The organism is Pseudomonas moraviensis, from assembly GCF_900105805.1.
Lineage (GTDB): Bacteria > Pseudomonadota > Gammaproteobacteria > Pseudomonadales > Pseudomonadaceae > Aquipseudomonas > Aquipseudomonas moraviensis_A.
This window is the reverse complement of the sequence record NZ_LT629788.1, coordinates 2,167,898-2,225,002: the sequence shown is the minus strand read 5'-3', so window position 1 is coordinate 2,225,002 and position 57,105 is coordinate 2,167,898. Positions and strand designations below refer to the sequence as shown.

The 57,105-nt window shown below is 61.4% G+C and carries 51 protein-coding genes and 2 pseudogenes (2 of these 53 only partly in view); 30 read left to right on the top strand and 23 right to left on the bottom strand.

Annotated features, from left to right (window positions below; genetic code table 11):
* Together BLU71_RS09980 and cydB are read left to right on the top strand one after the other, a co-directional pair.
* A protein-coding gene (locus tag BLU71_RS09980) for a cytochrome ubiquinol oxidase subunit I (RefSeq protein WP_083352959.1) crosses the window boundary here: on the top strand, positions 1-482 show its final stretch. It extends 892 nt beyond the left edge of the window; the window shows 482 of its 1,374 coding nt (coding positions 893-1,374); the start codon falls outside the window, past its left edge; it ends in the stop codon at positions 480-482.
* Positions 483-494: 12 nt separating this feature from the next.
* Complete coding sequence (cydB, locus tag BLU71_RS09975) at positions 495-1,496, top strand: cytochrome d ubiquinol oxidase subunit II (RefSeq protein WP_083352958.1); 1,002 nt, start codon at positions 495-497, stop codon at positions 1,494-1,496.
* 3 nt (positions 1,497-1,499) lie between these two features.
* On the opposite strand, the gene BLU71_RS09970 is transcribed toward cydB, so the two are convergent.
* Positions 1,500-4,109, bottom strand: coding sequence for an EAL domain-containing protein (locus BLU71_RS09970; protein WP_083352957.1), 2,610 nt, complete (start codon positions 4,107-4,109; stop codon positions 1,500-1,502).
* A 220-nt stretch (positions 4,110-4,329) separates the two neighbouring features.
* Here BLU71_RS09970 and BLU71_RS09965 point away from each other — a divergent pair, with 220 nt between their 5' ends.
* Positions 4,330-6,534 (top strand): OsmC domain/YcaO domain-containing protein, encoded by a 2,205-nt coding sequence (locus BLU71_RS09965; RefSeq protein ID WP_083352956.1) that lies wholly within the window; start codon positions 4,330-4,332, stop codon positions 6,532-6,534.
* A 217-nt stretch (positions 6,535-6,751) separates the two neighbouring features.
* Here BLU71_RS09965 and BLU71_RS09960 read toward each other — a convergent pair whose 3' ends face one another.
* The 3 genes from BLU71_RS09960 to BLU71_RS09950 all read right to left on the bottom strand — a co-directional run bounded on the left by BLU71_RS09960 (position 6,752) and on the right by BLU71_RS09950 (position 8,766).
* Positions 6,752-7,246, bottom strand: coding sequence for a PaaI family thioesterase (locus tag BLU71_RS09960; protein WP_042610288.1), 495 nt, complete (start codon positions 7,244-7,246; stop codon positions 6,752-6,754).
* Between the two features lie 8 nt (positions 7,247-7,254).
* On the bottom strand, positions 7,255-8,412 hold the full coding sequence (locus tag BLU71_RS09955) for a GGDEF domain-containing protein (RefSeq protein ID WP_042610289.1): 1,158 nt from the start codon (positions 8,410-8,412) through the stop codon (positions 7,255-7,257).
* A 105-nt stretch (positions 8,413-8,517) separates the two neighbouring features.
* A complete protein-coding gene (locus BLU71_RS09950; RefSeq protein WP_042610412.1) occupies positions 8,518-8,766 on the bottom strand; it encodes a hypothetical protein in 249 nt (82 codons plus the stop codon).
* Positions 8,767-8,932: 166 nt separating this feature from the next.
* On the opposite strand from BLU71_RS09950, the gene BLU71_RS09945 reads away from it, so the two are divergent.
* Positions 8,933-9,574 carry a class II glutamine amidotransferase gene (locus BLU71_RS09945; protein WP_083354321.1) on the top strand — a complete coding sequence of 214 codons (642 nt, stop codon included), beginning with the start codon at positions 8,933-8,935 and terminating at the stop codon, positions 9,572-9,574.
* 89 nt (positions 9,575-9,663) lie between these two features.
* Positions 9,664-10,005: a hypothetical protein gene (locus BLU71_RS09940; RefSeq protein WP_042610291.1), complete on the top strand. Its 342-nt coding sequence runs from the start codon at positions 9,664-9,666 to the stop codon at positions 10,003-10,005.
* 625 nt (positions 10,006-10,630) lie between these two features.
* On the opposite strand, the gene BLU71_RS09935 is transcribed toward BLU71_RS09940, so the two are convergent.
* The 4 genes from BLU71_RS09935 to BLU71_RS09920 form a co-directional block, all read right to left on the bottom strand.
* A complete protein-coding gene (locus tag BLU71_RS09935; RefSeq protein ID WP_083352955.1) occupies positions 10,631-11,587 on the bottom strand; it encodes a 2-hydroxyacid dehydrogenase in 957 nt (318 codons plus the stop codon).
* A 31-nt stretch (positions 11,588-11,618) separates the two neighbouring features.
* Positions 11,619-12,377 carry an SDR family oxidoreductase gene (locus BLU71_RS09930; protein ID WP_042610293.1) on the bottom strand — a complete coding sequence of 253 codons (759 nt, stop codon included), beginning with the start codon at positions 12,375-12,377 and terminating at the stop codon, positions 11,619-11,621.
* A 33-nt stretch (positions 12,378-12,410) separates the two neighbouring features.
* Complete coding sequence (locus BLU71_RS09925) at positions 12,411-13,103, bottom strand: fumarylacetoacetate hydrolase family protein (protein WP_042610294.1); 693 nt, start codon at positions 13,101-13,103, stop codon at positions 12,411-12,413.
* Between the two features lie 99 nt (positions 13,104-13,202).
* The gene (locus BLU71_RS09920) at positions 13,203-14,552 is read right to left on the bottom strand and encodes an MFS transporter (RefSeq protein WP_083352954.1); all 1,350 of its coding nucleotides are present in this window, start codon (positions 14,550-14,552) and stop codon (positions 13,203-13,205) included.
* Between the two features lie 540 nt (positions 14,553-15,092).
* Between BLU71_RS09920 and BLU71_RS09915 the strand changes: the two genes are divergently transcribed.
* Entirely contained in the window at positions 15,093-16,025 is a 933-nt protein-coding gene (locus BLU71_RS09915; RefSeq protein ID WP_039758730.1) for a helix-turn-helix transcriptional regulator, read from the top strand.
* Positions 16,026-16,033: 8 nt separating this feature from the next.
* Here the strand turns inward: BLU71_RS09915 and BLU71_RS09910 are convergent, their stop codons facing one another.
* The 4 genes from BLU71_RS09910 to BLU71_RS09895 form a co-directional block, all read right to left on the bottom strand.
* A complete protein-coding gene (locus tag BLU71_RS09910) occupies positions 16,034-17,227 on the bottom strand; it encodes a GAF domain-containing sensor histidine kinase (RefSeq protein ID WP_083352953.1) in 1,194 nt (397 codons plus the stop codon).
* Between the two features lie 125 nt (positions 17,228-17,352).
* Positions 17,353-19,521, bottom strand: coding sequence for a TonB-dependent siderophore receptor (locus BLU71_RS09905; RefSeq protein WP_083352952.1), 2,169 nt, complete (start codon positions 19,519-19,521; stop codon positions 17,353-17,355).
* Between the two features lie 269 nt (positions 19,522-19,790).
* Positions 19,791-20,630, bottom strand: a complete 840-nt coding sequence (yghU, locus tag BLU71_RS09900) for a glutathione-dependent disulfide-bond oxidoreductase (protein WP_065617170.1) — start codon at positions 20,628-20,630, stop codon at positions 19,791-19,793.
* 207 nt (positions 20,631-20,837) lie between these two features.
* Positions 20,838-21,338 carry a cupin gene (locus tag BLU71_RS09895; RefSeq protein ID WP_083352951.1) on the bottom strand — a complete coding sequence of 167 codons (501 nt, stop codon included), beginning with the start codon at positions 21,336-21,338 and terminating at the stop codon, positions 20,838-20,840.
* A gap of 180 nt (positions 21,339-21,518) precedes the next feature.
* Here BLU71_RS09895 and BLU71_RS09890 point away from each other — a divergent pair, with 180 nt between their 5' ends.
* The 21 genes from BLU71_RS09890 (at position 21,519) to BLU71_RS09790 (ending at position 46,600) form a co-directional block, all read left to right on the top strand.
* Positions 21,519-23,306 (top strand): thiamine pyrophosphate-requiring protein, encoded by a 1,788-nt coding sequence (locus BLU71_RS09890; protein ID WP_083354320.1) that lies wholly within the window; start codon positions 21,519-21,521, stop codon positions 23,304-23,306.
* 25 nt (positions 23,307-23,331) lie between these two features.
* Positions 23,332-24,054, top strand: coding sequence for a DUF72 domain-containing protein (locus tag BLU71_RS09885; protein WP_083352950.1), 723 nt, complete (start codon positions 23,332-23,334; stop codon positions 24,052-24,054).
* A 75-nt stretch (positions 24,055-24,129) separates the two neighbouring features.
* Positions 24,130-25,017, top strand: coding sequence for a Dyp-type peroxidase (locus BLU71_RS09880; RefSeq protein WP_083352949.1), 888 nt, complete (start codon positions 24,130-24,132; stop codon positions 25,015-25,017).
* 205 nt (positions 25,018-25,222) lie between these two features.
* Positions 25,223-25,975 (top strand): GntR family transcriptional regulator, encoded by a 753-nt coding sequence (locus tag BLU71_RS09875; RefSeq protein WP_064361813.1) that lies wholly within the window; start codon positions 25,223-25,225, stop codon positions 25,973-25,975.
* The gene (locus BLU71_RS09870; protein ID WP_083352948.1) at positions 25,972-27,702 is read left to right on the top strand and encodes a fumarate reductase/succinate dehydrogenase flavoprotein subunit; all 1,731 of its coding nucleotides are present in this window, start codon (positions 25,972-25,974) and stop codon (positions 27,700-27,702) included. Before BLU71_RS09875 ends, BLU71_RS09870 begins: the two co-directional genes overlap by 4 nt.
* A gap of 27 nt (positions 27,703-27,729) precedes the next feature.
* Complete coding sequence (locus BLU71_RS09865) at positions 27,730-27,975, top strand: 4Fe-4S dicluster domain-containing protein (RefSeq protein ID WP_007959413.1); 246 nt, start codon at positions 27,730-27,732, stop codon at positions 27,973-27,975.
* A gap of 211 nt (positions 27,976-28,186) precedes the next feature.
* Positions 28,187-29,611, top strand: a complete 1,425-nt coding sequence (locus BLU71_RS09860; RefSeq protein ID WP_173867334.1) for an ABC transporter substrate-binding protein — start codon at positions 28,187-28,189, stop codon at positions 29,609-29,611.
* A 230-nt stretch (positions 29,612-29,841) separates the two neighbouring features.
* Positions 29,842-30,618 (top strand): ABC transporter permease, encoded by a 777-nt coding sequence (locus BLU71_RS09855; RefSeq protein ID WP_083352946.1) that lies wholly within the window; start codon positions 29,842-29,844, stop codon positions 30,616-30,618.
* Positions 30,618-31,466 carry an ABC transporter ATP-binding protein gene (locus tag BLU71_RS09850; RefSeq protein ID WP_083352945.1) on the top strand — a complete coding sequence of 283 codons (849 nt, stop codon included), beginning with the start codon at positions 30,618-30,620 and terminating at the stop codon, positions 31,464-31,466. The genes BLU71_RS09855 and BLU71_RS09850 overlap by 1 nt, the downstream gene beginning before the upstream one ends.
* Positions 31,463-32,425 carry a HEAT repeat domain-containing protein gene (locus BLU71_RS09845; RefSeq protein ID WP_083352944.1) on the top strand — a complete coding sequence of 321 codons (963 nt, stop codon included), beginning with the start codon at positions 31,463-31,465 and terminating at the stop codon, positions 32,423-32,425. Before BLU71_RS09850 ends, BLU71_RS09845 begins: the two co-directional genes overlap by 4 nt.
* Positions 32,422-32,727 (top strand): DUF971 domain-containing protein, encoded by a 306-nt coding sequence (locus BLU71_RS09840; RefSeq protein WP_064361807.1) that lies wholly within the window; start codon positions 32,422-32,424, stop codon positions 32,725-32,727. The genes BLU71_RS09845 and BLU71_RS09840 overlap by 4 nt, the downstream gene beginning before the upstream one ends.
* A 147-nt stretch (positions 32,728-32,874) precedes the next feature.
* The gene (gene lexA, locus BLU71_RS09835) at positions 32,875-33,492 is read left to right on the top strand and encodes a transcriptional repressor LexA (protein ID WP_083352943.1); all 618 of its coding nucleotides are present in this window, start codon (positions 32,875-32,877) and stop codon (positions 33,490-33,492) included.
* Complete coding sequence (imuA, locus tag BLU71_RS09830) at positions 33,492-34,109, top strand: translesion DNA synthesis-associated protein ImuA (protein ID WP_042610311.1); 618 nt, start codon at positions 33,492-33,494, stop codon at positions 34,107-34,109. Before lexA ends, imuA begins: the two co-directional genes overlap by 1 nt.
* A gap of 5 nt (positions 34,110-34,114) precedes the next feature.
* A complete protein-coding gene (locus BLU71_RS09825; RefSeq protein ID WP_083352942.1) occupies positions 34,115-35,530 on the top strand; it encodes a Y-family DNA polymerase in 1,416 nt (471 codons plus the stop codon).
* Positions 35,506-38,604 carry an error-prone DNA polymerase gene (locus tag BLU71_RS09820; protein WP_197680938.1) on the top strand — a complete coding sequence of 1,033 codons (3,099 nt, stop codon included), beginning with the start codon at positions 35,506-35,508 and terminating at the stop codon, positions 38,602-38,604. Before BLU71_RS09825 ends, BLU71_RS09820 begins: the two co-directional genes overlap by 25 nt.
* Positions 38,605-38,890: 286 nt before the next feature.
* Entirely contained in the window at positions 38,891-39,565 is a 675-nt protein-coding gene (locus BLU71_RS09815) for a CsgG/HfaB family protein (RefSeq protein ID WP_161806066.1), read from the top strand.
* Between the two features lie 28 nt (positions 39,566-39,593).
* On the top strand, positions 39,594-39,962 hold the full coding sequence (locus BLU71_RS09810; RefSeq protein ID WP_083352940.1) for a DUF4810 domain-containing protein: 369 nt from the start codon (positions 39,594-39,596) through the stop codon (positions 39,960-39,962).
* Positions 39,959-40,618 carry a DUF799 domain-containing protein gene (locus BLU71_RS09805; protein WP_064361803.1) on the top strand — a complete coding sequence of 220 codons (660 nt, stop codon included), beginning with the start codon at positions 39,959-39,961 and terminating at the stop codon, positions 40,616-40,618. Before BLU71_RS09810 ends, BLU71_RS09805 begins: the two co-directional genes overlap by 4 nt.
* A gap of 372 nt (positions 40,619-40,990) precedes the next feature.
* Positions 40,991-41,680, top strand: coding sequence for a GntR family transcriptional regulator (locus BLU71_RS09800; RefSeq protein ID WP_042610317.1), 690 nt, complete (start codon positions 40,991-40,993; stop codon positions 41,678-41,680).
* Between the two features lie 135 nt (positions 41,681-41,815).
* Positions 41,816-43,927, top strand: coding sequence for a PAS domain-containing hybrid sensor histidine kinase/response regulator (locus tag BLU71_RS09795; protein WP_064361802.1), 2,112 nt, complete (start codon positions 41,816-41,818; stop codon positions 43,925-43,927).
* Between the two features lie 39 nt (positions 43,928-43,966).
* Positions 43,967-46,600, top strand: a complete 2,634-nt coding sequence (locus tag BLU71_RS09790; protein ID WP_083352939.1) for an excinuclease ABC subunit UvrA — start codon at positions 43,967-43,969, stop codon at positions 46,598-46,600.
* 331 nt (positions 46,601-46,931) lie between these two features.
* Here the strand turns inward: BLU71_RS09790 and BLU71_RS28135 are convergent.
* From BLU71_RS28135 to BLU71_RS09760, 7 genes and pseudogenes are all read right to left on the bottom strand, one after another.
* Positions 46,932-47,642, bottom strand: a pseudogene (locus BLU71_RS28135) (response regulator); the annotation flags it as partial.
* A gap of 201 nt (positions 47,643-47,843) precedes the next feature.
* Positions 47,844-48,875 (bottom strand): annotated as a pseudogene (locus BLU71_RS28130) (response regulator); the annotation flags it as partial.
* The gene (locus BLU71_RS09780; protein ID WP_042610321.1) at positions 48,865-49,740 is read right to left on the bottom strand and encodes a sensor histidine kinase; all 876 of its coding nucleotides are present in this window, start codon (positions 49,738-49,740) and stop codon (positions 48,865-48,867) included. The pseudogene BLU71_RS28130 and the gene BLU71_RS09780, both read right to left, overlap by 11 nt.
* A complete protein-coding gene (locus tag BLU71_RS09775; protein ID WP_042610414.1) occupies positions 49,733-50,746 on the bottom strand; it encodes an ATP-binding protein in 1,014 nt (337 codons plus the stop codon). Before BLU71_RS09775 ends, BLU71_RS09780 begins: the two co-directional genes overlap by 8 nt.
* A complete protein-coding gene (locus BLU71_RS09770) occupies positions 50,743-51,147 on the bottom strand; it encodes an anti-sigma regulatory factor (protein ID WP_042610322.1) in 405 nt (134 codons plus the stop codon). Before BLU71_RS09770 ends, BLU71_RS09775 begins: the two co-directional genes overlap by 4 nt.
* Positions 51,144-51,506 (bottom strand): STAS domain-containing protein, encoded by a 363-nt coding sequence (locus BLU71_RS09765; protein ID WP_042610323.1) that lies wholly within the window; start codon positions 51,504-51,506, stop codon positions 51,144-51,146. Before BLU71_RS09765 ends, BLU71_RS09770 begins: the two co-directional genes overlap by 4 nt.
* A gap of 2 nt (positions 51,507-51,508) precedes the next feature.
* A complete protein-coding gene (locus BLU71_RS09760; protein ID WP_042610324.1) occupies positions 51,509-52,360 on the bottom strand; it encodes an STAS domain-containing protein in 852 nt (283 codons plus the stop codon).
* A 261-nt stretch (positions 52,361-52,621) separates the two neighbouring features.
* Here BLU71_RS09760 and BLU71_RS09755 point away from each other — a divergent pair, with 261 nt between their 5' ends.
* Positions 52,622-52,885 carry a hypothetical protein gene (locus BLU71_RS09755; protein ID WP_042610415.1) on the top strand — a complete coding sequence of 88 codons (264 nt, stop codon included), beginning with the start codon at positions 52,622-52,624 and terminating at the stop codon, positions 52,883-52,885.
* Positions 52,886-52,943: 58 nt separating this feature from the next.
* Here BLU71_RS09755 and BLU71_RS09750 read toward each other — a convergent pair whose 3' ends face one another.
* Positions 52,944-53,465 (bottom strand): DUF4142 domain-containing protein, encoded by a 522-nt coding sequence (locus BLU71_RS09750; protein ID WP_016774469.1) that lies wholly within the window; start codon positions 53,463-53,465, stop codon positions 52,944-52,946.
* A gap of 204 nt (positions 53,466-53,669) precedes the next feature.
* On the opposite strand from BLU71_RS09750, the gene BLU71_RS09745 reads away from it, so the two are divergent.
* Entirely contained in the window at positions 53,670-53,924 is a 255-nt protein-coding gene (locus tag BLU71_RS09745; RefSeq protein WP_064361798.1) for a hypothetical protein, read from the top strand.
* 99 nt (positions 53,925-54,023) lie between these two features.
* Positions 54,024-54,188: a hypothetical protein gene (locus tag BLU71_RS27475; protein WP_165839222.1), complete on the top strand. Its 165-nt coding sequence runs from the start codon at positions 54,024-54,026 to the stop codon at positions 54,186-54,188.
* Between the two features lie 108 nt (positions 54,189-54,296).
* Here the strand turns inward: BLU71_RS27475 and BLU71_RS09740 are convergent, their stop codons facing one another.
* The 3 genes from BLU71_RS09740 to BLU71_RS09730 all read right to left on the bottom strand — a co-directional run.
* Positions 54,297-55,373 carry an SMP-30/gluconolactonase/LRE family protein gene (locus BLU71_RS09740; RefSeq protein WP_083352937.1) on the bottom strand — a complete coding sequence of 359 codons (1,077 nt, stop codon included), beginning with the start codon at positions 55,371-55,373 and terminating at the stop codon, positions 54,297-54,299.
* Positions 55,370-56,515 (bottom strand): sterol desaturase/SRPBCC family protein, encoded by a 1,146-nt coding sequence (locus BLU71_RS09735; protein WP_083352936.1) that lies wholly within the window; start codon positions 56,513-56,515, stop codon positions 55,370-55,372. Before BLU71_RS09735 ends, BLU71_RS09740 begins: the two co-directional genes overlap by 4 nt.
* Before the next feature lie 112 nt (positions 56,516-56,627).
* Positions 56,628-57,105 carry the 3' portion of a LysR family transcriptional regulator gene (locus BLU71_RS09730; protein WP_042610327.1) on the bottom strand. Its footprint extends 386 nt past the window's final position, so the window shows 478 of its 864 coding nt (coding positions 387-864); its start codon lies beyond the right edge, outside the window — the gene reads right to left on this strand; it ends in the stop codon at positions 56,628-56,630.

The window sequence follows — 57,105 nt, the reverse complement described above, 5'->3', positions numbered from 1 at the left end:
TGTATTTGCATCACGATTTGACTGGCACCATCGCCGCGCTTGATGAATTCCCGGCTGAGGACATCCCGCCCGTGGCGCCAGTATTTTTCGCGTTTCGGCTGATGGTCGGCCTGGGGCTGCTGATGCTCGGTCAGGGCGTGGTCAGCCTGATCCTTCGCCGGAGCAATCGCCTGTATACAGCGCGCGGATGGCTGGGTGCTTGCGTGCTATTGGCGCCAGCCGGGTTTCTGGCGATGCTCAGTGGCTGGGTGGTTACTGAAGTGGGGCGACAGCCGTTTACGGTCTATGGGCTGATGCGTACGGCTGACAGTCTGTCGTCAGTGTCCAGGGCGCAAGTCGTCGGCTCGACCTGGTTGATCCTGCTGTTTTATCTGTTGGTCTTCGGTATCGGCCTGTGGGTGTTGCTGCGCCTGTTGCGCGAGCCGCCGCAGCCCGATCAACCGGGGCCGCAGCCGACCCTTGCCGACGAAACCGGGCACTGAGGAGGCGCACACATGGACACGGACTGGCTGACGCTATTGTGCGCCGCCGCGCTGGCATTCTCGGTAATGAACTACGTATTGCTCGACGGCACCGATCTGGGCGTCGGCATGCTGATGGGGCTCACAAGTTGCAGCCAGCAACGGCGGGCCATGGCGGTGACGATTCTGCCGGTGTGGGACGCCAACGAGACCTGGCTGGTGCTCGGCGGTGGTGGGCTGCTGGCGTTGTTTCCGCTGGCGTACGCGATTCTGCTGCCGGCGCTGTATGTGCCTTTCATCGTGATGTTTCTCGCCTTGATCGCACGCGCCATGGCGTTGGAGTTCCGCGACTACGCAGCGAACGAACGGCGCAAAAGAATCGTCGACGGCGTACTGGCGCTGGCTTCGTTGCTGACCGGATTTGTTCAGGGCATGGTGCTTGGCACTCTCGTGCAGGGCGTTGCGCATCAGGACGGTCAGTACATTGGCGATGGCCGCGACTGGCTGAACCCGTTCCCGGTGTTTTGCGGTCTGGTGCTGGTGCTGGGTTATCTCTGCCTGGGGACGTGCTGGTTGTACTGGCGCACCGAGGATGAACTGCAACGACGCTCGGCGCGTCAGGCCCGCGTGCTGGCGCTGGTCGTCGTGGCGTTACTGATGGTGCTGATCGGTTGGACGGCAACGTTGCAGCCGCAATACGCCCGGCGGCTTGCCAGTATCTGGCTGTGGCTGCCAGCGGGGATGGTCATCAGCGCTTTAGCGATGGTGTTCATCAATGGTTTGCGCAGCCGCTTCGATTGCGTGCCGCTGTTCGCCGCACTGGGCGTCTTCATCCTGGCCTTCGCACTGATGCTGGTCGCTCTGTATCCCTTCATCGTTCCGCCGGATCTGACCTTGAGCGAAGCCGCTTCCGGCCCGACCAGCCAGATCTTCATGCTGGTCGGTTTCGCCGTGCTGATCCCGATCACTCTGGCCTACAACACCTTCGGCTTTCGCGTATTCAGCGGCAAGGTTCGAGTTGCCGAGCACAGTTGAGACTCAGGTCACCCGGCCTTTTTTGCTGACTGGCGACAATCTCGAAGCGCGTAACAGATCAGCAAACGCCGCTTTGTCGATCGGCCGACTCATGAAATAACCCTGCACCTCGTTGCATTGATCCTTGCCGAGAATCGCCAGTTGCTCCTCGGTCTCGACGCCTTCGGCAGTCACCGTCAAACCCATGGCCTTGCCCAGGCCAATGATCGCCTGCACCACGGCGCGATCATTGGTGCCGCTGCTGATCGAGGCGATGAAACGTTTGTCGATCTTGATCCCGTCGAATGGATAGGCGCGCAGGTAACCGAGGGATGAATAGCCAGTGCCGAAGTCGTCCATGTTCAGGCGTACCCCGAGTTCTTTGAGCTGGTTCATGGTGGTGAGCGCGCCATCGGTGTCGTTGAGCATCACGTTCTCGGTGATCTCCAGCTCCAGGCGAGTGGCGGGGAAGCGCGTGTCGACCAACACTTCGCGAACGTCCTCGACCACATCGCTAAGGGCAAATTGCGCAGGCGAAAGGTTGACCGAAAGGAGAATGTCATGGGGCCAGTCCAGCGCGGTTTCGCAGGCGTCGCGCAGGACCCAGCGCCCCAGCGGCACGATCAGGTCGGTCTGCTCGGCCAGCGGAATGAACACGTCCGGCCCGAGCAAACCTTGTGTCGGATGCTGCCAGCGCACCAGCGCTTCGACCGAAACAATCTGTTTGCCATCGACTTTGTAACGCGGCTGATAGTGCAGAACGAACTCGTTGTGCTTGAGCGCATGGCGCAGGTCATCTTCCATTTGCCGGCGCGTCTGGATCTGATCGCTCATGTGCGCTTCGAAATAGCACCAGGTGTTCTTGCCGTCGGACTTGGCCTGATACAGCGCGATGTCGGCATAGCGAATCAGGTCGCTGGCGACGAAGCCGTGACGACGGCTCAGAGCGATGCCGATACTGGCGCCGATATGCAGCGGATGCTGCTCGTAATTGATCGGCTGATGCAGGCTGCCGATCAGCCGTGTGCAGAACTTGTCGATCTCGTGATGGCTGTCCATGCCGTTGAGCACCACGACAAACTCGTCGCCGCCGAGGCGCGCGACGATGTCGTTTTCACGGGTGCATTCGCGCAGACGCGTGGCGACTTCCTGCAATACCGCATCACCGGCCGGATGGCCGAGGGAATCGTTGATCGGCTTGAAGTTGTCCAGATCGATCATCAGCAGCGACAGCGCCGGCGCGTGTTCTTTCAATATCAGCACTTCATCCAGATACCGCGCCAGTTTGTTGCGGTTGGGCAGACCGGTCAGGGCGTCGTGCATCGACAGGTGCTGGATCTGCGCGTGGGCGGCGACCTCGTCGGTGATGTCGCTGGCGGTACCGCGATAGCCGACGACGCTGTCCTTGTCGAAAATCGGCCGAGCGGAGAGCCGGCAGTGACGCGGTTGCCCGGAGTGGTCGCGGTAGGTGCAGCGCAAATCCCCCGCGCTGTTTTCTTCGCTGAGTTTGCGCAGCCACAGTTCCAGCGGCGTGGTATCGCACGTCAGCAACTCACCAATGTCTTGCCCCAGCCAGAAGGCCTGTGGGTAGCCGGTCACCTCGCTGAACCGCGCCGACAGGTACGTCAGCGCCAGTTGACCATCGACTTCCCAGATCCAGTCCGAGGCCGCTTCGGCAACCGCACGAAAGCGTTCCTCACTGGCTTCGAGCGCATGATTGGCCGTCTCCAGTGCCTGATTCGACGCCTGCATGGCATGAATGCTGTTGTCGACGTATTGCGATGAGCGCAAGGCATGGCGGAAGAAATAGGCGGTGAGCAGCATCAACACCAGAAACGTCGCGCCGAGCGGTGGCACCAGCGACCACAACAATTGCTGGCCGGGTCGTTGCAGGTCGGCGACCAGGCTGTAGCCGGTGCTGTCGAGTGGCACACGCGGCTGACCGGATTCAATCGTTTCGTCCGGGGCAAGGGTCAGATTGGTCAGGCCATAACCGCTGCCGATCTTGCGCAGTTTGGTTGGGGTCAGCTTGTCGACGAACACCAGTACCGAGGTATTTCTCAGTTCATCCAGCGGGCGTTCATCGTTGGGGATGATTGCGGCAGCGGTGATCAGCGCCGGCCAGCCTTCGAACAGCGAATAGCTGCTGACCGGTTTGGTCAGGTCGGGCTGCCCCAGCACTTGCTCGACCAGCGCCGGGGCGGAGGCTTGCAGCACCGTGGACACGTCGGTCTCGACCATCTGCCCTCGAATCACTGCGTACTTGGTGCGCTTGCGATCAAGGACGAACACGCCGTCATAGCCATCGGTGGTGAACAGGGTCTTGCCCATGTTCTGTTCGGTGTACGCCCATTCGGTGTCGACCGGCCCGCTCAACGCCTCAAAGGCGCGGGTCCAGTAGGCGTAGCTGGTGATGTAGTTTTTCGACGCGGTGATGCGGTTTTCCACCGCCCGCACGGAATAGAACTGATTCTGTTCCAGGTCCTTGCCATCGAGGGTTTTGGCGATGCCCAGCAAGGTGCTGATGGCGGCTATGACACCGGCAACGAACAGCGCGCCGACGGCGATGGCCAGGCGTCGGGTCACGGCGCGTTGCGGGGTGGGGATTGGCTGCGCAGCGAGAGTTACGGCCATGTGCTCGTCCTTGATCCGGTGTCTTGTGAATCTAGAACAATGGCGCGGGCACAATGTTCAGATTGTTGTTCTATGACGTCGCCTGATTTGTTCAAAGTGTAGCGAATCCCACGGGATTTCCAGCATCGCCGGCCAGCGGCGAATCCCGAAAGGGCGAGACTTCCCGCACAAAAACCGGATAATGGCCGCCATTCGTTTAGCCGTATTCTGGTAATCCCGCATGGAAATCAAGGTCAACTTTCTCGACAACCTTCGACTTGAAGCCAAGTTCGACGACTTCACGGTGATCGCCGATCAGCCCATCCGCTACAAGGGCGATGGCTCGGCACCGGGGCCGTTCGACTACTTCCTGGCGTCGTCGGCCTTGTGCGCGGCTTACTTCGTCAAGCTGTACTGCGACACGCGCAATATCCCGACAGAGAACATTCGCCTGTCGCAGAACAACATCGTCGACCCGGAAAACCGCTACAACCAGATCTTCAAGATTCAGGTGGAATTGCCCGCAGACATCTCCGACAAGGATCGCCAGGGCATCCTTCGTTCCATCGACCGCTGCACCGTTAAGAAAGTGGTGCAGACCGGCCCCGAGTTCATCATCGAAGAAGTCGACAACCTCGACGCCGATGCCCAGGCCTTGTTGATGCCGCAGTCCGATTCCCAAGCGGGCACCTACATTGCCGGCAAGGACCTGCCGCTGGAACAGACCATCGCCAACATGTCGAAGATCCTTGCCGACCTCGGCATGAAGATCGAAATTGCCTCTTGGCGCAACATCGTGCCGAACGTCTGGTCGCTGCATATTCGCGACGCACATTCGCCGATGTGCTTCACCAACGGCAAGGGCGCGACCAAGGAAGGCGCACTGGCTTCGGCGCTGGGCGAGTTCATCGAGCGCCTGAACTGCAACTTCTTCTACAACGACCAGTTCTGGGGCGAAGACATCGCCAATGCCGAGTTTGTGCACTATCCGGACGAGAAATGGTTCAAGCCCGGCCCGAAAGACGAGCTGCCCAGCGAGATTCTCGACGACTACACCCTCGGCATTTACAACCGCGACGGTGAGTTGCGTGGCTCGCACCTGTACGACACCAACTCCGGCAACACCCAGCGTGGCATCTGCTCGCTGCCGTTCGTGCGCCAGTCGGACGGCGAAGTGGTGTACTTCCCGTCCAACCTGATTGAAAACCTCTACCTGAGCAACGGCATGAGCGCCGGCAACACCTTGGCCGAAGCGCAGGTGCAATGCCTGTCGGAGATTTTCGAGCGTGCAGTCAAACGCGAAATCCTCGAAGGCGAAATGGCTCTGCCGGATGTGCCGCATGAGGTGCTGGAGAAATACCCGAGCATCCTCGCCGGCATCAAAGGCCTGGAAGAGCAGGGCTTCCCGGTGCTCGTCAAGGACGCCTCGCTGGGCGGTGAATTCCCGGTGATGTGCGTGACCCTGATGAACCCGCGCACCGGCGGTGTTTTCGCCTCATTCGGCGCGCACCCGAGCCTGGAAGTCGCGCTGGAACGCAGCCTGACCGAACTGTTGCAGGGCCGCAGTTTCGAAGGCCTCAACGACTTGCCGCAGCCGACATTCTCCGGGCAGGCGGTCACCGAGCCGAACAACTTCGTCGAGCACTTCATCGACTCCAGCGGTGTGGTGTCGTGGCGCTTCTTCAGTGCCAGGCCAGATTTCGAATTCGTCGAGTGGGACTTCTCCGGCCAAGGCGAAAACTCCAACGCCGAAGAAGCCGCGACCCTGTTCGGCATCCTCGAAGACATGGGCAAGGAAGTCTACATGGCGGTCTACGAGCACATCGGCGCCAAGGCCTGCCGCATCCTCGTGCCGGATTATTCGGAGATCTACCCGATCGAAGACCTGATCTGGGACAACACCAACAAAGCCCTGCAATTCCGCGCCGACATCCTCAATTTGCACAACCTCAGCAAGGTCGGCCTGCGTAATCTGGTCCAGGGCCTGGAACGCAGCGAGCAGGACGACTACACCGATATCACTACGCTGATCGGCATCGAGTTCGACGACAACACGCCGTGGGGCAAGCTGACGATCCTGGAACTGCGCTTGCTGATCTACCTCGCGTTGCAAAAGTTTGACGAGGCCAAGGATCTGGTGGAGGCGTTCCTGCAATACAACGACAACACCGTTGAACGCGGCTTGTTCTATCAGGCAGTTAACGTGGTGCTGGAGATGGAGCTGGATGAAGACCTTGAGCTGGAGGATTACGAGGCCAATTTCCGCCGGATGTTTGGTGACGAGCGCATGGATGCGGCAATTGGATCGGTGAATGGCAGCGTGCGGTTCTACGGTTTGACGCCGACGAGCATGAAGCTGGAAGGGCTGGATCGGCACTTGCGCTTGATCGAAAGCTATAAAAAGCTGCATGCGGCGCGGGCGGGTGTGGCGGCTTTGTCGCGTTGAAGAGCTGGCTCAGAACGTTTCGCTTTCGGCTTGAGTGTGGCTGCGTGGCTTGAACCGCAGCCCCTCACCCCAGCCCTCTCCCGAGGGAGAGGGAGCCGATTTTCAAGCTTTTCAGAATTTGAGTTCGACTCGGTTTCCCAGGTCGGCGTATTTCCACAAGACACCTCGGTCAGTTCCCTCTCCCTTTGGGAGAGGGCTAGGGTGAGGGGCTTTGGCTTTAGCGGCCATGCGCTGCATCTGCCAACTGCCCCGTATCCACCCGCACAAACACTGAATCGCCCACCGCCGTGAGCACTTCCCCGGCATACACCTCGCAAATCACCCGGGTTTTGCGCCCGACCTCACCTTCGACCCGCGCGCGCAAGAGCAGCGGTACGCCCATCGGTGTGGGCTTGATGAACTTGATCCCGAGGTTGCCCGTGACGCAGTCGATGCGCGGCAGGCTGCCGGCTTCGCGGTTTTCCGCGCGGTAGTGCCAGGCCATCGCAGTCCAGTTCGAGTGACAATCGACCAGCATGGCGATCAGTCCGCCGTAAACCAGATCTGGCCAGCCGCAGTATTGGGCTTCAGGCAGGTGTTCGGCGATCACATGGCGGCCGTCCTCGTCCCAGCGGCTTTTGACGTGCAGGCCCTGCGGGTTGCGGCCGCCGCAGCCGTAGCAAACGCCTTCGGGGGCGGCGAGGTCTTGCAGTGGGGTGTCGTGGCTGGACATGGCGGGGATCATCCTGGGGTGGCAAGGCCGGACAGGCGCAAGCGATTGCGGCCACCGCGTTTGGACTCGTAGAGCGCGGCATCGCCAAGTTCGATCAGCGCATCCAGACTGGCCGGTGGTCTGTCGAACAGGGTAGCGCCGATGCTCAGGGTCACCGCAGCAGACGTGGGATAGGTGTGCGACGCCAAGGCCAGAAACTGTTCGCGCAAGGCATTGCCCAGTTCAAGAATAGCTTCGGCTGAAGCGTTGTTGAGCAGCATCAGGAATTCATCGCCGCCCAGGCGCGCGGTCAGCGCATGGGCCGGCAGCCGGGCGCGGATCATTTCGCTCAAGGCGATCAGCAAGCGGTCGCCGGCGATGTGCCCGTACTGATCGTTGACCAGTTTGAAGTTGTCGATATCGATCAATAACAGCGCACCCGGGCGTTGCGCGCAAACTCCGGCCAGCAGGCGTGGCGTGCGTTTTTCCAGGGCGCGGCGGTTGTAGAGGGCGGTGAGCGGATCGCGCTCGGCGAGGCGGGCGATCTGCTTTTCCCGGCGATAACGTTCGGTGCCGGTCATCGACAGGGCGATCAGCATGATCGCCATGGCGCCTTCGACCAGCGAGATCTGAATGATCTCGCCGCGAAACGCCGCCAGATCGATCAGCGTGCCGGGGATCACTACGGTCAGGGCCTTGGCGACATAAAAGATGCCGTGGCCGAGCAGCACATAACGCAGTTGCACCGCGCCGACGCTCAATGATTTGCCGTGCGGACGCAGCAGCGAACTGGCCTTGAGTGTGGGAATCGCCACCAGCAGCGAGTTGGCCACCAGCATGGCTTTGGACCACAGCGGCCCGTCCGGCAATAACAGCATGATCAGCCACGTCGCGAAAATCAGGTACCACGCCGGCGACAGTCGGGCCTGGGTGAAGCGTGCCACGCCAAGCAGGAAAAAGAAGTGTGCGGTCACCAGCAGGCCGTTGGCGAACCAGATGCCCAGCAGCAGAAAACCACTGCTGCGCAGCAGGGCGAGGGTTGAACCGATAGTGATGGTGGCGAAACCGGCGCTCCAGAACAGTAGCGAAGGCTCACGGATACTGCGCCACTCGACCGCCAGGTACAGCGCGGCAGCGGCTGCGAGGGCGATCGTGATGGTCAGCATCGTTGGCGGGTCGAGCGGCATTTCCGGGCAGGCCTGTCTGTATGGCAATAGGCCTGCGATTGTAAGCGTTTGGTCAGGTTTTTCGCAGGGGAAGCTTTGCCGGGCAGACCACTGGCGCTCCAGCATTCACTCTTGCGGGCGTAGCCAGGTGTCGACAACACGGCGATCGAGCTCTTCCCAGTAGGCCATGCCCAGCACCCGCGTGGTATTGAGCCCGCGCAGGTAACCGCGCAGTTGGTGTGCAGTGTCGCGAATCAATTGCGCATCGTCGGTGTTTTTGTCCAGCAGCACGGTTTCGTACTGGACCAGGTATTCCGCCACCCGCTCGCGATATTCGGGCAGCACGGCGTCACGGATCAGATCAAACGTTCTCAAGGCGAGACCCTCATCATTTTTTTTGGTAGGTCCAGTGTGCATCAGTCTGCGTGGCACGCAACTATTGCTGGAAGTAATAGTGACCATCAAGAAACGCAAGTTCTGCTTTGCCGGCGATCGGCGGAAAATCACCTCCATCGAAGACGCAGCTCAAGGAAATTGCGCGATGAACATTCTGACTCGACTGGCAATGATCGCCCTGCTGATGGGCGGGTTGGTGACCGCACCGGCTTACGCAGACGACGCCCGGTCGTGTCACCTGCAACCCATCGCCGCCAGCACCTCGGCGTTGCAGCACACGCAGACCGTGGGTGTATTGCTCAGCGAAAACACGCTGCAGAACCTGCAATACCTGGAGCGCTACCACGACATGGCGCTGAACGGCGCGAAAGACGCGCTGGACTCGCGAATCCGCGACGCCTTTGTCGGCAGCTCCGATCCGGAACTGGCGCTCGACTGGCTGGTGAGTTCGCTGCAGCAGCAGTTCGTCTCGGTGACTGTTTACGACAACCTCGATGCGCTGGTGCAGGCCCATCCCGATGTGGTGGTCAAGCTCGACACCTTCAATCGCTTGCTGACCCAGCGCAACAGTCTGGTCGAGGCGCGCTTTTCCGCGCGGTTCTACGACGCCGATCTGCAATACATCGGCAAGGCCGAAGGAGCGATCGAGCGAGAGCTGCCTTCGGTCTGGGTGCACAACCAGGCGGCGCCGCAAGTCGCTGCACAGATCAATCAGCAGCGTGACCTGCAACTCGACGCGCTGAAGCAATTCGATGTATCGCTCAAGGCCTTGGTGGCCTCGAGCTGATTCTCAAAAAAAATTGAATGGCAGCGGCGATGCCGTGAAGTCGAACCGTTGCCGGTTGAACCGAACCTTTATTTTCAGGATTACCCCCGATGCGTGCTTTATTCGTGCCTGCCATGGCTTTGGCTTCCCTGTTGCTCGCTGGTTGTGCTTCGGCGCCGAACGATCCGACCCTGACGTTGCAGACCAGCAAGACGCCTGCGCAATACGCTGAATGTGTGGTGCCGAAGTTGCAGGGCAGTGCGTTGAATCCGACGGTTTCGCAGAGTCAGCGCAGTTATCGGATTGTGGTGCCGAGCAAGGTGTCGGCGGATAACGTGCTGGAGGCCTACAAGGCGGGCAAGGGTGGCAAGGTGTTCATTTATGAGCGGCATTTGCTGGCGTCGAATTTGTTGCCGTCGAGTTTTGAGCGGGCGGCTCAGGATTGCATTTGATCTGAGCGCTTGGGTGGTTTTTTACAGAGCTCCTTTGGTTGGCCGCAACCAACCAATTTTTTGGCCCCACATCGGTTTTTGGTTGTGGGGCTTTTTTTTGGGCTTGGCGGCCTTTGGGCCGACCATGCTCCTTTTGGGTTTGGGTGTATATCCGTTTCTGCGGTAATGGCTTCTTATGGTTCCGCTCTTACAGCGGGTCACTTTGGCAGACGCCCCAAAGTAACCAAAGGTCTGTGCCCTGACGTTCGGCCCGCTCGCTTAGGCTCGGGGTTCCTTCGCTGCGGGATCGATCCTGGCGCAGCGGCTCCGGTTTGCTTCGCTGCACCTACACTCGCTGTGTCCGACTGCGTCGTACGGTCGCTACGCTCCCACGCCCGGATCAATCCCTCCGCTCAGCCTGCCGACGGGCTCCAGGATCAAAAGCGGAACTCGAGCTTGCGCTCATTGTTTGTAGGAGCTGCCGAAGGCTGCGATCTTTTGATTTTCTGTAGGAGCGAGCCTGCTCGCGAAGGCGGCCTGACAGACGCCCCATTTCTCACTGAATGTACGCAATCAAACCTGTGGGAGTGAGCCTGCTCGCGAAGGCGGTGTGTGCCGCGATCACGAACAGCGCTCCGGAACCCGTTCATCCAGTCACACACCCAGCCGGCACTTTTCCCGCAAACGTATCTACCAGACTCGCCACCACCATTTCCCCCATCCGCGTACGCGTCTGCAATGTTGCACTCGCCCGATGCGGTTGCAGCACCACCTGTTCGTTGCCAAACAAAACTTCTGGCACATTCGGCTCATCGACGAACACATCCAGGCCAGCCCCGGCAATCTCGCCAGCCGCAAGCGCGGCAACCAGATCCGTTTCGTTCACCAGTTTGCCCCGGGCGACGTTGACCAGGTAACCGTCCTTGCCCAGCGCTTGCAGCACTTGCGCGTCGATAATCGCTTCGCCCTTGTCCGCCGCGGCGGCGAGGATCAGGGCGTCGCTGTCGCGGGCCAGTTGTTTGAGGTCGGCGACGAAGGTGTGGGGGACGTCGCTCATGGGGTGCAGATCGGTGTAGCTGATCGGGCAGCTGAAGGCGGCGGCGCGTGTGGCGATGGCGCGGCCGACGCGGCCCATGCCGACGATGCCGATGCGCATGCCGGAGACTTGTCGGGCCAGGGGCAGGGGCGCGAGGGGGGTTGGGCTTTGCGGCCATTGGCCGGAGCGTACGTAGCGGTCGCTGGTGCACAGGCCGCGGCAGACCGAGATGAGCAGGCCGATGGCGAGGTCGGCGACGTCTTCGGTGAGGGCGCCGATGGTGGCGGTGACGCGGATGCCGCGGTCGCGGGCGTAGGCGAGGTCGACGGCGTCGGTGCCAACGCCGTTGACCGCGACCACTTCCAGGTTTGGCAGTTGCGCCATCAGCGCCTGGCTGATGCCGGTGTGGCCGCCGGTGATGACGCCGCGGATGTTGGCGCCGTGTTCCTCTATATAAGCGGGCTTGTCCGTCTGCTGGAAGTAGCGGCGTACGGTGAACAGTTCTTCCAGGCGCGCGTTGATTTGCGGGATCAGGATCGGGCTCAGTTGCAGGATTTCTGGCTTCATGGCTACCTCGTTACGCAATAAAAAGGCCGGCTCAACCGCGGCCGGCAAACGGCATGGCGCTGGCCATGACGGTCATGTTCAGGACGTTGGCCGACAGCGGCAGGCCGGCGATGTAGCGCACCGCATCGGCGACATGTTTGACGTCGACCATTGGCTCGACGGCGATGCTGCCGTTGGCCTGGCGCACGCCTTTAGTCATGCGCACCGACATTTCCGTCAGGGCATTGCCGATGTCGATCTGGCTGCAGGCGATGTTGAATTCGCGGCCGTCCAGTGCCAGGGATTTGGTCAGGCCGAGCACGGCGTGTTTGCTCGCGGTGTAGGCGCTGCTGAACGGGCGCGGTGTGTGTGCGGAAATCGAACCGTTGTTGATGATCCGACCGCCTTGAGGCTGCTGTTTGCGCATCAGTCCGAACGCGCCACGGGCGCAGAGGAAGACGCCGTTGAGGTTGGTGTCGATCACGTTGCGCCATTGCTCGAACGTCAGTTCATCTAGCGGCACGGCGGGGGCATTGACCCCGGCGTTGTTGAAGACCACATCGAGGCGGCCGTAGACCTCGGCAATCGTCGCAAACAGCACGTCGACACTGGCCGCATCACGCACGTCAGTGGGTACCGCGAGTGCTTGATGACCTTGGCTCTGCGCCAGTTCGACCAGTGCTTGCAACGGCTCGGGCCGGCGGCCGGCGAGCACGAGAGTGAATCCATCGGCCATCAGGCCCAGCGCCACGGCGCGGCCGATGCCACTGCCGGCGCCGGTGACCAGCGCGACTTTCAAAGGGGTGGTCATATTGTTGTTCTCCTTGTCTCAGAATTCGCCGGATCAGGGCCGTGGGCCGACGCGCATTTGCAATTGACCGATGCCGTCGATGCCAGCGCTGATCACGTCGCCCGGTTGCAGGCTGTCGACGCCGGCGGGGCTGCCGGTCATGATCAGGTCGCCGGCGCGCAGGGCCACGGATTGCGAGATGCGGGCGATCACTTCGCTGACCGACCAGATCTGGCTGTCGAGATTGTCGCGCTGGCGTTCTTCGCCGTTGACGTTCAGCCACAACTCGCCCTCGGGATGGCCGGAGCGGCTCACCGGGACGACGGCGGTCATCGGCGCGGCGCCGTCGAACACCTTGGCGCCTTCCCACGGCAAGCCGTTGCTCTTGGCCGCGCGTTGCACGTCGCGGCGAGTCAGGTCGAGGCCGGCGGCGTAGCCCCAGACGTAGGCCAGAGCCTGATCTTCAGGAATGTTGGCGCCGCCTTCGCCGATAGCGACGACCAGTTCGATTTCGTGAACGAAGTCCTCGCACACCGAGGGGAAGGCCACGTCGCCGACGGCATCAACCACGCAACTTGCCGGTTTCATGAAGAACACCGGTGGCTGGCGCGACTGGCCTTGAGTGTCCGGCCACGGGTAGTTGCGGCCGACACAGAACACCCGGCCAACGGGGAATCGTTGTTCGCTGCCGAGTACCGGCAGGGTTACGGGCAGATCCGGGGTAAAGACGTATTCGGTCATGTTCATCCTGCGGGTCATCCTGTTTGAAAGGGCAGCGTACGGCGGCTGGCGTCGGCGAAGTTGGACGAAAGCCGCCTGCGTTTGGACAAATCCGGGTTTTTCCGCTCAGCGCACCTTCAGTTCGATGCGATACAGGCGTCCGAGCAACAACGAGTAGGAGAGCGTGCCGATCAGCGCCACGCCGCCGATGAACCAGAAGGCATAGGCGAAGGTGCCGGTGGCGTGGACGATGGCGCCGATCACGATCGGCGTGACGATGCCGCCGATGTTCGCCGCCAGGCTGGTGATGCCGCCGGTGAGGCCGATCAGCTCTTTCGGCGCTACTTCCGAGACCGCCGCCCAGGACGATGACGCGATGCCTTGGGCGAAGAAGGCGATGGTCAGCACGGCGATGCAGATCAGGTTGGAGTCGGTGAAATTCACCAGCACGATCGACATGCCCAGCATCGAACCGACCACCAGCGGCAGCTTGCGCGCAAACGACATCGAGTAGCCGCGACGGATCAACAGGTCGGAAACGATGCCAGCCAGCAGAATTCCCACCGTCGCACCGACGAAGGGCAGTACGGCGAAGATCCCGGCCTTGATCATGGTCAATTTGCGTTCTTCGATCAGGTAAGTCGGGAACCAGGTGAGGAAGAAATACAGCGCCGAGGTGCTGGCGAATTTGCCGATGCAGATCGCCCAGATCTGCCGATAGCTGAACAACTCGGCAATCTGTCGCCAGTTGAAACGGGTGCGTTCCTGACTGCTCTTGACCAGACCGCCGCCGGTTTCGATGTACTTCAATTCTTCCTGGCTGACTTTTTTGCAGTTCAGCGGATCGCGATACAGGTACAGCCACAGCACACCGAAGACAATGCCGAGTGCGCCGGTGCTGTAGAACACGTGGCGCCAGTCGAAGGTGGTCGCCAGCCACAGCAGCGCGCCGGTGAACAGCGCCGTGCCGAGGTACTGGCCGCACACGTAGATGCTGCTGGCCAGCCCGCGTTCCCGCGCCGGAAACCACACCGTTACGGCGCGGCTGTTGGCCGGGAAGGCCGGGGCTTCCATGGCGCCGACCGCCAGACGCAGGCCGAACAGCGAAGCAAAACCGGTGGCGAAGCCTTGGCAAACGGTGACGGTCGACCAACTGATCAGCGATACGCCGTAGGTGAAGCGCGAACCAAACCGGTCGGCGATGAACCCGGCCGGCACCAGTGCCAAGGCATAGGTCCAGGCGAAGGCGGAAAAGATCAGGCCCATTTCGATCTTGTCCAGGCCCAGGTCCTTGGCCATGAACGGCGCGGCAATCGAGATGTTCACCCGGTCGATGTAATTGATGATCGTCGCAATCAGCAGCAGCGAAAGCATGAACCAGCGCCGCCGGGTGGGCAGGCGCTGCGACGAGACGGCATCGCGTGCGCCGTCAATCACCGGCGGCACCGTGGCACTGGAAGAGTGGGAGTTGGACATGCGGAGACCTCGTTATTGTTAGAAGAGTCGAGATTTTTCGAGCAGCCGACGCCGTTGCCCGCAACGTGTGGGGCAAGGCGATCGAACGGCTTGCAGCGCGGGTTTCAGACGTTCAGGAACGTCTTTCTGCGATTGACTTGAAGGGGAGGTCGGGCGGGGCGGCGAGGGGGAACAGCAGGATCATGACGTGCGCACCTTTGATTGTTTTTGAAAGAGGTTGGGCTGCGTTGTCATTACAGTGGTCGTACAACGGTTCTAAATCAACCGGCGGGTTAGAACGTTTTTTCTTCAAAAATGGGGATTGGGCGAACCTGTCCAAAAAGATAAATACGATTTGTCTTGATAAAAAGGATCACGTAGTCATCTTAAGCGCCTGACTAATAACGGTTATAAGAATTTTGATAGCAATTCAGTTTTTGGACAGGTGCGTCGCGAGGCTTGTCTCATAAAAGCCATTGTCATCGTATGACTCATTGCCGCTGACCGCTCAACCCTGCAAGATGACAGGCGCCACCTCACTGCCCGGAGGACCTCACGCCCATGTCTTCACCCAGCCGTATTCCGACCTACGTCATGCAGCAGCGCAGCGAATTGACCGATTTCTACATTCGCGACAAAAAGGGTCGGCGCGCTGAAACCGCGCCTCACCGGCACGAGTACTTCCAGATCCAGATCAACCTCGGTGGCGACACCGTGCAGCACATCGGCAGCGTGCAGCGGCCGTTCCCGCGCAACACCCTGGCGTTCATCCTGCCCCATCGCGTGCATGTAATTCCGCATCCCGAGGACAGCAATTTCATCGTCATCAACTTTTCCCAGACGTTCCTCTTGCCGCATTTGCAATGCGACCCGATGGATCTGGAAGAAGTGTCGATCCTGCTGGCGCCGGAGCTGTCGCCGTTCCGCTTTCAGGAGCATCTGGATTTCATTCTGGGCGATGAGGATTTCGCTCAGGTCTGCGGCCTGATCGAGCAGATGCGTGCACTCGATGAGAACCGTCAGTTCGGCACGCGGGAAATGCTCAAGGGGCTGTTGCTGCAGATGATTGGCAGCGTGTGTTTTCTCTATGCCGAACCGCTCAAGCGTCTGGCGGAAGAGAATGCCGCCGAGAACAGCCGTCGCGACGCCCTGAGCCGGATGTTCGAATATTTGCGGAAGAACATCGCCGATCCTGATCTCAACCTGATCAAAGTCGCCGCTGCGACCTATCTGTCACCGACCTACCTGACGCACTGGCTGCGCAAGGAGATCGGCAAGACGTTCACCGAGCTGGTGCTGGAGCGGCGCATGCACGCAGCGCGCAATTTTTTGCTCAACAGCACGCGCTCGGTGGGCGAGGTGGCGCGCTTGTGCGGGTTCGCCGACGAGGCCTATTTCTCCCGACGTTTTCGCCAGATTCATGGCCAGCCGCCGGGGCAGTTCCGTCGGCGCCAGCTCAACCCGGACACGCCGCAGACACCATTGAACACTTAGAGCGGCGCTCAGACCCACTTGAAGCGCGCAGGGAAGCGCGCGACGAAACAGGTGCCTGCTTTGCTGTCGGAGGTGACGGTCAAAGTGCCGTTGTGCGCATTGGCAATTTGCCCGGCAATGTACAAGCCCAGCCCCAGCCCTTCGTTGCGCTGACCCGCTTCGGAACGCGAGAACGGTTCGAACAGCAGCGGCATCAGCGCCGGCGGAATCGGCGCGCCCTGGTTGGTCAGGGAAATGACCATCTCGTCGCCCTCGGCATACGCCTTGAGCACGATCGGCTCGGCCGTGGAGCCATGGGTCACGGCGTTGCCCAGCAGGTTCGACAACAGCTGGCTGATGCGCAGCGGGTCGCAATAGACCCCGGTCGGCACTTCAAGCGAATCAATGAACTGCGCCTGCGGGTACGCCACCTGGATCTCGTCCAGGGTCTGGCGCAGCGTTTGCTGCAAGTCATCGACCAGTTTGCGCTGCACCGGAATTCCGCTGCCGAGCCGGCCCCGAGCGAAGTCGAGAATGTTTTCGATCAACACGCCCATGCGTACCGAGCTGGTGCGGATCGCCGACAGCAGCGTGCGCGAGCGCTTGTCCTCGGCCTTGCTTTCGAGCAGGTCGGCACTCATGCGAATGGCGCTCAGTGGCGTGCGCAAATCGTGGCCCAGCACCGCAATGAATTGCTCGCGCAGACGGCCCATCTCGTTGGCATCGGCCAGGGCGGTTCTGGTCGCGTGCAGATGACCTTGGGTATCCAGGCTCATGGCGATCAGTTGGGCGAAGAGGGTAAGGGTCTTTTCGATGGCCGGGTCGTCGAGGTTCGCCGGAACCGAATCAATGGCGCAGAGTGTGCCAAAAAACTCGCCATTGGCCTTGATGATAGGAATCGAAATGTAGCTTTCCAGACCATAGGTTTTCGGCGTGTGGTGCGTGGAGAAAACCGGGTGCTGGCTGGCATGGCCGAAGATCACCGGCTGATGGTGCTGACGGATCTCATGACAAATCGTCGATTCCAGTACCAGTTCGCCGCCGGGCAACAGGCCGAAGTCTATCGAGTCATCCACGGCGCAAGCGATCCACTTGCTCTCGGTGACCCGCGCTACAGCGGCGAAGCGCATGCCGGTCGTATGCTTGACCATGCTCAGGATCACCGGCACAGCGTCAATGCTGCCGATGGCTTGGAGGTCGGAAGAGAAATCTGTCTGGGGCATGGCCGGCGCTTCGCGAAAGTGTCGCCAGAGACTATCGGTTATTGCCGGCCATGCCTAATGAACGTGCAAAAAAGGGCGCCGGGAAAACTCCCGGCGCCTGTCGGCTGCGTGCTGAGCCTGTCGACTCAGAACTTGTACTTGGCCGTCATCATGTAGCTGCGCGGCGTGCCGTAGTTGTCGGTCGAGCCCCACGTCACGTCAGTACCGATGGACGAGTAGTACTTGCGATCGAAGATGTTGTTGGCGTTGACCTGCAGGTCGAGGTGTTTGTTGACCTCGTAGCCGGCCATCAGATCGGTGACCGCGTAGCCACCCTGTTCCAGGCGATAGCTGCTGCCGTTGGCCAGGGCGATATCGTTGTACATGCGGCTCTGCCAGTAGACGTTGCCGCCCACCCGCAGTTTTTCCAGCGGGCCTTTGAAGCGGTACACGGTGGAGACCTTGAACAGGTGCTCGGGCATGTCGGTGTCGAACTTCTGGTTGTTGTTCGCCGGGTTTTCGTCCTTGATGTAGTGGGCGCGGGTATAGGTGTAGCCGGCGCCGACTTGCCATTGCTCGGTCAGCGCACCTTGCAGTTCCATGTCCACGCCCTGGGCGCGAACCTTGCCGGAGGTTTCGTAGCAGGTCAGTTCCGGGCAGCCGAGCTGGGTCGCCGCCTGGGTGGCGCGGTTGGTCTGGTCCATCTGGAACACCGCCACGCTGCCGTTCAGAGCGCCGTCGAAATATTCGCCCTTGATGCCGACTTCGTAGTTTTCACCGACGATCGGCTCAAGCACTTTGCCGCCGAGGTCTTTCTGGGTTTGCGGGGTGAAGATGTCGGTGTAGCTGGCGTAGACCGAGTGATGGTCGTCGAGCTTGTAGATCAGGCCCGCATAACGGGTCAGGTTGCGGGTGACCTTGAAGTCGCCATCGGCCGAGCGATCGTCGTAGTCATACCAGTCCAGACGACTGCCGAGGATCAGCGTCAGCGGATCGGCCAGGCTCAAGCGCGTAGTCAGGTAAACCGCGTCCTGGGTGGTGACGTTGCGCGACTTGCCGCTGCGCACGAAGTCAGGCTTGGGCGCGCCGATCGGCAGGCCTGTGTCGTAGGGCGAGTATTCCTTGGTGGTGGCGTCGTAGACACGATTGCTCGCGCCGACCACTAACTCATGTGTACGGCCGAACGCTTCGAACGGGCCGCTGGCAAAACCGTCGAACGCGCGTTGCTTGTCGGTGTGGTGCGATTGGTAGGCGGTGGTTTCCAGCGGGCCGTCGTAGCGCGACAGGTATGTGCCGGAGAATTCGCCCTCGAGCGTTGAAGTCGAACCGCCGAGGTGCAGTTTCCAGTCGTTGTCGAACCGGTGTTCGACTTCACCGAACACGGTGTCGACCTGCAGCTTGCGGTTTTCCCAATCGGTGCCCGGGTAAGTGGAGCGGGGCAAGTCGAGGTGATGACCGTTTTCACCGATCGGCAGGCCACCCCAGAAATAGTTGGTCTGGTCGTTCTGCCGCGAGAAGCCGAGGGTCGCGGTGGTGCTGTCGCTCAGGTCCGCTTCACCGATGGCATAGAACAGCCCGTGATCGTTTTCTTCCTTGTCGCGGAAACTGTCGGCGCCCTGATACGACGTCACCACACGGCCACGCAGCGTGCCGCTTTCGTTCAGCGGGCTGGAGGCATCGACTTCGCCACGGTAGTCATCCCAGCTGCCGGCGGCGCCAGTGAGGGTCACGCGCTGATCGGCGGTAGGACGCTTGCGCACCATGTTGATCGCTGCCGACGGGTTGCCGGCACCGGTGACCAGACCCGTCGCACCACGGACGATTTCCACCCGGTCGAACATCGCCAGGTTCGGCTGCACCGCCAGGGTGAACGGCGAATACGAGCTGGGCAGGCCGTCGTACATGATGTTGTCGATGTCGAAACCGCGCGCCTTGTAAGTCTGCCGACCCGGGCCGCTGGCCTCGCTGAGGAACAGCCCCGGCGTGCCACGCACCACGTCGTTGACGCTGGTCATGTTCTGGTCGTCCATGCGCTGGCGAGTGATCACCGTCACCGCCTGCGGCGTTTCACGCATGGTCAGCGACAGCTTGGTCGCCGTCTGCATCGGACCGGTGGTGTAGGACTGTGTGTCTTCGGTGGTGCTGCTCATCTGCGTGGCGCCGATTTCGGTCGCTTGCAGTTCCAGCGGGCCATTGGCTGGCACGGTGGAGGCGGCTTCTTCGGCGAGGGCAGGTGCGATGCTGACCATGCCGATGGCGATTGCGAGGAGGTTAGGTGAAAGGTTCGAACGGCGGTGGATGGTGTGAAACGACATCTATCTGCTTCCCCAAGATGACCCAAACGAAACTGATGCGAGTGCATGTAAGAATTATTCGCATTAGTATGTAGGAGGTTTCCGGAGGAATAAACCCGTACGGTTCAGTTAGTTAATGATTTTTTCACAATTGGATTTGATCGCTTCCGCAAACAAATGTGGGAGCGAGCCTGCTCGCGAAGGCGGTGTATCAATCAACAGATGCGTTGTCTGACACTCCGCTTTCGCGAGCAGGCTCGCTCCCACAGGGTTATGCAGTTTTTTTGGAATCAGTCCAGATCCTTCGCCCCATGCCGCTCCGGCACCTGACTGTCTTCATCACCCCACGTGCGGTTCACCCGTTGTCCACGTACGACCGCCGGGCGCTTGGCGATGTCTTCCGCCCAGCGCTGTACATGGGTGTACTCATGGGCAGCGAGGAACTCCGCCGCTGAGTAGACGTTGTTGCGCACCAGTTGCCCGTACCACGGCCATACGGCGATGTCGGCGATGGTGTAGTCGTCACCGGCCAGATAGGCGTTGTCGGCGAGACGGCGGTTGAGCACATCCAGCTGCCGTTTGGCTTCCATGGTGAAGCGATTGATCGGGTATTCGAGCTTCTCTGGCGCGTAAGCGTAGAAATGCCCGAAGCCACCGCCCAGGTACGGCGCCGAGCCCATTTGCCAGAACAGCCAGTTGAGGGTTTCGGTACGACCGGCCGGATCCTTGGGCAGGAAGGCACCGAACTTTTCCGCGAGATACAGCAGGATCGAGCCGGACTCGAACACCCGGATCGGCGGCTCGACACTGCGATCCAGCAGCGCCGGAATCTTCGAGTTCGGGTTGATTTCGACAAAACCGCTGGAGAACTGATCGCCTTCGCCAATCCGGATCAGCCACGCGTCGTACTCGGCCTCGCTGTGCCCGAGCGCGAGCAACTCTTCGAGCAGGATGGTGACTTTGACGCCGTTGGGCGTGGCCAGCGAATACAGCTGCAAAGGATGCTTGCCGACCGGCAGCTCTTTGTCATGGGTCGGCCCGGCGATCGGGCGGTTGATGCTGGCGAAGTGGCCGCCGGAAGGCGCTTCTTGTTTCCAGACCTTGGGCGGAACGTAAGACGCATTGCTCATGAAACGGACCTCGTCGATGCTGGGAGAGAACAGGTAGACACCGTAGGGAAAAATTCCGGCGGGTGCCAGCCCCACAGATTTATCTGCCAACCCAAATCCCCTGTAGGAGTGAGCCTGCTCGCGATAGCGGTGTATCAGGTAGAGAAGTAATGACTGACACACCGCATCGCGAGCAGGCTCACTCCTACAGGGTTATGTGGTGAATCATCAAATCCAATACTGTCCAACCGCACCCCCGACTCCCTGCACCGGATCTGTCTCAGGAAACGCCAGCCCCTCGATCCGCGCCAACTGCGCATCACTCGGCGCCTCCCGGCAAATATCTGCCTGCTGCCCCGGCGGATACGCGCCCACCACCAGAAAATCCTCACTCGAACCCAGATTGCAGTGGCCAGTCCCGGCCGGCAGCAACAACACATCCCCGGCGCTGACGTCGACGACCTGCCCATTCGGCCCGCCCAGCATCAACCGCGCCTGACCCGCCGCCACGCCAAGCACTTCGTGGCCTTCGGTGTGGTAGTGGTGATAGTCATAAATTCCGTAGCGCCACTGCGCTGGCCAGCCGTTGGCGCCGAACATCTGCTCGAAACGCGCTGCGGAATCGTCGCCCTTGATGGTGATCGCGTGGCGATAGATCAGCACCGGCAGACGCGGATTGTTCGGCACCCAGTCATTGCGTTCGAGCAGCAAGGTTTGTACTTCAGTCATGGCGAATCCTCCTTCGATCATTTTTCAATCGACCGCAGGGCAGGGTGCTCGCCTCAAAAAATCATTGCTGCGTAAACACGGGGCCAAAGTCCATGCCCGGACAATCCAGCGAAACTTCACCGCGAAGCGGGCTGTCCAGACCCTTACATGTCCATGCAGCAGCAAATGGCGAGGGTCAAGATGACGAAGACAGTAGGTGATTTTCTGGTGGAACGGCTCAGCGAATGGGGCGTGACGCGAATTTTTGGCTATCCGGGCGATGGCATTAACGGCGTCTTCGGCGCCATGAGCCGGGCCAAAGGCAAGATCGAATTCGTCCAGGCACGGCACGAGGAAATGGCTGCGTTCATGGCCTCGGCCCATGCCAAGTTCACCGGCGAGCTGGGCGTGTGTATTGCCACCTCCGGCCCCGGCGCTTCGCACCTGATCACCGGCCTCTACGATGCGCGCATGGACCACATGCCGGTGCTGGCCATCGTCGGGCAGCAGGCGCGCACGGCGCTGGGCAGTCATTACCAGCAGGAACTGGACCTGGTGTCGATGTTCAAGGATGTCGCCGGCGCATTCGTGCAGCAGGCCTCGGCGCCGTCGCAGGTGCGCCATCTGCTCGATCGCGCGGTGCGAACTGCCGTCGGCGAGCGCCGCGTCACCGCGCTGATCCTGCCCAATGACTTGCAGGATCTGCCCTACGAACAACCGGCGCGCGCCCATGGCACAGCGCATTCCGGCGTCGGTTACAGCAAGCCGAAAGTCGTGCCTTATGAAAGCGATCTGCAACGCGCCGCCGAAGTGCTCAACAGTGGCGAGAAAGTTGCGATTCTGGTCGGTGCCGGCGCGCTGGAGGCGACTGATCAAGTGATCGCCGTGGCGGAAAAACTCGGCGCCGGTGTGGCCAAAGCGCTGCTGGGCAAAGCGGCGTTGCCCGACGAATTGCAGTGGGTGACCGGCAGCATCGGCCTGCTCGGCACCGAGCCCAGCTACAAGCTGATGAGCGAGTGCGACACCTTGTTGATGATCGGTTCGGGCTTCCCGTATTCCGAATTTCTGCCCAAGGAAGGCCAGGCGCGCGGCGTGCAGATCGATTTGCAACCGGACATGCTCAGCCTGCGTTATCCGATGGAGGTCAATCTGGTCGGTGATTCAGCGGAAACCCTCGCTGCGTTGCTGCCGCTGCTGGAACAGAAAACCTCAAGCAAATGGCGCAAGAAGATCGAAGGCTGGCGCGGCAGTTGGGAGAAAACCCTGGAGAGACGCGCCATGGCCAAGGCCGATCCGGTCAACCCGCAACGGGTGGTCTACGAGCTGTCACCGCGCTTGCCTGAGCAGGCAATCATCACCAGCGATTCCGGCTCCTGCGCCAACTGGTACGCCCGCGACCTGAAAATCCGCCGGGGCATGAAATGCTCGTTGTCCGGTGGCCTGGCCTCGATGGGGGCTGCGGTGCCGTATGCGATCGCGGCGAAATTCGCCTTTCCCGAGCGCCCGGTGATTGCCCTTGTCGGCGACGGCGCGATGCAGATGAACAACATGGCCGAGCTGATCACCGTCGCCAAATACTGGCGGCAGTGGCAGAGCCCGAAATGGATCTGCGCGGTGTTCAACAACGAAGACCTCAATCAGGTCACTTGGGAGCAGCGAGTGATGGAGGGCGATCCCAAGTTTGAAGCGTCGCAGAGCATTCCCGACGTGCCGTATCACTTATTCGCGATTTCCATTGGCCTCAAGGGCATCTTCGTTGATCGCGAAGAAGACGTGGCGGCTGCGTGGGAGCAGGCGCTCGCCTCGGAAGTGCCGGTGCTGATCGAGTTCAAGACGGACCCGAACGTGCCGCCGCTGCCACCGCACATCAAGCTTGAGCAAGCGAAGAAATTCGCCACGACCCTGCTCAAGGGTGATCCGGACGAGGCCGGGGTGATCATGCAAACCGCCAAGCAGGTGCTTGGTTCCGTGTTGCCCGGCAAAAAATGACGGTGGGCGCTTGAACGAGCCTGTAATGTTCATCGGTTGTGCCGGCTGGAGCCTCGGTCGCGAGCACTGGCCGGCATTTCCTGCCGAGGGCACGCACTTGCAACGCTACGCCGCGCGCTGCAACTGTGTGGAGATCAACAGCTCGTTCTACCGCCCGCATCGACGCCAGACCTACGAGCGCTGGGCCGACTCAGTGCCACCGGACTTTCGCTTCGCCGTCAAAGTGCCGAAGCTCATCACCCATGAGCAACGGCTGGCGGACAGCGTGGCCGCGCTTGATGAGTTTCTCGGCCAGTGCGAAGGCTTGGGTGATCGACTCGGCTGCCTGCTGGTGCAACTGCCACCGAAACTGGCGTTCGATGCGCCGGTGGCCGAGGCTTTCTTCCGCGCCTTGCGCGAGCGTTTTCAAGGCAGCGTGGTGCTGGAACCGCGACACGAATCATGGACTGACGCTGAGGCACTGCTGGTGGAGCTGCAGATTGCCCAGGCAGCGGTCGATCCGTCACGGATCAGCACCGACACCGCGCCGGGCGGCTGGCAGGGCCTGCAGTATTGGCGCTTGCATGGCTCGCCGCGGATTTATCACAGCGCTTATGACGCGGCTTGTCTGCGGCAGCTTGTTCAGACCCTGCAGAGTGCGAAAGCCGAAGGCAGAGACATCTGGTGCATCTTCGACAACACCGCCAGCGGCGCGGCCACGGCAGATGCGCTGGCTTTGAAGGCGTTGATCGAAGGCCGTTCACGCTGAAACAGCGACGCTTTCGCCACCCACACAAACCATCCGGCTACAGGTAAACTCCGCGCACTTTTTCAAGGAGTTCACATGAGTTACTACCAGCCGGGCATTCTCGCCACCCCTGTTCCTGCGCAAGCACGTCATCTGTTTTTCGCTCTGGCGTCGGTGGAAGCCTTGCCGCAAGCGATCGACAACCTGCTGATGCTGGTGGATGGCAAGTCGGCAGTGGTGGGCTTTGGTGAGTCGTTGACCAAGGCGCTGAACGTTGAGATCGCTGGCCTGCGCAGCTTCCCGGCCCTGACCGGCGTCGGCGTGGACAACCCGTCGACCCAGCATGCGTTGTGGGTCTGGTTGCACGGTGTCGACCGGGGTGAATTGCTCAATCGCAGCAATGCCATCGAAGCCGCGCTGGCCCCGGCCTTGCGCCTGGTGCAGATGCAGGAAGCCTTCCGCCACATGGAAGGCCACGACCTCACCGGTTACGAAGACGGCACGGAAAACCCCCATGACGACGCCGCTGTCGCCGCCGCGTTGCTGAGCACCGGCGCTGATGGGCTGGTCGGAGGCAGTTTCGCCGCGATCCAGCAGTGGCAGCACGATCTCAAGAGCTTTCATCGCCTCACTGCTGGCGCCAAGGACGACATCATGGGGCGTCGCCTGAGCGATAACGAAGAAATCGACGACGCGCCGATCTCCGCCCACGTCAAACGCACCGCCCAGGAAAGCTTCGCCCCGGAAGCTTTCGTGGTGCGCCGCTCGATGCCATGGATCGAAGGCGACCGCGCCGGTTTGATGTTCCTCGCTTTCGGTTTTTCCCTCGATGCCTTCGAAGCACAACTGCGGCGCATGAGCGGTCTGGAAGACGGAATCGCCGATGGCCTGTACCAGATCAGCCGACCGATCACCGGCGGCTACTACTGGTGCCCGCCGCTCGTGGACGGACGCCTTGATCTGCGTGCGCTGCGCATCGGCTGAGGATTGAGCAAAAGGGTAACGTCAAAAGATCGCAGCCTTCGGCAGTTCCTACAGGGCAATCGCATTCAATCTGTAGGAGCTGCCGAAGGCTGCGATCTTTTGCATCTCTAGGGCGAATCTAAGGTTATGCCCAAACAATATTTCTCAAGCTTGTCATAACGTCTCTAAGATCACGTCATAACTCGTTATGACAAGTGATTCCGTGATGACCGACAACGTTCTCTCCCTCAGTAGCGTTCCGCTGCACACCCAGTTGCGCGATGTCCTGCGTGCGCGAATTCTCGATGGCGAATACCCGCAAGATAGTCAGATGCCTTCTGAAAGCGAGCTCGGTGCACTGTTCAAAGTCAGCCGCATCACCGTGCGCCAGGCCCTGGGCGATCTGCAAAAGGAAGGGCTGATCTTCAAGATCCATGGCAAGGGCACCTTCGTCGCCAAGCCGAAAACCTTTCAAAACGTCAGCAGCCTGCAAGGCCTTGCCGAGTCGATGACCGGGCGCGGCTACGAGGTGATCAACCGCCTGCGCAGCTTCAAATTCATCGCCGCTGACAAACGTGTTGCCGAGCGTCTGCAGGTGGCCGAAGGCGAGATCGTCGCGCAGATCAAGCGCGTACGGCTGATCAACCGCGAGCCGATCTCGCTGGAAATCACCTACCTGCCCAAAGCGCTCGGCGAGCGGCTGGAGAAGGCGGATCTGGTGACTCGCGACATCTTTCTGATCCTGGAAAACGACTGTGGCATCGCCCTCGGCCACGCCGATCTGGCCATCGACGCGGTGCTGGCCGATAGCGACCTGACCCAGGCACTCAACGTTGAAGCCGGCTCGCCGATCATGCGCATCGAGCGTTTGACCCACGACGCCCAGGGCCAGCCGCTGGACTTCGAACACCTTTATTACCGTGGCGATGCGTTCCAGTACCGCCTGCGGATCGACCGGCAGAAAGGGGAGCAGGCATGACCCGCAACGTTCTAGAACAGGAATACGACATCGTCGTGATTGGCGGTGGTACGGCCGGGCCGATGGCGGCGATCAAGGCCAAAGAGAAGAACCGCGATTTGCGCGTGTTGCTGGTCGACAAGGCCAACGTCAAACGCAGCGGCGCGATCAGCATGGGCATGGACGGCCTGAACAACGCGATCATCCCGGGGCATTCGACGCCGGAGCAGTACACCAAGGAAATAACCATCGCCAATGACGGCATCGTCAATCAGGCGGCGGTTTACGCCTACGCCACCCACAGTTTCGAAACCATCGAGCAGCTCGACCGTTGGGGGGTGAAGTTCGAGAAGGACGAAACCGGCGACTACGCGGTGAAAAAGGTCCACCACATGGGCGCCTATGTGTTGCCGATGCCGGAAGGGCACGACATCAAGAAGGTCCTGTATCGGCAGTTGAAACGCGCACGGGTGAGCATCACCAATCGTCTGGTCTGCACGCGTTTGCTGACTGACGAGGAGGGCGCGGTCAACGGTGTCATGGGCTTCGACTGCCGCACCGCCGACTTCCATGTGATCAAGGCCAAAGCGGTGATTCTTGCCTGCGGCGCGGCCGGACGCCTCGGTCTGCCTTCGTCGGGCTACCTGATGGGCACTTACGAAAACCCGACCAATGCGGGTGACGGCTACGCGATGGCCTATCACGCCGGCGCCGAACTGGCGAACCTCGAGTGCTTCCAGATCAACCCGCTGATCAAGGATTACAACGGCCCGGCCTGCGCCTACGTCACCGGCCCGCTGGGTGGCTACACCGCCAACAACAAGGGCGAACGCTTCATCGAGTGCGACTACTGGAGCGGGCAGATGATGTGGGAATTCCATCAGGAACTGGAAAGCGGCAACGGCCCGGTGTTTCTCAAGCTCGATCACCTGGCCGAGGAAACCATCCAGAACATCGAGGAAATCCTGCACAGCAACGAGCGCCCGAGCCGTGGCCAGTTCCACGCCAATCGTGGCACCGACTACCGCACGCAGATGGTCGAAATGCATATTTCGGAAATCGGTTTCTGTAGCGGTCACTCGGCGTCCGGCGTGTGGGTCAACGAGCGTGCCGAGACGTCGGTGAAGGGCTTGTACTCGGCCGGCGACATGGCTGCGGTGCCGCACAACTACATGCTTGGCGCGTTCACTTACGGCTGGTTCGCCGGGCACAACGCCGCGGAGTTTGTCGCCGACCGCGAGTTTTCCGCACTGGACGCCGAGCAGATCGCCAGGGAAAAAGCCCGGGTCTACGCGCCGCTCGATCGCGCAGAAGGCCTGCCGCCGGCGCAGGTCGAGTACAAGCTGCGGCGCTTCGTCAACGACTACCTGCAACCGCCGAAAGTGACCAGGAAGATGCAGATTGGTCTGCAACGTTTCAGCGACATCGAACGCGATCTCGAGCAGATGAAAGCCAACAACGCTCATGAATTGATGCGCGCGATGGAAACCAGCGTGATCCGCGACTGCGCCGAAATGGCCGCCCGCGCGTCGTTGTTCCGCGCCGAAAGCCGCTGGGGCCTGTACCACTATCGCGTCGACCATCCGCAACGCAACGATGCCGAATGGTTCTGCCATTGCCATCTGAAGAAGGGCGAGGACGGCCGCATGCGCAGTTTCAAGAAAGCTGTCGAGCCTTACATCATCCCGCTCGACGCCGAGGAAATGCAGGCCTACGACCGCCTGCGGGTCGGCGCTTTCGCCGCTTGAAGCATCATTTTTCAGAGAGTCCGAACCATGGCTTATCAAGCTCAGGAAATCTTCTTCCGCTCCAACGCCCCGGTCACCGTGGACGAGGACAAATGCATCGCCGAAAAGGGCTGCACCGTGTGTGTCGACGTCTGCCCGATGGACCTGCTGGCGATCAACCCGGCCACGCAAAAGGCCTACATGGCCTTCGATGAATGCTGGTACTGCATGCCGTGCGAGAAGGATTGCCCGACGGGGGCCGTCAAAGTCGAAATCCCCTATCTCCTGCGTTGAAACGCTTTCCCCTGTAGGAGTGAGCCTGCTCGCGATAGCGGTGGGTCAGATGTAGATGTGTTAGCTGACACACCGCTATCGCGAGCAGGCTCACTCCTACATTTGGAACTGTGACAAACCAAAGCCATCCGGAAACCCCGGACGCTCGATTCACCGAAAACCCCTCGTTTCCCACCGCGCCCTGATCGCGGCGGAGACGAATCTCAAACCAATGATTCGAGGGGAAACACTCATGTTGCGTGCAGCACTTGCCGGTCTGGTACTGGCTTCGTTGACCTTGTCGGCCTCGGCCGAAACCATCCGCATCGCCATCGGCACTCAGGACACCACCATCAACTGCGCCGCCGGCGGCCTGTTGATCCGTGAACTCGGTCTGCTGGAAAAATACCTGCCCCACGACGGCGCCTACAAAGACGCGAAGTACGACGTGCAGTGGAAGAACTTCACCAGTGGCGCGCCGCTGACCAACGAGATGGTCGCGGGCAAACTCGACTTCGGCGCCATGGCTGATTTCCCCGGTGCGTTCAATGGTGTGGCGTTCGAAACGGCGGGCAAGCACAGCCTGTTCATCAGCGTGCTGTCGGGCAGCATCAAGGGCAGCGGCAACGGCATCGTCGTGCCGAGCGCCTCGGCCGTGCAGAGCCTGAGTGAACTCAAGGGCAAGACCATTTCCGTGCCATTCGCCTCGACGGCCCACGGCATGTTGCTGCGCGCCGTGGCAGAGCAGGGCTGGGACCCGCTCAAGGATGTCAACATCATCGCCCAGCCACCGGAAGTCGCCGGCTCCGCCCTGCAAGCCGGGAAGATCGATGCACACGCCGATTTCGTGCCGTTCGCCGAACTGTTCCCGAGCCGTGGTTTCGCCCGCAAGATCTACGACGGCGCCCAGGCCAACGCGCCGACCTTCCATGGCGCGCTGGTGGATCAGGCCTATGCGAAAAAGTACCCGGAAATTGTCGTCGCCTACCTGCGCGCCAGCATCGAAGCCAATCAACTGCTCGCCGCCGAGCCGGAGAAGTACAGCGAGCTGATCGCCAAAGTCACCGGCGTCGATGCCGAGGTCAACTACCTGTTCCACGGCCCGCTGGGCGTGCAGACCCGCGACCTGAGCTGGAAACCTGAATATCGTCAGGCCGTCGGCACCGCCATCGACACGTTGAAGCTGCTGAAGAAAGCCGATCGCGGGCTTGATCTGAATACTTTCATCGACGACCAGTACATCCGCGCCGCTTTCAAGGCCTCGAACCTCGATTACACCGCGCAACTGGCCAACTACGCGCAGACGCCTTTACCGGGTGTGGATGCGGCGACGGGCAAGGCCATCACCGACGTTAGCCATGTCGCTGAGATCTGGGTGCGCGGTGAGGAAAAAGTCCGCCGTTACGGCTCGGCTGAATCGGCGTTCACCGCCCTGGCTGCGCTCAAGCAGGAGGGCAAGAACATTCGTGCGGTGTATGCGCAGGCCAGTGACAGCGGGATCAAGTTGCTCGCTGAACAAGCCTGGTTTGCCAGCGATGCCAAGGGCCGCCTCAGCGCATTTCTGCTCAAGGGCCAGGCCCAGCAATACGCCACGGCGCAGGGCGGCAAGGTGTTCGATTTCAGCGATGCCACTGCGCAAGCCGTCGCTGCGCGCTGAAGATCAAAAGCCCCTCACCCTAACCCTCTCCCAGAGGGAGAGGGGGCTGAACGGGTTGTTGGTGGGAGATACGCCGACGTGAAATATCGAGTCGAACTCAGGTTTTGAAACCACGCAAATCGGCTCCCTTTCCCCCTCGCCCCCTTGGGGGCGGTCCGACGTTTCGGGAGGGCTGGGGTGAGGGGGTAGATTTCAGCCATCACACAGATCCGCAAGCGGAAATGCCACTCATGAAAACACTACGCTGGGCACCAAGAATCAGCTCCCTGTTGCTCTGCCTGCTCTTCTGGCAACTCGCCGCCAGCCATCACTGGAACCTCGGCCTGGTGACCTTCGCCAACGTGCCGACGCCACTGGCGGTGATCGAAGCCGCGCTGGGCCTGGGCGACTCCGGCAAACTCTGGCAGCACTTGAGCAGCAGTCTCGGTCGCGTCTTTGCCGGCTACCTCGTCGCATTGCTGATCGGCATCGCTCTGGGGCTGGCCATCGGTCGTTCGAAGTGGGCCGAAGACATCCTGCTGCCGCCACTGGAAGTCCTCCGCCCGATCCCCGCCGTAGCCTGGATTCCGCTGGCGATCCTGATGTTTCCGTCCTCGGAGTTGTCGATGGTCTTCATCACTTTCACCGGCGCGCTGTTCCCGATCCTGCTCAACACCGTGCACGGCGTCGAAGGCGTCGATCCACGTCTGATTGCCTCGGCGAAGAGCCTCGGAGCAGGGCGCGGGGCGATTCTGCTGGAAGTGATCCTGCCGGGCGCTGCGCCGAGCATCATCACTGGCCTGGCGATCGGCATGGGCACTTCGTGGTTCTGTCTGGTGACGGCGGAAATGATCTCCGGGCAGTTCGGTATCGGTTATTACACCTGGGAGTCCTACACCATTCAGAACTACGCCGACATTGTCGTCGGCATGCTCCTGATCGGCGTGTTGGGCATGGGCAGCAGTTGGCTGATCAAACGCCTGGGCGGCTTGTTCACGCCCTGGCATCGACCGCGAGGCAAAGCCTGATGAGCGTGATGCAAACCCCGGAAGGGCGGATCGACATCCGCCAGTTGTCCATCGTCCTCGGCCAGGGCCGCGAAGCCTTCGAAGCAGTGCAGGGCCTCGATTGCCAGATCGAACCCGGTCAGTTCGTCTGCATCCTCGGCCCGTCCGGTTGCGGCAAGTCGACCTTGCTCGGCGCCCTGGCGGGCCACTTGAATGCCAGGACCGGCAGCCTGAAAGTCGACGGCAGTGAAGTGGCCGGCCCGTCACCGCAGCGCGGCATGGTGTTCCAGCATCACACGCTGTTCCCGTGGCGCACGGTGCGCGACAACGTCGCCTTCGGCCTGAAGATGCGCGGCGTCGGCAAGGCTGAGCGGCATCGCGCCGCTGACGACATGCTCAAGCTGGTTGGGCTCGAAGACTTTGCCGAACGCTGGCCGGATCAGCTCTCTGGAGGCATGCAGCAACGGGTCGAGATCGCCCGGGTGCTGGTCAATCGCCCGCGTCTGTTGCTCATGGACGAGCCGTTTGGTGCGCTGGATGCGCTGACCCGCTTGAACATGCAGGAATTGCTGCTGGACATCTGGACGCGCATCCGCACCACCGTGGTCTTCGTTACCCACGACATCGACGAGGCGCTGTTTCTTGCCGATCGCTTGCTGGTGATGAGCGCGCGACCGGGGCGGATCATCGAAGACTTGCGTCTGGACTTTCCACGCCCGCGCACCAGTGAACTGGTGACCAGTCCCGAGTTCGCCCGCCTCAAACGCCACTGCCTCGACCTGCTGCGCCACGACAACGACCGACCGCTGCCGCGCCTCAATCCGCTCGGTCTGCCTCCTGAAAACCCTTTGCCGCGATTTGCCCTATGACATCTATTTTTGCTGTGACCGATAACGAAGACATCCTCGCCCTGCAACCGCGCCTGACGGCGGAAGACGCCGGCGTGCGGCGCATTGCCCTGATTGATCTGGCCGATCTCGAAGAACCGGATGGCTTGCTCTGGCTGGTCGATCGACTACGCCAGGATCCTGCTGAGGATGTTCGGGCTGAAGCTGCACGATTGCTTGAAGCGTGGGAAGACGAAGCGGTCGTGCACGCCTTGTGCGAAGCGCTGACGGATCCGTCGCCCGCCGTACAGTCGGCGGCCGCGCAGAGTCTGAGCCTGCTCAAGACTGCAGCGGCAGGGCGGGTGATTCTGCCGTGGAGCGCCCATGCCGACGTCAGTGTGCGTATCGCTGCATTTCGGGCGTTACGAGAATTGCGCTTCGCCGAGGCCGCGCCGGCTGCCCTCGCAGCGTTGGGTGATGCCGATGCCAGTGTCCGTCGTGAAGCGGTCGGGGTACTCGGCTGGCTCAAACAGCTCGACGCACTGCCAGCCTTGGCCTGCCTGGCCAGCGACGATCCGGACACCGAAGTGCGTCGCGCCGCCACCGGTGCGCTCGGTCTGGCCAGCGGCGTCGATGTGCTGCCGGCGCTGCGCCAGGCCTTGCATGATCATGCCTGGCAAGTACGCGAAGAAGCCGCGACCACGCTGGGCAAGGTCGGCCACAGCGACGCCGGCCCGGCTTTGGTCGAAGCGCTGAGCGATGACTATTGGCAAGTGCGGCTGCGCGCCACCCGCAGCCTCGGTCGACTGCGCTTCGTCCCGGCGCTGGACGCGCTGATTGATACTCTCGGCCACCGCATCAGCAACCTGCGCAAAGAGGCCGCGCTGGCTCTTGGAGAGTTGAACGAACGCGGCGCCGTGGCCGCGTTGCAGGCAGCGCAGGACGACGGCGACCCGGAAGTGCGCAAAGCCGTGCGCATCGCATTGAGTCAGTTGCAATGAACCCGTTGTCGGTGGGCAACTCGCAGAGTGCGCGCACGTTGCGGCTGAGTTGGCCGGACGGGCGCGCATCGTTGCTCAAGCACGCCGATCTGCGCCGGCAATGCCCGTGCTCGCAATGCCGCGCGTTTCGCCTGCGCGGCATCACGCCGCTGGTTGATGATCGCGTACGCCTGATCGAACTCAACCCGCAGGGGTATGGCGTGCAACTGGTGTTCAGCGATGGGCATCAACGCGGGATTTACCCGTGGGAGTATCTGGCGCAGCTTGATTCTTCGCCTCCCCGCATTCTTACAGAGACATGAGGATTCTGTAGGAGCTGACGAGTGAAACGAGGCTGCGATCTTTTGACTTTGACTTTGACTTTTAAAAGCAAGATCAAAAGATCGCAGCCTTCGGCAGCTCCTACGCCGACTGGCGGTTCTTGTCATAAAATTCCCGCAGGAGTACAAATGTACTCCATGACAAACCTGACTCCCCGCCGTACCGCCATTCTGACCTTTATCCGCGATCGCATCGCCGAGCACGGTCAGCCCCCAAGCCTCGCTGAAATCAGCGAGGCGTTTGGTTTTGCCTCGCGCAGCGTGGCGCGCAAGCATGTGCTGGCGCTCACCGAAGCCGGTTTCATCGAGGTCAATCCGCATCAGGCCCGCGGCATTCGCCTGCTGGGGCAACCGCCGCGTCCGGAGCTGCTGGAGATCCCCGTGCTCGGTCGCGTGGCCGCCGGTGCGCCGATTGGCGCCGATGCCGACATCCATAACCGTTTGCTGCTCGACCCGGCACTGTTCTCCCGCACCCCGGATTACATGCTGCGGGTGCAGGGCGACTCGATGATCGAAGACGGCATCCTCGACGGCGATCTGGTCGGGGTGCGGCGCAATCCCGAAGCGCTCAACGGCCAGATCGTCGTTGCGCGTCTTGACGGTGAAGTGACCATCAAACGCTTCGAACGGGTCGCAAATGAAGTGCGCCTGTTGCCACGCAACCCGGCTTATCAGCCGATCGTTGTGCGTGCTGATCAGGATCTGGCCATCGAAGGCGTGTTCTGTGGCCTGGTGAGGCAAGGCTGATGGGCGCCGTCGTTGCACTGGATACGCTGTTCAATGGCGGCCAGGTCTGGCGCGGCCGGCCTGCGCCACCGGCGGCGAGCCCGCAGCCGACCGGGCATGCTGCTCTGGACGCGGCCCTGCCCAGCGGCGGCTGGCCGGAAGCGGCGCTGAGCGAAATCCTCCTCGCCGGCCCCGGTGTCGGTGAACTGCAACTGGTCTGGCCGACCCTGGCGCGATTGTCGGCGGCGGGTGAACGCATCGTGCTGGTGGCACCGCCATTTGTGCCGTACCCGCAGGCCTGGGCCAATGCCGGGGTTGATCTGCGCCAGTTGTCGGTGATTCAGGCCAGCGAACGCGATGCCTTGTGGGCGGCGGAGCAGTGCTTGCGCTCGGGCAGTTGCGGCGCAGTGCTGTGCTGGCCGAACAAGGCCGATGACCGAGCGCTGCGGCGTTTGCAGGTGGCGGCGGAAACCGGCCAGACCCTGGCCTTTGCCTGGCGCCCGTTGAGCGAAGCGGTCAACCCCTCACCGGCAGCGTTACGGATTGCCATCGATGCCAGACCGGCGCAGTTACGGGTGCTCAAGTGCCGTGGCGGGCTGGCGCGTGCGGCGCCGATTGCCTTTGCCGTGGGGCACTGATCGTCATGCGCTGGGTATGTATTCTGTTTCCGCAATTGGCCCTCGACGCCGTGCTGCGTCAGCGGCCCGATCCTGATGAGCCGTTGGTGCTGCTCAGCGGCCCGGCCCAGCGCAGGGTGCTGCAAGCGGTGAATCCGGCGGCGCGTAAACTCGGCCTGCGCCCTGGCATGTCGATGACTGCCGCGCAAGCCATGTGCAAAGGCTTTGCCACCGCCGATTACGAGGTAGCCGAGGTCGAACACTGGCAGCAGTTTCTTGCTGCGTGGGCCTATCGCTTCAGCGCGCAGGTCAGCGTGCATTACCCACGCACCGTGGTGTTCGAGATTGAATCGAGCCTCGGCCTGTTCGGCACCTGGCCGCAATTCGAAGCTCGCCTGCGCCAAGAGTTGCAAGACCTCGGCTTTCGGCACCGTATCGTCGCGGCGCCGAACCCGGTGGCCGCGCGGGTGCTGGCCAATGCTTACGATGGCCTGGTGGTGCCGGACGGCGAAGCCTTGCAGCATCACCTCGGGCAATTGCCTGTCGACCGTGTCGGCCTGGAACCCAATGTCGCTACGGCGTTGTCGCGCATGGGCCTGCGCAATCTCAGTCAGGTACAAAGCCTGCCACGTCAGGCACTGGCCCGACGTTTCGAGGCGCAGATGCTCAAACACCTCGACACGCTGTTCGGCGCACGCCCTCTGGCGCTGGCGTTCTATCTGCCGCCAGACCGTTTCGATATCCGCATCGAACTGAATTTCGACGTGCAATCCCATCAGGCCTTGCTGTTTCCGTTACGACGCCTGACCGGCGATCTGTCGGCATTCCTTTGCGGGCGCGACAGTGGCGTGCAGCGTTTCGATTTGCATCTGGAACACGCAGGGCTGCCGGATACGGTGATCAAGGTCGGTCTGCTCAGTGCCGAACGTGATGCGGCAATGCTCTTCGAGTTGGCCCGTGGGCGACTCGAACACGTGCAGGTCGAGGCGCCGGTACGGGGTTTTCGCTTGCGCGCCGAAGACCTGCCGAGTTTCGTTCCGCAGTATCAGGAGCTGTTCGACGACCGCCCGCAGCAGACTTTGCCCTGGGAACAATTGCGCGAACGCCTGCGCGCACGGCTGGGTGATGATGCCGTGCAGGGGTTGCGCTTTCAGGCCGATCATCGCCCCGAGTGCGCATGGCAGAACGCCGTCGATAAACAGCCTTGCACAGGTTTGCCCAGCGTCCAGCGTCCCGGCTGGCTGCTCAACGAACTGCAAAGCGTGCCGGAAGGTTCGGCGCGGATTCTCATGGGGCCGGAACGCATCGAATCCGGTTGGTGGGACGGTGGCGACGTGCGGCGTGATTATTACCTGATCCAGAACCGCGCCGGTCAACAAGGCTGGGCCTGGCGCGCCGTGGGTGAGGGCGGTCCGCTGTGGCTGCAGGGCTGGTTCGCATGAACGCCGGATATGCCGAACTGCATTGCCTGTCGAACTTCAGTTTCCAGCGTGGTGCCTCGAGTGCACTGGAGCTGTTTCAACGGGCGAAAAAGCAGGGTTATCAGGCGCTGGCGATCACCGATGAATGCACCCTGGCCGGGATCGTCCGCGCATGGCAAGCGGCAAAGTCCGTCGAATTGCCGCTGATCATCGGCAGCGAGATGCGCATCGACAACGGACCGAAACTGGTGCTGCTGGTGGAGAACCTTGCCGGTTATCAGGCCCTGTGCGGTTTGATCACCCGCGCCCGGCGACGTACGCAGAAAGGCCAGTATCAGGTACTGCGTGAAGACTTCGACCAAGCGCTGCCGGGGTTGCTGGTGGTGTGGGTGCCGGATTCGGTGGATGACCGGGAAGAAGGACGCTGGCTGAAACAGACTTTCGGCGAACGCCTGTGGCTGGCGGTGCAACTGCATTGCGGGCAGAACGACCAACAGCGGTTGGCGGCACTATCGGGGCTGGCGAATGAGCTGCAGATTCCAGCGCTGGCCAGCGGCGATGTGCACATGCACGCCCGGGGCCGCCGCGCCTTGCAGGACACCATGACCGCGATTCGTCATCACGTCCCGGTGGCCGAAGCGGGTTTGCGTCTGCACCCCAATGGCGAGCGGCATCTGCGCTGTCTTGATGTGCTACGCGAGTTGTATCCGCCGGACTTGCTCGAGGAATCGGTCAAACTGGCCCGACGCTGCACCTTCGATCTGAGCGAACTGCGCTATCAGTATCCGAAAGAACTGGTGCCCGAGGGCCACTGTGCCAGTTCCTGGTTGCGGCACCTGACCGAGGAGGGCATCGCCTGGCGCTGGCCGGAAGGGCCTCAGGCCAAGGTGCTCAAGCAGATTGACGACGAACTGCAACTGATCGCCGAACTCGGCTACGAAAGCTACTTCCTCACCGTGCACGATGTGGTGCGCTTTGCCCGCACGCAGAAAATCCTCTGCCAGGGCCGCGGTTCGGCAGCCAATTCGGCGGTGTGTTTTGCCCTGGGCATCACCGAGATCGATCCGGATCGCACCACGCTGCTGTTCGAGCGCTTCATGTCCAGGGAGCGCAACGAGCCGCCGGATATCGACGTCGATTTCGAGCACGAGCGCCGCGAAGAAGTCCTGCAATACGTGTTCAACCGTTACGGTCGGCGGCGCGCTGCGCTGACGGCGGTGGTCAGCACCTACCATGCCACCGGCGCCGTGCGCGATGTGGCCAAAGCTCTGGGCCTGCCGCCGGATCAAATCAATGCGCTGGCCGATTGCTGCGGCCGCTGGAGTGATGAAACGCCGCCGCTGGAGCGCTTGCGCGAGGGTGGCTTCGACCCGGACAGTCCGGTGCTGCGCCGGGTGTTGAGCCTGACCGGGCAACTGATCGGCTTCCCCCGGCACCTGTCGCAGCACCCTGGCGGTTTCGTGATTTCCGAGCAGCCGCTGGACACCTTGGTGCCGGTCGAAAACGCAGCCATGGCCGATCGCACCATCATCCAATGGGACAAGGACGACCTCGATGCGGTCGGCCTGCTCAAGGTGGATATCCTCGCCTTGGGCATGCTCAGTGCGATCCGTCGTTGTTTCGACCTGCTGCGCCGGCATCGCGAACTGGATCTGACGCTCGCGACGATCCCGCCCGAAGACAAACCGACCTACGCAATGATCAGCCGCGCCGATACCGTCGGCGTGTTCCAGATCGAGTCGCGCGCGCAGATGTCGATGCTGCCGCGCCTGAAACCGCAGACGTTCTACGATCTGGTGATCGAAGTGGCGATCGTCCGGCCGGGGCCGATTCAGGGCGGCATGGTGCATCCGTATCTGCGCCGGCGTAATAACGAAGAGGCGGAAACCTATCCGTCGCCGGCGCTCGAAGTCGTGCTGAAAAGAACCCTGGGCGTGCCGCTGTTTCAGGAGCAGGTCATGCAGATCGCCATCGTTGCTGCCGACTACAGCCCCGGCGAGGCCGATGAGCTGCGTCGTTCCATGGCTGCGTGGAAGCGCCATGGCGGACTGGAACCGCACAAGGAACGTCTGGCCGCCGGCATGAAAAAGAACGGCTACACCCCGGAATTCGCCGCGCAGATCTTCGAGCAGATCAAAGGCTTCGGCAGTTACGGCTTCCCCGAATCCCACGCCGCCAGTTTCGCCTTGCTGACCTACGCCAGTTGCTGGCTCAAATGCCACGAGCCGGCGGCGTTTGCCTGTGCGTTGATCAACAGTTGGCCGATGGGCTTTTACAGCCCTGATCAGATTCTGCAGGACGCGCGCCGGCACCAATTGCAGATCCGCCCGGTGGATGTGCGCGCCAGCGATTGGGATTGCAGCCTCGAGCCGCTGAGTGCCGGGCAACCGGCGATTCGCATGGGCCTGCGCATGATCAAAGGCTTTCGCGAAGAGGACGCCCGGCGCATTGAAAGCGCGCGCCGCCACGGAGCCTTTGCCGATGTCGCGGATCTGGGCGAACGCGCCGCCCTCGACAGTCGCGCGCAGGCCTTGCTGGCGGACTCCGGCGCCTTGCGCGGTCTGGCCGGGCACCGCCATCGTGCGCGCTGGGAGGTGGCCGGGGTGCAGAAGCAACTCGGCCTGTTCGCCGGACTGCCCAACGAAGAAGAAGACAAAATCGTCCTGCCCAAACCCAGCGTTGGCGAAGACCTGCATGCCGATTACGCCACGGTGGGCACCACACTGGGGCCGCATCCGCTGGCGTTATTGCGTGGCGAGTTGCAGGCGCGGCGCTGCCGCAGCTCGCGGGAATTGCTGGATACTGAACATGGGCGGCCCGTGAGCGTGGCCGGGCTGGTCACCGGCCGGCAGCGCCCCGGCACGGCCAGCGGGGTGACGTTCGTGACCCTGGAAGACGAGTTCGGCAACGTCAATGTGGTGGTCTGGCGTGATCTGGCCGAGCGTCAGCGACAGGTGCTGGTCGGTTCGCAATTGCTCAAGGTCGATGGCCGCTGGGAACGCGAAGGCGATGTGCGCCACCTGATCGCCGGGCGCATGAGCGACCTCAGCCCACTGCTCAATGGCATTCACGTGCAGAGCCGGGATTTCCACTGATTCCTGGCACCCAAGCCAAACCCCAACCCCCTTTAGGAGCGAGCCTGCTCGCGAAAGCGGTCAATCAGTCAGAGAGAATTTGCCTGATACGCCGCTTTCGCGAGCAGGCTCGCTCCCACAGTGGAACTGCATACGGCCGGTCCAGCCATTTCATTGGCGTCAAAAAAAACCTGTTCTCAATGATGGCACTTTGTCATAATCCCGCCCCTTTTCAGCTCCCGAGCGCATTACCGTGCCGGGACATCTGCGTTTTTCGAAGGAATATTCAATGAGAATGATCTCCCGGATGCTGGTTTCAAGCGTCGCCATCGCGGTGCTGGGCACCCTCGCCACGACATTGGCCGGCTGCGCCACCGAAAGCTCCCGCGCGCTGCCGGTGGCGAAGGTTGAAAGCGCATCCCAAGTCTGGACCGGGGTTCGCGTGCCAATGGCCGTGGGCAAGTTCGACAACCGCTCCAGCTATATGCGCGGGATCTTCTCCGATGGTGTCGATCGTCTCGGCGGTCAAGCCAAGACCATTCTGATCACCCACTTGCAGCAGACCAACCGCTTCTCTGTGCTGGATCGCGACAACATGGGCGAAATCCAGCAGGAAGCAACCATCAAGGGTCAGGCCCAGCGTCTCAAAGGCGCCGATTACGTGGTAACCGGTGATGTCACCGAGTTTGGCCGCAAAGAGACCGGTGATCATCAGTTGTTCGGCATTCTCGGCCGTGGCAAGACCCAGGTCGCCTACGCGAAGGTCAACCTCAACATCGTCAACATCAGCACCTCGGAAGTGGTCTATTCGACCCAGGGCGCCGGTGAGTACGCCTTGTCCAATCGCGAAATCATCGGTTTCGGCGGCACCGCTGCCTACGACTCGACACTCAACGGCAAAGTCCTTGATCTGGCCATGCGCGAGGCGATCAATCGTCTGGTCGATGGCATGAACGCTGGCGCCTGGAAACCGGGCAACTGATCATCGCCCTCTGCAAGGAGCACTACCCATGAACCCGTTTTTTTCGCGCGCGCTGATGGCGCTGACCCTGGCTGCCAGCACTGTGCTGGCCGGTTGTGCGGCCCCGAAAACCCTCTATCAATGGGAGGGCTACGAGCCTCAGGTCTACGAATATTTCAAAGGCGAAGAGCCTAAGGAAGCCCAGGCCGAAGCACTCGAACGTGATCTGCAGAAGATTCGTTCCACCGGCAAGGCTGTGCCGCCGGGTTACCACGCGCACCTTGGTCTGCTCTATCTGAGCATGGGCAAGGACGACCAGATGGTGCAGCAGTTCAACACCGAGAAAACGCTGTTTCCCGAGTCCGGCACCTATATGGATTTTCTGCTTAAAAACGCCAAGGCCGGAGCCGTGCAATGATCTCGCGTACCTTGAAACTGTTCGCCGGCGTACTGGCCCTGACCGTGCTGGGCGGCTGTGTCGCGCCCAAGACCGTGGATTACGCGGCCTACAAACAGGCGCGGCCCAAGACCATCCTTGTGCTGCCACCGCTGAACACTTCGCCGGATGTGAAGGCGTCGTACAGCCTGTTGTCGCAGGTGACTTTTCCACTCGCCGAAGCCGGGTACTACGTATTGCCGATCACGCTGGTCGACGAAACGTTCCGCCAGAACGGCCTGACCACCCCGGATGACATTCACCAGGCGCCGCCTGCCAAGCTCAAGGAAATCTTCGGCGCGGACGCGGCGCTGTACATCACCGTGACCGAGTACGGTACGCGTTACATGGTGATCAGCAGCGAAACCGCAGTAACGGCGACGGCGAAACTGGTCGACCTGAAAAGTGGTACCACGCTCTGGACCGGAGCGGCGCGGGCATCGAGTGAAGAGGGTGGCAACAACGGTGGCGGTGGGTTGATCGGCATGCTCATCACTGCTGCGGTGAAGCAGATCATCAACAGCTCCACCGATGCCGGTTACCCGATTGCCGGTGTGGCGAGCAATCGTCTGCTGTCGGCCGGACACCCGGCGGGTCTGCTGTATGGACCGCGTTCGCCGAAGTACGGCACCGACTGAGATAACTCCATAAATCCCTGTGGGAGCGAGCCTGCTCGCGAAAGCGGTGGGTCATTCAACGGTGATGTTGACTGACAGAAAGCTTTCGCGAGCAAGCTCGCTCCCACAAGGGAATGGGTTGTCTGTCGGTTTATTTGGCGCAAAGCCAAATCCGTTCGCTACTGCCCACGCTCGCAACGAGTGGTCGGCAGATAATCCATCACCTCGCCAAAAGCGAACTCCCGCGATTGGCCGATGTTCAGCACCCTCATCCGCCGCTGTGCAATATATGAATGCAATTTAGCCATGCGCGGATTAATCTGCGTCTGCCGCTCTTTTTCCATGGCCAGCCATCGCCAAGGGCTGGCTGTCCGATGCCAAAGGAGTGTTCGAATGACCGAAAAGAAACTGGAAACCACGGTCGACCGCGTCTACCAAGGGGTTTACGCGGCGATCAGCAAGCGTTCGTTGCGCCCCGGCATGAAGCTGGGCGAGGCCTCACTGGCCGAACTGTTCAATGTAAGTCGCACCTCGGTGCGCGCTGCGCTCAAACAACTGGAAGCCGATGGCCTGGTCACCACCGAGCCCAACAAAGGCGCGTCGGTGTCGTTGCCCAGTGACGAGGAGATCCGTTCGCTGTTCGAAACCAGGCGGCTGATCGAAATCGGCATCGTCACTGAACTGTGCCGGCGCAAGGACGCCGTGGCGATGCAGGATCTGCGTGCGCACCTGTTGCTGGAAGATGCCGCGCACGCCGCCGGCGACCACGAGCGGCTGATTCACCTGCTGGGCGAGTTCCACATCAAACTGGCGCGCAGTCTGAACAACCCGGTGTTGCTCGACTGGTTCCAGAAGCTGATCTCGCGCGCCTCGCTGTACGCCGCCGCGCTCGACGACGACAGCCATCAGGCATGCCGCGACGATGAACATCTGCGTTTGCTCGAGTACATCGAGGCCGGCAATCAGAGCGCTGCGATCGAGCTGACCTGCACCCATCTCAACGGAATCGAGAAGGCGATTCTCGACGTTGCGGCGAAAATGAAAACCGGCTATCACCCACTCAAACACTTGATTGGCGTCTGAATGGCTCGGCGTCGCAAATCGGCTATACCTCCAATGAAACCAATGCGCTTTCAAAGCCTCGAAACACACGGGCGTCGCGTCGTTGAAGCGTTGCGATAGATCGGAAAACCGCAAAAAAGGACACTGAGTCAGGCGATGCAGTTTTTATCCGAAAGCCACGGCTGTGAGGGCTGGAAAGGCGAAATGGCCGGACGCATACGTGCGTTCGACTGGAGCCATACCGAACTGGGTCCGCTCGCCGACTGGCCGGCCAGCCTGTGCAACACCGTGCAACTGATGCTGGCCTCGCCGCTGCCGATGGTGATGCTCTGGGGCCACGCCGGCTACATGATCTATAACGACGCCTATTCCGAATTCGCCGGCGGCCGCCATCCCTATCTGCTCGGCGTGCCAGTCGAACTGGGCTGGCCGGAGGTAGCCGAATTCAATCGTCACGTCGTCGACACCTGCCTGGCCGGCGGCACCTTGTCCTATCGCAACAAAGAACTGGTATTGCTGCGCGACGGCGTTCCCGAAGACGTCTGGATGGATTTGTATTACAGCCCGGTCGCCAACGACGAAGGCGTGCCTGGCGGCGTCATGGCGATGGTGGTCGAGACCACCGAGCTGGTGCATTCCGAGCGCCTGCGCCAGGCAGCGGAAGATGCCTACCGGGCCGACAATGAGCGCGTGCGACTGGCCTTGAATGCCGGTGCACTGCTGGGCTCGTTTGTCTGGGACATCAAAAACAATCGCTTGTCCGCCGATGAACGTTTCGCCCGCACCTTCTCCTATCCCGCTGACCAGGACCTGAGCGATCTGCAACAAGACATCGCCGAATCACGCATCCATCCTGACGACCATCCCTGGGTGCAGGACCGCGTTGCCCATTGCGTGCGCACTGGCGAGCCGTACAACGCCGAATATCGTGTGCAGCGCGCCGATGGTCAGTACCTGTGGGTGTTGGCCAGCGGCGCCTGTGAGTTCGATGAGCAGGGCAGGCCGTTTCGTTTCCCCGGCGTGCTGATCGATATTCATGAGCGCAAGAACGCCGAAGAATCACTGCTCAAATTCACCCGCAACCTCGAACAGCGCGTGGCCGCCGAAGTCGATGCGCGACTGGCCGCGGAAGAACAACTGCGGCAGTCGCAGAAACTCGAAGCCATCGGCGGCCTCACCGGTGGTGTCGCCCACGACTTCAACAACCTGCTGCAGGTCATCGCCGGCAATCTGCATTTGCTCGCGCGGCATGAACCGAACAATGCCAACGTGCAACGTCGGGTCGGGGCTTCGCTGGCAGCGGTCGAACGCGGTGCCAAATTGTCTTCGCAACTGCTGGCGTTTGCCCGACGCCAACCGCTTTCGCCCGCCGTGTGCAATCCACAACAGATTTTCGAAGGCGTCGGCGAATTGCTGCAACGCGCGTTGGGCGAAACCATTCAGATCGACGTGCAGCTGCCGCCGCAGCCATGGCACATCAACGTCGACCGCAACCAGTTGGAAAACGCCATTCTCAATCTGGCGATCAACGCCCGCGACGCGATGAAGGGCGAGGGGGTTATCGGCCTCAGCGCTGCCAATGTGCGTCTCGACAACGAGTTCTGTGCCGGCAAAGGCATTTCGGCTGGCGAGTATGTGCGCGTGGCGGTCAGCGACACTGGCGTGGGTATTGCCCCACAGATGCTCGAGCAGGTCTTCGAACCGTTCTTCACCACCAAGGCCGACGGACAGGGCACCGGCCTGGGTTTGAGCATGGTGTTCGGCTTCGTCAAACAGAGCGGCGGCCACGTCGAGATCGACAGCCAGCTCGGCGAAGGTACGCGAGTGCAGCTGTATTTCCCCCGCAGTCTGCGTCCGGTTCGCGAAGAGACAGCCAGCGTCGGCGAACGCAAGGGCGGTGGTCACGAGACGATTCTGGTGGTGGAAGACAACGACGCGGTACGCGCTTCGGCGGTGGAGTTGCTGCGGGAGGAAGGCTATCGGGTGATGACGGCCGGCAATGGCGACGTCGCCATGCAGATGTTGCTGGAAGGCATCGAAATTGATCTGATCTTCACCGATGTGGTCATGCCCGGCCTGATCAAGAGTTCCGATCTTGCGGCATGGGCCAAGGTGCAGATGCCACCCGTGCCGGTGCTGTTCACCTCCGGCCACACCCGCGACATCATTTCCCGCGACCACCAGCTCAGTCCCGATACGCATCTGCTCGGCAAACCTTACAGCCCGCAAGCTTTACTGCAGATGATTTGCGAGGTGCTCGGCACCTGACGCCGAGCGCTGCCCCGGTTTTCAACACAAGGCACGCCGATGATTTCCAAGCGCAACTCCAAAGCACCCGCCGGCATGGTTCGCGTGCGCGGCGCCCGCGAACACAATCTGAAGAACGTGGATGTCGATATTCCCCGCGATGCGCTGGTGGTGTTCACCGGCGTCTCGGGGTCGGGCAAGTCGTCGCTGGCGTTTTCCACGCTGTATGCCGAGGCCCAGCGGCGTTATTTCGAGTCGGTGGCGCCGTATGCGCGGCGGTTGATTGATCAGGTCGGCGTGCCGGATGTCGATTCCATCGAAGGTCTGCCGCCCGCCGTGGCTCTGCAACAGCAGCGCGGCACGCCGAGCGCGCGTTCCTCGGTGGGCAGCGTGACGACATTGTCGAGCCTGATCCGCATGCTTTATTCCCGCGCCGGCAGCTATCCGCCGGGGCAGCCGATGTTGTATGCCGAAGACTTTTCGCCGAACACGCCGCAGGGCGCCTGCCCGGAGTGTCACGGGCTTGGCCGCGTCTACGAAGTGACCGAAGCGCTGATGGTTCCGGACCCTAACCTGACCATCCGCCAGCGCGCCGTGGCGTCCTGGCCGCTGGCTTGGCAGGGCCAGAACCTGCGCGACATCCTCGTGACCATGGGCATCGACGTCGACATTCCCTGGAAGAAACTGCCGAAAAAGCAGCGCGACTGGATTCTCTTCACCGAAGAAACGCCGACCGTGCCGGTGTACGCCGGGCTGACCCCGGAAGAAACCCGCGTCGCCCTCAAACGCAAGATGGAACCGAGTTATCAGGGCACCTTCACGGGCGCTCGGCGCTACATCCTGCACACCTTCACCCACTCGCAAAGTGCGCTGATGAAGAAGCGCGTTTCGCAGTTCATGCGCGGCAGCCCGTGCCCGTTGTGCGAGGGCAAGCGGCTCAAGCGCGAGGCGTTGTCAGTGACTTTTGCGGGTTACGACATCGGCGAGCTGTCGCAAATGCCGTTGCTGCAAGTGGCCGAAGTGCTGCGGCCGGTGGCAGCGACCAGTTATCTGGAGCAGGCCGAGGAGAGCGGCGACACCCTCAGCCATGCGCAGACGCGCGAGGCCCGCAAACAGCGGGTCGCCCATGGCGCCAGTGGTCACGCCAGCGCGCCGGACGTGCGTCACACGCCGAATCTGTCGCTGGAAAAACGCCTTGCGGCGCAGCGCATTGCTGAAGATCTGCTGGAGCGCGTCAGCACCCTGACCGATCTCGGTCTGGGTTATCTGGCGCTGGAACGCAGTACGCCGACCTTGTCGTCGGGCGAGTTGCAGCGTTTGCGCCTGGCGACGCAGTTGGGTTCGCAGCTGTTCGGGGTGATTTATGTGCTGGACGAGCCATCGGCCGGCCTGCATCCGGCAGATGGCGAGGCGCTGTTCGAGGCGTTGCAACGGCTGAAGGCTGACGGCAACACATTGTTCGTGGTCGAGCATGATGTCGAAACCATGCGCCGTGCCGACTGGCTGATCGACGTCGGTCCGGCAGCGGGTGAGAAGGGTGGGCGGGTGTTGTACAGCGGTCCGCCCGATGGATTGTCGACCGTCGAGGATTCGCAGACCCGGGCTTATCTGTTCGCCGAAAATCAGCGCCCCGAGCGCACCGCGCGCAAGCCGGGCGGGTGGCTGAAGCTGGAGGGTGTCACGCGCAACAACCTGAATAATCTCAGCGCTGAATTTCCCTTGGGCTGTTTCACCTCGGTGACCGGGGTGTCTGGCTCCGGTAAATCCAGTCTGGTCAGTCAGGCATTGCTGGAACTGGTCGGCGCGCAATTGGGCCGGCCGATAGCCGAGGTCGAGTCGGAAGAACCGAGCCTGGAAGACGACACGCCAACCCCCAGCACTGGCCAGATCACCACCGGCCTGGAGTCGATCAAGCGGCTGGTACAGGTTGATCAGAAACCGATCGGACGCACACCGCGTTCCAATCTGGCGACCTACACCGGGTTGTTCGACAACGTGCGCAAACTGTTCGCCGCGACGCCCGAGGCGCAAGCGGCAGGCTATGACGCCGGGCAGTTTTCCTTCAACGTCGCCAAGGGCCGTTGCGCCACCTGCGAGGGTGAGGGTTTCGTCAGCGTCGAATTGCTGTTCATGCCCAGCGTGTATGCACCGTGCCCGACCTGCCATGGCGCGCGCTACAACCCGCAGACCCTGGCGATCCTCTGGCAGGGCTTGAGCATCGCCCAGGTGCTGCAATTGACCGTCGATGAAGCGGTGGCGGTGTTTGCCGAGCAGGCGGGGATCCGGCGTTCGCTGGAGGTGCTGCGCGATATCGGCCTGGGTTATCTGCGCCTGGGGCAACCGGCCACGGAACTGTCCGGTGGTGAAGCGCAGCGGATCAAACTGGCGACCGAGTTGCAGCGCAGTCAGCGTGGCGCGACCCTGTATGTGCTGGACGAGCCGACCACGGGCTTGCACCCCAGGGATGTCGATCGGTTGCTGGAGCAACTCGACACGCTGGTAACGGCGGGGCACACGGTCATCGTGGTCGAGCACGAAATGCGTGTGGTCGCGCAGAGCGACTGGGTGATCGACATCGGCCCCGGGGCCGGTGATCAGGGCGGCAGGATCGTCGCCGCCGGCACACCGCAGAAAGTTGCAGCGAGCAAGAAGAGCAAGACCGCGCCGTTTCTTGCCCGTGCTTTAAGCCGCTGATTGTGGCGCCCTGCCGGAGGCCTTCGCGAGCAGGCTCGCTCCCACAGGTTTGCAAGGTGTACCCAGAAAGTTGGTCACGCCCCGGATCCCTTGTAGGAGTGAGCCTGCTCGCGAAAGCGGAGTGTCAGTAACAGATGAGTTGACTGACCGGACGCCTTCGCGAGCAGGCTCACTCCTACAGTTTTGCAAGGTGTACCCAGAAAGGTGATCACACCCCGGATCCCTTGTAGGAGTGAGCCTGCTCGCGAAAGCGGAGTGCCAGTCGCAGATGAACTGACTGGACGGGCGCCTTCGCGAGCAGGCTCGCTCCTACAGGGGGATGTGCGTTTATTCAGGCGCCATCGAGCGTGCGGCGGACCTTGTCGAGCAGTTCGCTGATCTGGAACGGTTTGACCAGCATTTCCATCCCTGTGCCGAGGAAGACTTGGCGGTTGATCGCGGTTTCGGCGTAGCCGGTCATGAACAGGATCGGCAGCCCTGCGTTCCAGCCGCGGGCGACATCCGCCAGTTCGCGGCCGCTCATGCGGGGCAGGCCGACGTCGGTCAGCAGCAGATCGATTGACGGGTCATTCTGCAAGCGCTCCAGCGCCGACTCGATATCCGCCGCCTGCGTGCAGCGATAGCCGGCATCTTCCAGCACTTCGTTGACGAACAAGCGAACAGTGGCCATGTCTTCGACGATCAGCACATGTTCGCCACTGCCTTTGGCATCAGGCACCGGCACAGGCACGTCGGCGCCGGTCGGGTCGTTGGTGCCGGGCAGCATGATCGTCACTTCGGTGCCACGCCGGGCAACACTGCGGATGTGCGCGTCACCGCCAGACTGACGGGCAAAACCGTAAATCGTCGACAGGCCGAGCCCGGTGCCCTGGCCCAAAGGTTTGGTGGTGAAGAACGGTTCGAACACCTTGTCGATCACGTTGTGTTCAATGCCGGTGCCGTCGTCGCGTACCGACAGCGCCACGTAAGCGCCATCGGCCAGATTCGGATCGCCGTGGGAATAAGCGGCGTAGGTGTTGACCCAGATATTGCCGCCGGAGGGCAGGGCATCGCGGGCGTTGATCACCAGGTTGAGCACCGCGCTTTCCAGCTGCACCGGATCCACCAGCGCAATCGCCGGTTTGTTGGTCAGTTCCAGCTTCAGGGTGATGCGCTCACCGATGGTGCGCACCAGCAATTCTTCCAGCGAGCGAACGTGCTCGTTGATATCCACCGGCCGGGTGTCGAGCGGCTGCTGACGGGCGAACGCGAGCAGACGATGGGTCAGCGAGGCCGCGCTCATCGCCGAGTTCAGCGCTGCTTCGGTATAGAACTGCACCTTGTCCAGGCGCTCATCGGCCACGCGTTTCTGAATCAGTTCCAGACTGGTGATGATCCCGGTCAGCAGGTTGTTGAAGTCGTGGGCGATACCGCCGGTGAGCTTGCCCAGTGCATCCATTTTCTGCACTTGCAGCAATTGCGCTTCGGCGTGCACGCGTTCGGCAACTTCCTTAGCCAATTGTGTGGTGGTGTCATCCAGTCGCGCCAGATGCGAGCGCTCGCGGTGGCGATGTTCGGTGACATCTTCGACGAATACCAGGCTCAATTCCGGGGTGCGATACGGCGAAATCTGCCACTGCGTTTCGCGAATCTCGCCTTGCACGCTCATGTTCAGCGTGCCTTTCCAGCGCTCGCCGTCGACCAGTCGCAGACGCAGTTCATCGAGGATCGAGCATTGATCTTCGGCGAAACATTCACGCAGGGCCTGTGGGTCACGGTTGTCGACGATCAACTGAGCAAAGGCATGGTTGCATTCATGCACATTCAGATTGGCATCGATTACCGCAATCGGCGCCGAGACGTTGGCGAAAATCTCGCGAAAACGTGCCTCGCTTTCGCGCAGGGCGTTTTCCGTGTCGCGCACCCGCAGCAAGGTGCGCAGCGTCGCCAGCAGTACGTCGGGGTCGACCGGGTGAATCAGGTAGGCATCGGCGCCGGCGTTCAGACCGGTGATGATGTCGCCGGTCTGGATCGAGGCTGCTGACACATGGATCACCGGCAGCAGCGCGGTGCGCGGGTCGGCGCGCAGCAGGCGGACGATATCGAAACCGCTCATGTCCGGCAGGTTGACGTCGAGGATCAACGCATCGAGGGCTTCGCTCTCGATCAGGGCCAGACCGTCACTGCCGGTGCCGGCTTCGAGCACCGCGTAGCCGTGGCGCTCCAGACGCCGGCGCAAGGCGTAACGGGTGGCGACGTTGTCATCGACAATCAGCAGGCGGATGTCACGATTCATCGACGTTCTCCAGAGCGATTGCCAGCGGGATGATGACAAAGAACGTCGAGCCGACGCCCGGGGTACTTTCAACCCCGACTTCACCGCCCAGCAGCGCGGCGAAACGCTTGCACAGTGACAGACCCAGACCGGTGCCGCGCAAGCGTTTCTGCAACGGCGAATCGACCTGGGAGAAGTCCTCGAACAGCGTGTCATGCAGTTCTGGCGCAATGCCGATGCCGGTATCGCTGACGGCGAAGCGCACTTTGTCTTCGCCTTCCATGCGCGTCGAGACGCGCACTTCGCCACGGGTGGTGAACTTCAGCGAGTTGGAAATGAAGTTGCGCAGGATCTGCCCGAGCTTCTTGTCGTCGGTATACAGGCGCGGCAGGCCGAGCGGCTCTTCGAAGATCAGATCCACCGCTGTCGCATCGACGATCGGCCGGAACATGCCGCGCAAGGCGGAAAACAGATCGAACATGTCGAACCAGGCCGGAGAAATGCTGATGCGCCCGGCTTCGATCTTCGCCAGATCGAGCAGGTCATCGACCATGTCGCTGAGTTCCCGGGCAGCAGTGCTGACGAACGCTACCTGCTTGTGTTGCTCGGGACTGAGCGGGCCGTCGAGTTCGTCGGCGAGCAGGCTGTTGATGCTCAGGATCGAGCCCAGTGGCGTGCGGAATTCATGGCTCATGTACGACAGGAACCGGCTCTTCAGATCCGAGGCCTGACGCAGTTCCTCGGCCTGATTGTCGAGCTCGGCGTACAGCGCAAGCACGCCCTGATTGGTTTCATCGAGCTCTTCGCGCAGGGCAGTGGTTTCACGCTGCAACTGGGCGATGAGCGCCGCCTGCTCGGCAGGGCTCAGGGTTGTCGATTCAGCCATGGGCGGCCTCCAGAGCTACGACCAGTACCGTCACGTCATCGCGGCCGCGACAGAAGTCGCGGTGCAGGACGCTGGCTATCACGGCGGGATGGCGATGCACCAGGCCGGGGTAGTCTGCAAGATTCCAACGGGACTGTAAGCCGTCGCTGTACATGATCAATAAATGTCCGTTCACGTGAGCATAGTCAAAGGGTTTGGCTTTACGGTACTGGCCGCCAACGATACCGGGGTGCGAGGCCAGACCGCGGGATTTGCCAGGCTCCAGCAGACTGGCGCCGATGTTACCGACACCGGCGAACGTCAGGCCGTCGCGCTGGCTGTCGAACTGGGCGAACGCCACGGCGCCGCCGCGGGTGCCAAGCATTTCCTGATGCAGGTCTTCCATCAATACCACAGGATCGGCGAACGGTGCCCGGGCGAATGCTTGTGCCCCGGCCAGGCCTGCGCGCTCGGCGTCTTCGCCATGGCCGAGGCCATCGACCACCAGTGCGCTGATCCGCGAACCTTCAAACTTCAGGTGCCAGACATCGCCGCAGGCTGGATCGGCATGCAACGAATGCTGGCTGACCCCGAAGCGGATATCGGCCTGCCGATCGCTGCGGGCAAAGATCCGCGCCAGCAGCACGGCGCCGCGGTGGTCGGCGTAAACATCGAACACATCCGTCTGACGCGACACCGCGCCGAGACCGATGCCCTGCGTACCGCCGGTGGAAAAGCCATCCGCCAGACACGCGTCCAGGTCAAAGCCCTGCGCGCGATCCACGGTCTGCATCTCGATGGCGAAACCGTTGCCCGGTCGTGGCAGTACGCGCAGGTGAAATTCGCCGCGTCGGGCATGCTTGAGCACGTTACTGGCCAGTTCGGTTGCCACCAGCGCCACGCGCCCGGCGTCGTTTTCATCGAAGCCATGCTGCTCGGCGAGTTTCTGCGCAGTGCGTCGTGCGTGACCGATCTGGCTGCTGTCCTCGATCGGCAGGACCTGGGTCAACGACCCGGTGATATTCATGTCCATCGTGTGATCGTAATGCGCGTGCCTTTACCGGGCTCAGTGTCGAGTTCGAATTCATTGACCAGGCGTTTGGCGCCGGTCAGACCCAGGCCCAGACCGCTGCCGGAGGTCCAGCCGTCGGTCATCGCCAGTTTGATGTCAGGGATGCCCGGGCCTTCGTCGCGGAAGGTCAGACGCAGACCGACCCGGCCGTTTTCCTCGAGGACCTGCCAGTCCATGTCGCCACCGCCGCCATAGACCATGGTGTTACGTGCCAGCTCGCTGACAGCGGTCACCAGTTTGGTCAGGTCGATCAGGCGCATGCCGCACTCGGTGGCGAGCTTGCGCGTGGTCTGGCGGGCCAGCACCACGTCCTGTTCAATGAGAATGGGTTGAGTACCGCTGCTGCGCACGGTCATTGTGCAAGTACTCGTTCCCGCAGCAGTTTCATCCCGCGTTCGACGTTCAGTGCGGTACTGACGCCCGGCAATGTCATGCCCAGCTCAACCAGGGTGATCGCCACCGCCGGCTGCATGCCGACCAGCACGGTTTCGGCGTCCATGATTTTCGACAGCCCGGAAATCGTGCCGATCATGCGCCCGATGAACGAATCGACCATGTCCAGCGCCGAAATGTCGATCAACACACCGCGCGCCGAGGTCCGGCTGATGCGCTCGGACAGATCGTCCTGCAGGGTCATCGCGAGTTGATCATGCATGTCGACCTGAATGGTCACCAGCAGGAATTCGCCCATTTGAAGAATCGGAATACGTTCCATGGTCAAGCCGTCTTGACGAGGCTGACACCCAAGCGGGTCAGGGCCAGTTTCAATGCGTCGGCCAGGTTGGCCTTGGTCACTACGCCTTGCAGATCCAGACCGAGGTGGACGATGGTTTGAGCAATCTGCGGACGCACGCCGCTGATGATGCAATCGGCGCCCATCAGGCGGATCGCGGTCACGGTTTTCAGCAGGTGCTGGGCAACCAGTGTGTCGACGGTCGGCACGCCGGTGATGTCGATGATGGCGATTTCCGAACCGGTGTCGACGATGCGTTGCAGCAGCGATTCCATCACCACTTGGGTGCGCTGCGAATCAAGGGTGCCGATCATTGGCAGGGCGAGGACGCCGTCCCACAGCTTGACGACCGGGGTCGACAGTTCCAGCAATTCTTCCTGCTGACGCTTGATCACCGCCTCGCGGGATTTCTGGAAGGTGCCGATGGTGTGCATGCCGACGGTGTCGAGCAGTTCGGACACTTCCAGCAATTGCTCGGCGAGCAGTGCCGGCTGGTCCTGATAATGGTTTTGCAGCAGGGCGAACAACGGCCCCTTCAGAGCGAAGATGAAGTTGGCAGTTTGCTGGGAATCCTGGCCGAGCAGGGCGCGGCTTTGCGACAGCTTTTCAAGGAACTGGCGGGTATCTTCCCAGCCTGCGGCGGCAATCTTGCTGCCATTGCCGTTTTCCAGGCCGGTCAGCAGCAGGCTCAGCAAATCGCGGGTCTGTTGCGCGAGGTCATGTTCCTTGAGGTTGCGCGTGGCGCCGCTGGCTTCGAGGCGTTTGGTCCATTCGCTCAGCAGTTGCGTCTGGTTGTTCTTGATTGCTTCGACTGTGCTGTTCTGCAGTGCTGCCATGTGCGTGTCGCTCCGATACGTATTGGGGGCCGGCGCAGCGAAATGGCCGGCGCGAATTGACTGACATTTGCCGCTTGAAATAGTTGTTCATCCAGCGCTGAATTTTTCTGCCTGCCGCGTCGAACACCCCGGTAACTCTAGTCGGCGTGGCAGCAGGCAACGATCTTTTGAACGAATCTACGGCGTCAGGCTTCGAATCTGCATGCCCGACGTTTTCCAGTCGTGCTGGAAGAGGGAGGCAGGACTATGAATGAGGTGGATATGAACGAGCAAGCGCCGCAACAGCAAAATCAGTCCTCTGAGTCGATTAACCGCAACGATCCGGCGATCGACCCGCAAACACCGGGGCAAACCAAGCCTGCACCGGCCGAAAAAGGGCAGGCCGACAGTGCGGCCAGCGAAGTTGATCAGAAACAGCATCACGACGACAACAACAACGAATTCAGCCCCGGCTTCAAGCCTGACCCGGACCGCCCCGCACCGGGCGAAAGCACCGACGCCGACATCGACACCGATGGCGGTTGATCGGCAGAACGCAAAAAGGCCGCATCGATGGATGCGGCCTTTTTTATTGCCCGGGCGTTTATTTGCTCGGGTGTTTGGCTTGCAGCTCTTTGGCGTGGGCCAGATGTTTTTCCAGCGCCGGCAGCATTTTCTGCGCGAACGCTTTCAGTTCAGTAGCGCCTTTGGCCTTGTCATCGGTCACGGTATTCGCCTGCTTCTTGAACAGCTCGATCGTCTCTTCGTGAGCCTTGACCTGGTTATTGGCGTAGGCCGCATCGAAGGATTCATCGCGCATGTCGAGAATCTTTTCCTTGGCCTGCTTGACCAGGGTGGTGGTGTCCGGGACTTCGATGTCGTTGGCTTTGGCAATCGCCGCCAGTTCATCGTTGGCCTTGCTGTGATCAGTGATCATCTGGTTGGCAAAGGCTTTGATGTCGGCGGACTGGCTTTTTTCCAGGGCCAGGCGGCTGGTTTCGATTTCAGCGATGCCACCAGCAGCGGCGTTATCGACAAAGTCGTTGTCAGTCGCGGCAAAGGCGCTGCCCATGCCGGCAGACAGTGCAACAGCCAGGGCGAGATGACGCAGGTTGAATCCGTCCATTGGGTATCTCCACGCAGGTTTTTGTGAGCGTTATCCAATGGAGCGGGAGGACACGGCAAAGGTTTTATCGCATTTACGACAGGGCGACGAACGGCAACCGCTGGTCTGACAGGGAGTCGACAGAAGCCATTGCCCAAGGCCATGCTGATAATGAGTCAGCGCATCGGTCGCGCTGGTTGTCGATCAAATTGATGGAGGTGTTTCATGCCGGTTTCACATGATCTGTATCAGGACCTGGGCTGCAAGAAGGAAGAGATCGAGCAAAAACGCTCCGAGGATCCGAAGCTGGATTCGTTGCTTAACAAGTATTTTGATGTCGATAAAGCGGTCGTCGAGGCCGAGAACGCCAAGTCAGACGCCCCCACTGACGATGACCTGAAAAAGCTCAAAGAGAAGCGTGTAATCGTCAAGGAGCAGATCGTCGCCCAACTGGCGGGGCAGCCGCTGACGGGCCAGTAATCGCCCGACCCGTGGTCATTTTCCCAAGGGAACGGCTACGGCTTACGGCACCTCCAATGTGCAGAGTCTGCAAACCATCGACTCGTTGCGAGGTGCCACATGAACGACCCCAAATTCCCCAGTGAAGAGCAGGGCGGTTTCGACCCGATTCCCACCCGTCCCGAACCGAACAGCCCGGCGCATACCACCGCGCATCCTGAAGAACCGGTCGAGGAGCTTCCCGAAGACGACGATCCGGACAAGTTCGATAGATCCAGCAACTGACAGACCGCTATCGCGAGCAGGCTCACTCCTACAATTTGAAATGCGTACCCCTGTAGGAGTGAGCCTGCTCGCGATAGCGCAATTCAATTGCGCGCAAATCCCGCTGACTCACTTCAGCGCCGAATCCAACCCTATCCGCCCCATATGCCCCGCCTTCAACGAGCCGAAATACAACCACTGCCCGTACTCGCGCACGGTAGTGATCGGCGAGTAATTGCCATCGCTCGCATCCTGCAGATTGGCGATCACCTTGCCGTCCAGATCCAGACCGAGGACAAACCCACGCTTCTCCACAGGCTTGGGCAAGACCGTCAATGCCCGCACGATCATCTTGCGCAAAAACGGATGTTCAGCCGTGCCGTCGAGCAAGGCATTGCGCGGCGCATACAGGGCTACCCAGAAGCGATTGCTGCCATTGAACGAGAGGTTGTCGGGCAGCCCTGGCAAGTTGTCGATGAACACGTCGTGGGTGCCAGCCTTCGGCCCGCTCAGCCAATAGCGGCTGATGCGGTAGGCGCCGGTTTCGTTGACCAGCACATAGGCCTCGTCCGGGCCAAGAGTGACGCCGTTGGCGAATTGCAGTTTGTCGAGCAGCACGCTGGTCTTGCCGGTCTGAAAGTCGTAGCGCAGCAAGCGTCCGTCGGCGCCGTGCTCGATGATGGCCTCGCCGTCCTGGCCGTAGCCCCAACGACTGGAGGCATCACTGAAGTAGGCGTAGTGGCCTGACTTGTCGACCGCTACATCATCAGTGAATCCAAATGGCACACCGTTGGCCTCGGTGGTCAAGGGAATCATTTGTCCCTGCGCATCCAGCGACAGCAAACCCTTGACCGCATCGGCAATCACCAGCATGCCGTTCGGATGCCGGGCCAGGCCCAACGGGCGGCCACCGGTGTCGGCCAGTACCTTGCGCTGCGTGCCGTCGAGGCTGCTGCGAATCAGCCTGCCGTCATGTAATCCGGTGATGAGGAAATCGTCCTCCAGCAACAAGGCTTCGGGGCCTTCGATGTCGCTCGGCCCGACCTTCGCCACACCTTTGAGGCGCTTGTTGTCCGCGTAGATACCGTCTTTCAGCGAGGGCGCCGGTGGCGGTGTCCAGGCCACCGGTTCGACTTTGGTTGGCAGCAAAAGCAAGAAGGCGATGACGAGAACGATCAGCAGGCCCGGCAGATGACGTAATTTCACGCGCTGGCCCTCGCCGCGCCGATGAACTGTGCGGCCGTGTCGCGCAGGGCGAGCATGGACGCCGCAGACTCGCGTTCGATGCGCCGCTTGAGCAACAGGCGATTGGCGAGGCGCATGAGCAAGCCGTCAAAGCGATATTCCAGCGTACGCACGAAGCGCGTGCCGCCAGCCTCCGCCGAGCACTCGTAAGTCAGCCGCAAGGACAAGCCCTGATCGCTTTGCGCGCGGGCGCACCAGCGCCGTCCCGGCAGATATTCCGTCACTTCCCAGCGCAAATGGCCGGCACGTCCGCCGGCATGAATGTCCTCTTCGAAGCGCGCACCGGCATGCAGCGGACGTTGCGGACCGTCAATCTTCAATGAGGAGGGATGCCAGTCCGGCCAGTGACTGACGCTGGCGGCATAGGCCAGCACGGCGACCGGTTCGCCGGCGATGTCGATCTCGTGCTGCATGCGCGTCATGGGCATTTTCGAATATCTCAAAGGGGCGGGTTCCGGCTCGCGATACAGCGTGCCGAACAGGTAGTCCATCAAGGGCAGAACGATGTTGAAATTGCGTTCCTGCATGCGCTCGCGGCGATGATGCAATTCATGCAGACGGCGCATCTGGCGGATCCACGGCAAACGGCTCAACGGATTTTGCGGCGGCAGATGTTCGCAGGCATGGAACACTTCGTAGAGCAGATATCCAAGCACCATGCACCCGGCGAACAGCCCGGCGACATTGGCGTTGACCTGCGCGAGCAGCCACCACAGGGGCAGGGTGATGAGCAGCGTATGAATGACGATCAGCCAGGCCGGAAACAGAATCACCCGCCAGTCTCGCGCACTGTCGTAGGTCATATGGCCGGGGGTGAAAAAGCTGTGATGGTCGCCGGCATGCCGGGCGTAGAACATCTTTGCGAACGCTTTTTTCTGATGACCGAGATGGCGATGGACCATGTACACGCCGAAATTGAACAGCAGCAGGGTCAACGGCACGGTCAGCCATTCCAGCCAGCTCACCGAATGCACCGTGCGCCAGAACGCAGCGATAGCGAGAATGCCGAACAGCAGCACGAACATGCCGTGCAGCCATGGGTTGTACAAAGGGTGAATGGCCGCACGGTAGCGGCTGCGAAATGTCTCGGTGGTCTGCCTCAACGCTTTCACCTGCGGGTATTGTCGTTATACCCGGCAGAGTAGCCGATCCGCTGATGTCTGCAGGGCCAACCTTGAGGTCACAAGCGCCATGCTCCGGACTGCGCCTGCGGTGTCAGCTCAGAGGGTTCCAGCGCTGCGACCAGTCGTCATCGGTACGGATCACTTCGCGGAGCAGATCGAAGGCCTGCTGCAGCACCGCCGAGTCGCGATCACGCGAATACACCAGGTAGGTCGGGTAGCCGAATTCCGGCGCTTTGGTGACGGCTTCCAGCGCCCCGGTTTCCAGATACGTGCGCACGACCCGGGTGCGGAAATAGCCGCTGCCGCCATGTTCGAGGATGTATTGCAGGGCCAGCGGGCCGAGGTTGAAGCTCAGCGCCGCTTTGGCTTTTTCCGGCAGCGCGGCGTCATGTTGACGGCGGAAGTCAGGGCCCCAGTCGATGTAGACGTAAGGATCAGGGCGCTCGGGCGCGCGCACCAGAATCAGCTTTTCTTCCAGCACTTGTTCGACCTGTAGCCCGGGCCAGTATTCCGGCTGATAAACCAGCGCGGCATCGAGCACGCCGAGTTCGAGCTGACGCAGCAGGTTT

Excerpts from the sequence above, each read along its gene's own strand:
- BLU71_RS09765 (WP_042610323.1), bottom strand. The coding sequence starts at position 51,506 with ATGGAACGTATTCCGATTCTTCAAATGGGCGAATTCCTGCTGGTGACC.
- BLU71_RS09935 (WP_083352955.1), bottom strand. The coding sequence starts at position 11,587 with ATGAAGCCAGAAATCCTGCAACTGAGCCCGATCCTGATCCCGCAAATC.
- BLU71_RS27475 (WP_165839222.1), top strand. The coding sequence starts at position 54,024 with ATGAACGACCCCAAATTCCCCAGTGAAGAGCAGGGCGGTTTCGACCCG.
- BLU71_RS09920 (WP_083352954.1), bottom strand. The coding sequence starts at position 14,552 with ATGTCCAACTCCCACTCTTCCAGTGCCACGGTGCCGCCGGTGATTGAC.
- BLU71_RS09755 (WP_042610415.1), top strand. The coding sequence starts at position 52,622 with ATGAACGAGCAAGCGCCGCAACAGCAAAATCAGTCCTCTGAGTCGATT.
- BLU71_RS09840 (WP_064361807.1), top strand. The coding sequence starts at position 32,422 with ATGAACCCGTTGTCGGTGGGCAACTCGCAGAGTGCGCGCACGTTGCGG.
- BLU71_RS09880 (WP_083352949.1), top strand. The coding sequence starts at position 24,130 with ATGAGTTACTACCAGCCGGGCATTCTCGCCACCCCTGTTCCTGCGCAA.
- BLU71_RS09915 (WP_039758730.1), top strand. The coding sequence starts at position 15,093 with ATGTCTTCACCCAGCCGTATTCCGACCTACGTCATGCAGCAGCGCAGC.
- BLU71_RS09870 (WP_083352948.1), top strand. The coding sequence starts at position 25,972 with ATGACCCGCAACGTTCTAGAACAGGAATACGACATCGTCGTGATTGGC.
- BLU71_RS09770 (WP_042610322.1), bottom strand. The coding sequence starts at position 51,147 with ATGACCGTGCGCAGCAGCGGTACTCAACCCATTCTCATTGAACAGGAC.
- BLU71_RS09945 (WP_083354321.1), top strand. The coding sequence starts at position 8,933 with ATGAACATTCTGACTCGACTGGCAATGATCGCCCTGCTGATGGGCGGG.
- BLU71_RS09805 (WP_064361803.1), top strand. The coding sequence starts at position 39,959 with ATGATCTCGCGTACCTTGAAACTGTTCGCCGGCGTACTGGCCCTGACC.
- BLU71_RS09750 (WP_016774469.1), bottom strand. The coding sequence starts at position 53,465 with ATGGACGGATTCAACCTGCGTCATCTCGCCCTGGCTGTTGCACTGTCT.
- BLU71_RS09745 (WP_064361798.1), top strand. The coding sequence starts at position 53,670 with ATGCCGGTTTCACATGATCTGTATCAGGACCTGGGCTGCAAGAAGGAA.
- BLU71_RS09910 (WP_083352953.1), bottom strand. The coding sequence starts at position 17,227 with ATGCCCCAGACAGATTTCTCTTCCGACCTCCAAGCCATCGGCAGCATT.
- BLU71_RS09940 (WP_042610291.1), top strand. The coding sequence starts at position 9,664 with ATGCGTGCTTTATTCGTGCCTGCCATGGCTTTGGCTTCCCTGTTGCTC.
- BLU71_RS09955 (WP_042610289.1), bottom strand. The coding sequence starts at position 8,412 with ATGCCGCTCGACCCGCCAACGATGCTGACCATCACGATCGCCCTCGCA.
- BLU71_RS09960 (WP_042610288.1), bottom strand. The coding sequence starts at position 7,246 with ATGTCCAGCCACGACACCCCACTGCAAGACCTCGCCGCCCCCGAAGGC.
- BLU71_RS09850 (WP_083352945.1), top strand. The coding sequence starts at position 30,618 with ATGAGCGTGATGCAAACCCCGGAAGGGCGGATCGACATCCGCCAGTTG.
- BLU71_RS09890 (WP_083354320.1), top strand. The coding sequence starts at position 21,519 with ATGACGAAGACAGTAGGTGATTTTCTGGTGGAACGGCTCAGCGAATGG.
- BLU71_RS09925 (WP_042610294.1), bottom strand. The coding sequence starts at position 13,103 with ATGAACATGACCGAATACGTCTTTACCCCGGATCTGCCCGTAACCCTG.
- cydB (WP_083352958.1), top strand. The coding sequence starts at position 495 with ATGGACACGGACTGGCTGACGCTATTGTGCGCCGCCGCGCTGGCATTC.
- BLU71_RS09825 (WP_083352942.1), top strand. The coding sequence starts at position 34,115 with ATGCGCTGGGTATGTATTCTGTTTCCGCAATTGGCCCTCGACGCCGTG.
- BLU71_RS09885 (WP_083352950.1), top strand. The coding sequence starts at position 23,332 with ATGTTCATCGGTTGTGCCGGCTGGAGCCTCGGTCGCGAGCACTGGCCG.
- BLU71_RS09795 (WP_064361802.1), top strand. The coding sequence starts at position 41,816 with ATGCAGTTTTTATCCGAAAGCCACGGCTGTGAGGGCTGGAAAGGCGAA.
- BLU71_RS09845 (WP_083352944.1), top strand. The coding sequence starts at position 31,463 with ATGACATCTATTTTTGCTGTGACCGATAACGAAGACATCCTCGCCCTG.
- BLU71_RS09855 (WP_083352946.1), top strand. The coding sequence starts at position 29,842 with ATGAAAACACTACGCTGGGCACCAAGAATCAGCTCCCTGTTGCTCTGC.
- BLU71_RS09810 (WP_083352940.1), top strand. The coding sequence starts at position 39,594 with ATGAACCCGTTTTTTTCGCGCGCGCTGATGGCGCTGACCCTGGCTGCC.
- BLU71_RS09930 (WP_042610293.1), bottom strand. The coding sequence starts at position 12,377 with ATGACCACCCCTTTGAAAGTCGCGCTGGTCACCGGCGCCGGCAGTGGC.
- BLU71_RS09895 (WP_083352951.1), bottom strand. The coding sequence starts at position 21,338 with ATGACTGAAGTACAAACCTTGCTGCTCGAACGCAATGACTGGGTGCCG.
- BLU71_RS09775 (WP_042610414.1), bottom strand. The coding sequence starts at position 50,746 with ATGAATATCACCGGGTCGTTGACCCAGGTCCTGCCGATCGAGGACAGC.
- BLU71_RS09790 (WP_083352939.1), top strand. The coding sequence starts at position 43,967 with ATGATTTCCAAGCGCAACTCCAAAGCACCCGCCGGCATGGTTCGCGTG.
- BLU71_RS09800 (WP_042610317.1), top strand. The coding sequence starts at position 40,991 with ATGACCGAAAAGAAACTGGAAACCACGGTCGACCGCGTCTACCAAGGG.
- BLU71_RS09905 (WP_083352952.1), bottom strand. The coding sequence starts at position 19,521 with ATGTCGTTTCACACCATCCACCGCCGTTCGAACCTTTCACCTAACCTC.
- yghU (WP_065617170.1), bottom strand. The coding sequence starts at position 20,630 with ATGAGCAATGCGTCTTACGTTCCGCCCAAGGTCTGGAAACAAGAAGCG.
- BLU71_RS09875 (WP_064361813.1), top strand. The coding sequence starts at position 25,223 with ATGACCGACAACGTTCTCTCCCTCAGTAGCGTTCCGCTGCACACCCAG.
- imuA (WP_042610311.1), top strand. The coding sequence starts at position 33,492 with ATGGGCGCCGTCGTTGCACTGGATACGCTGTTCAATGGCGGCCAGGTC.
- BLU71_RS09970 (WP_083352957.1), bottom strand. The coding sequence starts at position 4,109 with ATGGCCGTAACTCTCGCTGCGCAGCCAATCCCCACCCCGCAACGCGCC.
- BLU71_RS09760 (WP_042610324.1), bottom strand. The coding sequence starts at position 52,360 with ATGGCAGCACTGCAGAACAGCACAGTCGAAGCAATCAAGAACAACCAG.
- BLU71_RS09815 (WP_161806066.1), top strand. The coding sequence starts at position 38,891 with ATGCTGGTTTCAAGCGTCGCCATCGCGGTGCTGGGCACCCTCGCCACG.
- BLU71_RS09780 (WP_042610321.1), bottom strand. The coding sequence starts at position 49,740 with ATGGCTGAATCGACAACCCTGAGCCCTGCCGAGCAGGCGGCGCTCATC.
- BLU71_RS09965 (WP_083352956.1), top strand. The coding sequence starts at position 4,330 with ATGGAAATCAAGGTCAACTTTCTCGACAACCTTCGACTTGAAGCCAAG.
- BLU71_RS09865 (WP_007959413.1), top strand. The coding sequence starts at position 27,730 with ATGGCTTATCAAGCTCAGGAAATCTTCTTCCGCTCCAACGCCCCGGTC.
- BLU71_RS09860 (WP_173867334.1), top strand. The coding sequence starts at position 28,187 with ATGATTCGAGGGGAAACACTCATGTTGCGTGCAGCACTTGCCGGTCTG.
- lexA (WP_083352943.1), top strand. The coding sequence starts at position 32,875 with ATGTACTCCATGACAAACCTGACTCCCCGCCGTACCGCCATTCTGACC.